Raw genomic sequence first — 41,029 nt, forward strand, 5'->3', positions numbered from 1 at the left:
AAAACCGAAGCAGAAGCATGTGTCTTAATTGAGTCAGGCTTTGACTTTGTATGCGACTTTGACGGACACAAACTCTTCAGAAAACGAAAGTGCTGAAATGTCAGAATTTATGGTTATCGCCATCTGGACACACCCTCGGCATTTTATTTATAAGTGGTGGCGAGGGTGGGACTTGAACCCACGAAGGCCTGCGCCAGAGGATCTTAAGTCCTCCTCCATATCTTAGGGGCAATAGGTTTAATCTGGCCCTATTTAGACCTGGCTCGGATACCCCGCCACCAGTACCGATACACTTAGCAGCGTACACTTTAAGTTTTTTGATTTAACTTTCTGCATCTGGTTGCCAACACACTGTTATATTTGATGGTGGGCTGTAATTTTTGCAGACTGAGGAACACGCTTCAGGCTGGCATCTGTACAAACTTTAAGCGGCTACTAAAATCCAAATGAGATAACATCAAAGATGGATTTGGTAAGCACTTCTGGTCGTGTATGTGTCGGCATGGGGTTTAGACTCAGTCTGTATTTATCTTTGTTTTATATGATCATGTTGGGCGTAAGGCATTTTAGGGTTTGAGGTTAAGTTACTATATGGCATAGCTGTTTGTTTGGCGATTTGTTGTGACTGCCATTAATTCTTTGTTTGTGTTCATATCTAAAAAGGGGTATATTGTTCCTTTACTGGCTTTTCTTTTGCCTCTCCTAGTTAGACTCATACCTGAGGTGTTGGTGGGTTCATATGTTATTGGTTTTGACACTATGGGGTTTTATGTTCAAAATACTCTTGCATGGTTGCATGGTGGTGTAGATTTTTGGAGTTATCTTGCTGTTGCACCCCTATTCTATGTGCTTCTTATGTCGTTAGTTAGTGCTGGTGTACCTATTGTTATAGTTCTCAAAGTGTTCTCACCTTTGCTTCTTGGTTTATTGGGGTTATCGATTTATTATTATGCTCATAAAGGCTTGGGCTGGTCGTCTTTCAAAAGTTTGGCGCCTGCTCTTTTGGGAACTATCTATTTTGTGGCGCTGAGAATTTCTTGGGATATGTTGAGAAACGAGTTGGGTCTTATATTTCTGTTTGTTGCCCTGACTTTTCTTAGCCAACTTAAGACTGGTTCGTGGAAACAATACTTTGTGCTTTCTTTGGCAATGATTGCCGTTGTTCTTTCTCATCAACTTGTTGCTGTGATAATGCTTGGGGTCGTTATTTTCACAGTATTCCATGGTTTGTTACAAAAAAGCTTTCAAAAATCGCTTGCTTTGATTGTTGCTTCTTTGCCTGCGTCTGTTTTTTCTTTAGTGGTTTATTTTTTTGCTGTAGTGCCTGATGGTTTTCAAAATTATGCCACAAGTACCGAGTTGATTTTGGCTAATTGGCTTGGTTTTTCTTCTTATCCTAGTATGTTGCTAAGTGAACTCGGTTTTTTCTTGTTTTGTTTTCTTCCATTGTTGCCTTTGGTGGTGTTTGGTTTTAAGTGTCTTGGTGATTTCCAGTTGAGATCTTGGATTATCTTGAGTTTGTTTTTGTTGTTGATTCCGTTTGCGTTTGTTAGTCCCTATAGGTGGTTGTTGCTTCTCATATACCCGTTTGTGTTTTTTGTAGTTGAAGCTGTAAGTCACCTAAAGTCAATCAAGTGGAAACGCTTTAACACAAGTTTGCAAAAAATTGTTATATTTTATTTGATTTTATCGACTGTTGTCCTTAGTTTTGGCTATATTTTTAGTACTCCCGATCAGCCTTTTAGTTATTTTTCTCCCCAGCACTTTAACTCTTATTATTATCAAATTCCCTCTGCAATGCAACAGAACACCATTTCGGTTGCTGATTTTCAGGGTACGGTTGATGCTTTGCGCTGGTTTGAGGAAAACAAACCTGTCGGTGGTCTTTTATTGACGCATACTGCGTTTTATAGTTGGGCCTTACTTGTCCTCAATGATACTGATGTGATTTGGAATTATGAATTTGGTGACCCGGTTAATGCGGCATCTTTAGCTGTGCAGGAAGGGCACACACGGGTCTTTTTAGTTTGGTGGATAGATGGGTTGGGTTGGTATACTCAGCCCTCTCTGCCTTTGGTGTTTCAAGAGGTTTATCGAAGTGAGCGGATTGCTATTTATTTTTATGATATAGCGGCTGATGGTACTTAGCAATGGTGGTTTGTTGTGTTTTTTTTGTGGTTTTGTTTTTTGGTTAATTGTTGTTGGCACGTAGTGGTTTGAGGTGTGGTTTTGGGTGTTGTATGGTTGTTGTGGTGTGGTGCTGTTGGTTGGTGGTTTTTTTAAGGACGTAATTTATAAATAACTCTTTTTTCATTAAAGAATTGAGCCTCTGAAAAAGACAGTGGATGAGGTGTTTTTAAAATCGTTATTTTTTCTTATAATAAAAAACAATTACTGGTGGTAAAGACTAGAGCGTTGCGATCTGGCGCTTGGTTTAGCGTACTTAGACGGATCGATAGAGTGCTTCTTGATTTAACAATAAAAGTAATAGATACCATTCGTAGTGAAAAATTGGCAAAAAGTGTATCTGATATTTTGAGAAAGCTTGAAAATGCTGTTCAGGGTGCTTCTAGTTGTTTCTATGCGGCTGGTTTGCCCTTGGTACAGAAAATAAGTGTTATTTGCCAAAAGTTTGGTAATTTTTATGCCAGCGGTTGGGTGTATGATTTTTCATTTATAACGTTTTTAGGTGTTTTACAAGTTAATGCTAACAAAACATTCTCTTTATAATCTAGTTGTTGTGTTATTGCTAGTAGTGTAATTGTCACTTCAATTGTTTCTAAATAGTAAATAGTGTATCTTTATGATACGTGTTATCTCCAGTAAATTTTTGCTTAAAATCAAGAAGGGACCTATTAAAGAAAACTGGGGTTTTCCTTTTCTATTTGTGTTTGTAGTGCTCTTGGCAGGTGTTGCTGTTTTCTTATCAGCTGGCTTATCCTACCTATCCGATACCCTTGTGATTTATGCTTTTTATGCTCTATTTGTCGGTGTCGTTTTGCAGTTCTTTTCTTTTTTAAAACCCGTAAAACCCTGTAAAACGGGGGTTAATTAATGAGTCAAGTTGAACTTTCTTTTATTGTTCCTGCATATAATGAGGAGAATTTTATAGAAGGCACCTTGGGAATAATTGATACTATTGTAATGAACAAAAGTCTTTCATATGAAATCGTTGTAGTAAACGATGGAAGTGCTGATAACACTCTAATAAATGCAAAAAAGTATGCTGGCAAAAATGGTCATGTTAAAATTATAAGCTACAGCCAAAATTTGGGTAAAGGGCACGCAGTTAAAACTGGTTTTATGAATGCTAAAGGCAATGTTGTTTTTTTTACAGACAGCGATATGGAAATTGATTTGAAAAAAATACCTGAATACCTTGATGCCCTAAACCAGGCTGATATCGTAATAGCCTCCAAAAAACACAAAAATTCACATGTCACTGTACCCCTATCTAGACGAATTCAAAGTGAGATTTTTAATGTACTTGTCCGTCTTTTTACCGGAATACCCCTAAAGGATACCCAGTCAGGACTCAAAGCAATGAAAAAAAGTGCGTTTGTAGATATTATTCCCCGTTTAGCTGTAAAACGGTATGCTTTTGATGTGGAATTGCTGGCAGTAGCTAATCTCTATGGTCTAAAAGTTACCGAGTTGCCTGTAGATGTGAAATTGGATGCTAAATTTAAACCAAGCGAAATGTGGCATATGTTTTTGGATTTATTAGGTATAACCTATCGGCTTCGAATTATTCATTGGTATCAGCGACCGCTTCAAACAAAATATAGTCTCAAAAATATATTTTCCATCTCGGGTTGATGATAGTGAAACCACTTGTATCAATAATTATCCCCTGCAAAGAAGTCGATAACTACACAAAAGAATGCATCACAGGCTGCAAACGACTAGAGTATGAAAACTTTGAAATTATAGTATTGCCTGATTGTCAACCGTCTGATATTGTTGAGGGCGTCAAGTTGATCTCTACTGGGGCGGTGTCTCCGGGGATAAAAAGAAATCTTGGCATAAAAAATTCAACCGGTGAATTTTGTGCATTTATTGACAATGATGCCTATCCCCGACCTGACTGGCTAACAAACGCCTTGAAAATACTTGCTGATCCCTCAATTGGTGGTGTTGGTGGACCTGGACTAACACCGCCGGAAGATAATTCCCATCAAAAAGCCGGTGGTTATGTTCTCTCTTCTTTTATGACTGGTAATCTATCAAACCGATATAAATCAAAAACTAACGTCGAATCCGATGATATTCATTCATGCAACTTTATTTCTCGCCGATCAACTCTAGTCTTAGCAGGCGGCTGGAATGAAAAATATTGGCCCGGCGAAGACACTCTTATGTGTCTAGCCATAAAGAAAACCGGTAAAAAACTCATAGAGTCCTCCGCTGTAGTTGTCTATCATCATAGACGCTCCCTTCTCAAACCGCATCTTAGACAGGTTTCACGGTTTGGGGAACATCGCGGCTTCTTTGTAAAAAAATTCCCCGAAAATTCACTGAAACTCACCTACTTTGCTCCTTCCTTGCTAGTCTCTTTATTCTTTGTTGGCCTGCTGTTTTCTTTGTTTAATCCCTTTTTCTTAAATATTTTTCTGCTTGGGTTAACTGCCTATCTTTTTGCAAGTTTTGTTGCCGCGGTATTGCAAGTTAAATGCTCAAAATTGTTACCTGCTGTATGGTTAGGCATAATCGTGACTCACATAGTGTATGGTTTATTCTTTCTCTCAGGACTCCTAAAGCGTGACTTAAAAAGATGAAAATCAGCATCTCCTACCCTCCGCTCTACTCTGAAAAGGGAGTTCCCTTACTGTCCCAGAATAGACAATTTCAATATTTCAAATCACCCACCTACATCTATCCCGTTGTCCCCGCATATGCTGCAACAATGTTGACAAATGCCGGTCATGAAGTTGTTTGGGATGACGGTATAGCCGAGGAGAAAACATACCCTCAATGGCTCACTGAATTAGCGCATGTTGCTCCTGATATAGTAGTTATTGAGACAAAAACTCCTGTAGTGAAAAGACATTGGGCAATTATAACTGACCTAAAACAGGTTCTTCCCAATTCCAAAGTAGTCTTGGTTGGTGACCATGTTACCGCTCTCCCCTTAGAGTCCATGGAGCAAAGCAAAATAGATTTCGCTCTAACTGGGGGAGACTATGATTTTCTATTATTGAACTTGGCTGATTTTCTTAGTGGGAAGACACGTGAGCTTGAACCTGGCATATGGTTCCGCGAGCATGATGCCATTAAAAGTACCGGGAAATTCAAATTAGATCACACTTTAGACGAATTGCCTTTCATTAATCGAGAGTTAACAAAATGGCAACTCTACAGTGAACGAAACGGCAATTTCAAAGTGATTCCGGGTGCCTACACCATGGCGGGACGTGATTGCTGGTGGCGAAAAGACGGCGGTTGCACTTTTTGTTCCTGGCCCACTCTTTATCCAACTTTTCGTGTGATGAAACCTAAGCGGCTAGCTGATGAAATCGGCTTACTTATAGAGCGTTATGGCGTTAAAACGGTGTTTGACGATACAGGTTGTTTTCCAACCGGATCTTGGCTTAGACAATTCGCTAACCTGATGATCGAGCGTGGATATAATAAAAGGATCCAATTTAGTTGCAATATGCGCTTTGGTGCTTTGGTACGCGAAGATTATCAATTGATGAAAAAAGCAGGCTTTAGGATGTTGCTGTTTGGTGTAGAATCAGGAAGTCAAGCTACACTTGACCGTTTAAACAAAGGAACCACAATTGAAGGCATACTAAATGAATGCAAAATTCCCCAAAAAGCTGGTCTTGAACCTCACATAACTATTATGGTGGGTTATCCCTGGGAAACACGGCAAGACGCCCAAACCACTCTTAATGCCGCAAAAACAATGATGCAAAAAGGCTGGGCAATCACTTTGCAGTCCACCATAGTTATTCCCTACCCAGGAAGCAAATTATATGCCGAAGCACTAAAAAACGGTTGGTTCCGATTTGACCCCAAAGATTATGCACGCTTTGATATGAAAGAACCCGTAATGACAACCTCTGATATGACGCCTAAAGAAGTACTGCAGCTCTGCGATGAAATATACAAAGTGTTTCTTACACCCCAGTACATGTTAAAGCAACTGGTTAGAATACGCTCAGCAAGAGACCTCAAATACTCTGTTAAGGGTCTAGCAAAGGTTCTAGGTCACGTTAAGGATTTTGCAAAGGATTGATTGATGACTTGAACGATTTTCTGCCAACAGTTAGCATAGTGATCCCCACCTATAATTCCCATAATATCTTGGCTCTTTGTTTAAAAAATATTAGAAACCAAGATTATCCTCAAGATAAAATAGAGATAATAATAATTGACGGCGGTTCTAAAGATAACACCTTAGAGATCGCTAAAAAATATTCGGTTGACAAAATTTGCTATAATCCGCTGGTTGTTGAGGAATTTGGACGCGCATTAGGCATTGACTTAGCATCCCATGATTTAATTGCTTTTATTGATCAAGATAACCTGCTTGTTTGTTCTGATTGGATTAAAAAAATGGTTGCACCCTTCCAAGATAGCGAAATTGTTGGATCCGAACCTCTTTTTTACTCGTATAGACGCACAGATCCAGCGATTGTTAGGTATTGTGGTTTAATTGGGGGTGATGACCCTTTCCATGTGTATCTGGGTTATTACGATCGGTTTTGTTACTTCACAAATAAATGGACAGACACACCTGTTATCCAAACCGATACCAATGATTACCTAAAGATACACCTTCTTTGTAGCAAAAAAATTCCAACTATGGGTGCAAACGGCTTTATCGTAAGGCAAAATAATCTGCATAAAATTAATTATCGACCATTTATTCACACAGACATAATCTTTGACCTAGTTAATTTAGGAAACTCTACGTTTGCCAAAGTTAGAGTTGGTATTATTCACCTGCATGCAAACAGTATTTTGGAATTTATGCGCAAAAAAATACGCCGAGCACAAAGATATAATCCCAAACTCAGAAAGTACAACAATCTATCTCTCAAAGATCCCAAATTATCTCTCTTTGTTTTACGCACTCTATTGCTTCTAACGGCTCTAGATGTTGCAAAAGGGTACCGCCAAAAACCTGATATTGCTTGGCTTCTCCACCCCTTCATATGCTTTCTTGCCCTATCTACGTATGCAACTAAAACAATAATGACTATAGTTCACCTATGAACACGGTATATTTACTCTTTTTTAATCTCAAAACGCCTGATACCCTCCATAGCAAGGGCGGGGTTGTCTCTAATTTGGGTAAAGCTAAATGCTAGTTTCAATCTTATGTTAGTGTCTGTATGTGTGCAGACGGCTGAGTTTTGATTATCGTGACTGCATCTGAAAAGTTGACCATTACTATATTGGCAAATTCGATTGCTGGACCTATGAGTGGCGGCGATAGAATCTGGATTGAATGTGCTAAGCGTTGGGTAAAAAAGCCCAATGTTTCCATAAATGTTTTTACTACTGAGGAAGGTCTCAAACGTGGCCAGCAATATGGGTTAACGGGTGTTAATTATAAACTCTGGAGCAAACCTGCCCGTTTTTTGTGTCATAGTGTGTATCTTCTTTATTTTTGGAGAACCTTTAGAGGTTGTATTAACGCCTTAGTGTCTCTACCTAGTGATAGTGAGCGAAATGTTGTTTTTTCTTCCTCAGATTTTTTGCCAGATTCAATACCTGCTTGGGTTTCTAAGGTAAAGAATAAAAATGTTGAGTGGCTTGCGGCATTTTATCTTTTTGCCCCTAGTTTATCGGATAAAACTTCGCCTTATCGAGGCAAATTATTTGCAAGAGGCTTATTTTACTATATTTCCCAATTACCCGCTCTATATCTAATTCGACGCGATGCAGATCTAGTCTGGGTGACAAGTGAGATTGATCGTTGGCGGTTTATTGATGGGGTGCGATTTACACCCGATAAAGTGACCGGTGTTCGGGGTGGTGTAGATGTTAAAACCCCTGCTTCCCTACCTGAACCGGCAAAAAAAGAATATGATGCGGTATTCATTGGACGGTTCCATACTCAAAAAGGCGTACTAGAACTGATCGATATCTGGCGAAATGTTTGCAATAAAAAACCTAATGCAAAACTGGCTATGATTGGTATCGGTGAATTGGAGGGTAGCGTTAGAGAAAAAATAGTTGCTTATGGTTTGCAAAGTAATGTTTCTTTGTTAGGTTTTAAAGATGGTCTTGAGAAACTTGAGATATTTAAGAAAAGTAAGCTGGTTGTGCACCCTGCTGTTTATGATAGTGGCGGAATGGCTGCCTGCGAAGCAATGGCTTGCCGATTACCAGGTGTCAGTTTTGATCTTCCCGCTTTAGTGACTTATTATCCTAAAGGTATGATCAAGACGCCTTGTTATGATTTTGTTGGCTTTGCAGAAAATATAGTTCATCTGCTTGAGGATGATGAACTTTATGAAAAAGTTGCCAATGATGCTCTTGACTGGGCAAAGGAATGGGACTGGGACAATCGTGCTGAGGTTTTATTCAATTATTTAGCGGCTAGATGTGACTCATAATGTTTATTACTAGATTTGAAGTTGCCCGTGATTCTGTAATTTCCAAGTTTGTAAAGATCTTAGATGGCAAATTGATTCTTGAGCTTGGATGTAGTACTGGTGATCGAACAAAATTACTCTATGAGGGTCGTCAACTTGTTGGGGTTGATATAACTGATAAGCTCTCGATGGAGACAAAAAAGCAATTTAGTTTTTTGTTAGCTGATGCAACTGCTTTGCCTTTTCGGGACGAATCTTTTGATGCCGTTTTATCCTTTGATGTGATTGAGCATGTTGAGGCTGACCAGCTTTTTGTACAGGAAGCCTTTCGCGTTTGTAAGCGTGGGGGTCCTATAATGCTTGGCACTCCTAATCGATTAAGGTTATCTAATCGACTGTTACGCCTTATCGGCAGGCCTGTTTGTTATCCCTGCTGCCTGGGTGAGGGTGTCCTCCATTTGCGTGAGTATTCGCATGAACAGTTACTGTCTCTTTGTAGGGATGTTGGTTTAATCGGAAATTGCCTAGATATCTGGGTAGGGCTTGTGGGACGATTAGATAGGGGGTTTGCTGTTTTTCCGTCAGCATTTGCTTGCTTGACTCAATATATTCTCTTTATTGGTTACAAACCGCCCATCAGCTTTCGTAGGTAGTGATGTTTATGCAAACAACAACTACTGCTACTGCCTGTTTGCTCTGTGGTTCGTTTGAATATATTGCTCTGGATCAGGTTGTTGATTATAGACTGCACACAACAAACCAAATTTTTAATCTTGTTCGCTGTCTTAGGTGCGATGCAGTGTATCTCAATCCCCTGCCAAACAACAAAGATTTTCCGAATTTTTACCCCGAGGCTTTCTATGCCTCTGTTGATGTCTATTCCTATGTGTCACTTTTTTTAAATCAATTAAAATTTCGAATGGTTACTAATCTGAAAACTAAGGGCCGAATATTAGATGTTGGTTGTGGTGGTGGCGGCTTGCTTTCTCTTTTTAAAGATGGCGGCTGGCTGGTTTATGGAGTCGATACATCTGAAAAGGCCTGTAAGCTGGCAACAAAGCGTTTAGGGGAAAACGTGTACAATAATACCTTGAGCGGTTGTGCGTTTCCTGATGATTATTTTGATGTTGTTTTTCTTAACCATGTAATTGAGCATATGTCATCTCCATATCGAGAACTTGATGAAATTTCAAGGATTTTAAAAAATAATGGTTTAATTGTCATCTGTACTCCAAACATAAGTAGTTATCAATTTGTCATAAGCGGTGATAAATGGCTGCATTTAGATATTCCCCGCCATGTAATTCTTTATTCTCCTCTGACTATTACGCGGCTTCTCAAAAAAACTGGCTTTCAAGTGACAAACATAAGCTTTCCTTTATTTGATTTTCCTCTAGATTTCTACTCTAGTCTCAAACGAAAACATTTACTAAAACGCAATCTATCCAATATCCTGTTTTCTCCCTGGTTGCTCTTCTTCTCAGTTGTAGCAAAACTGTTGCCTGCTTGGCGTGGTAGCATGATAGTTACCGCCATTAAGAAAGAAAATTTATCGAAACACAGTTAAATTTTATGGTCGTTGATAATTATCCGAAAATCTCTTGTTTCTGTGCTAATCATTCTGTCGGTGGCTCTTGTTTCCCTAGTTTGGTTTAGGGATGGTTGCATGTTTGTTGGAACCGATCTAGTTTTTCCATCTGATCGGTTAAATATTTTTCTTGAAACTTTTACAATTTGGGATTCACGTTCTCTGGGGGCTCTAAACCCGCGGATGCTGGCTTGGTCATTCCCCAATGGGGCTTTCTTGGGTATTTCAGAGATCATTGGACTCTCTTTGGAGTATGCCGAGCGTTTGTGGTTCTATCTATTATTTGCTTTTTCTGGGTTGTCAATGTATGTCTTATCAACAGTCGTGGCTAAAAACAAAGTCAAACCTTATCACGCTGTTGGGGTAATCGCGGCACTTTTTTACATGTTTAACCCTTTTTTTGCCTTAGGGGTTTCCCATTGGCCTTATTTGTGGTTAACCTATGCTTCTTTGCCGTTGATGCTGGGTCTGTTTATCAAGGGTCTCAATGAACAAAGAGGCCTAAAATATATTTTTATTATAAACCTTGTTTGGTTGTTTTTATCGGCGGGTCAATTTTTAAACCCTAAATATGCTATAATTGTCTGGGTTCCGTTATTACTTTATCTTGCCTTTCATTTAATAGTTAACCGAGAAAAAGCCGTTTTTATTTATTCTTGTAAATTTTTTTTGCTCTTATTGGTCCTGTGGATACTGCTCAATTCTTATTGGCTTTTGCCAAATATGCTCTATATTTTCCAATCGATTTCAGTTACAGGCGATCTTTACTTGGCGATCGGTAGAACTAGACTTGCTGATTTTGCCCTAAATAGTGCCCCCTTACCTGAGGCCATGCGATTAGTGGGTTCTTGGGTTTTGGATTCAGGCTTTAGAGGTTATCCCTATGTTTACTGGGCACAGATATATCGTTCCTCGCTTTTCATACTCATCGGTTATCTTATTCCAGCTATAGCCTTTTTTCCTGTGATTTTTAAAAAGGGAAAAAATGTTCTTTTTTTTAGCCTATTTTTACTGGGTGCTCTTGTGCTTATGAGTGGTAGTCAACCACCTTTTGGTCCACTTAACTTATTTTTAACCCATATTCCCTTGATGCTTGAAGTTTTCAATCTTCCCAACATACTTTTTGGTATATACTCCGTTGTTGCGTATGCGGTTCTTTTTGGTTTAGGTACCATAATGTTTACCTATTATGTGGGTAAAAAGTTACCTCTGCGCTTGCCTCAGAAGTTAAGAGTAGGCCTGAAATATGTGTTTGCAGGAACCGTTATCTTTCTTGTAATAGGTCTCTATGGATTTCCTCTATGGACTGGTGCGGTAGCTTATCCGGGAAATGCTCTATTGTCCTCAAGTAATTACCAGATACCTAATTATTACCATGAGGCCTCGTTATGGCTCTCATCTGATAAAGAAGAAGGTGATTTTAGAATTTTTCCTGTGCCCTACTCAAAAGCTGGATATGTTGCTTATGTTTGGCCGTCCGGTGGGTACCAAGGTCCAGATTTAACTGAATCGTTACTTGGTAAACCGCTTATAGCCGAACCAATAAATGGTAACTTGAGTTTATCTATTGCAACCTCAATCGTTTCCAACTCTACCGATAATGTAGCACACATTTTAGCATTTATGAATGTTAAATACATTGTATTGCACAATGATGTCAACTGGAAATTAATAGATAATTATAATGAACAAATTATGTATTCATACATTGCCGCCACTCAAAAAAATTTGACTAACACCCTAAATTCAATGGCTGGTTTTAGCTATTGTCGATCCTTTGGCCAACTTGACTTTTACCTAAACAACTATTGGACGCCCATGAAAGTTTATGCAACCTCAAATGCCATTTACTGTGAAGACTCTGAGCACCTCCCAGAAATCTCAGAACTCAATCAATTTACTCCTCATGAAGTGGTTATTTTACCTAACAACCAATTCAATATCGAACAAACCCTCCATCTCCCAACAAACTCATCTATATCTGATCTTGACTTGCTTTCTAACAAAACAACCCCAGTTTTGCTTACCTATGAAAAACTTAATCCAACACTATACAACATTGAGGTTGACACTTCAAAGCCCTTCTTTTTAGTTTTTAGCGATTCGTATGATGAGGGTTGGGTTGCAACAGTGGATGGACACAAACTTTCTGACAAGTATCACTTTAATGCCAACGGATTTGCCAATGGTTGGTACATCAATAAAACCGGTACCTACACCATAGTTTTAGAATTCCAACCGCAAAAATTATTCTACACCGGCTCCGCCATATCACTAACTACCATACTTATATGCACCCTATATCTTGGACGAAATAAAATCAAAAAACAACTAGAAAAAAGCTCCTTAAAAAAAGCTATCCTCTAAACATCGAACATTTAGTCCTTTGGTTAATGAGTATTCTATGCTTGATTTCTCTATCTGGGATAGTCAACTGGTTTGAGGTTGTTGTGTGATTTTTATTTGTTATTTTGTGAACCATGTGATTGTTTTTTTAAGTCCTTCTTGTAATTCAATTTTGGGTTTCCATCCAACAATTTTTTCTAGTTTGGTGGTATCGGGGCAACGTCGCTTTGGGTCATCTTTAGGTAAGGGCTGAAATGTGATGGGTGATTTGCTTTGGGTTATTTCTTTAATTTTTTGTGCTAACTCGTGTATGGTGATTTCTTGTGTGTTGCCCACATTTACTACCTCTCCTTTGGCATTGGGGTTTGTAGCTAGCAAAAGGAGTCCTGTTATGGTGTCGGAGATATAGCAGAAGGATCGTGTTTGTTTTCCGTCGCCATAAACTGTTATGTCTTGTTTTGCTAATGCTTGGGCAATGAAACGTGATAGGGCTCGACCATATAATCCGTCTTCACGCAAACGTGGTCCATAGGAGTTAAAGATTCTTGGAATTTTAACATCTAAATTATACTGTTTGTTGTATGCTACAAGTAATGCCTCTGCGAATCGTTTTCCTTCATCGTAACATGACCTGGGACCAATTGGATTAACGTTTCCCCAATAGGTTTCAGGGGTGGGAATTATTTTTGTGTCACCATAGGTTTCTGAGGTCGAGGAAAAGAGCAGGGTGGCATCATTTTTTCTGGCAAGCTCCGCCATGACAAATGTCCCTGTAGCGCTGGTCTGCAGTGTTTGGATTGGATGAGTTTGGTACTCATCTGGTGATGCATGGCCTGCCATGTGGATGATAAAATCAAATTTTTCGTCGCTTCTAAAAGTGCAGACATCGGTTTGGATAAATTTGATTTGGGCTTGTTTAATGAGATGTTCTATGTTTTCTATTCTGCCGGTTGATAAATCATCAACAACGGTCACCTGCGCGCCGAAATCGGTGACAAGGTCGCATATCCAGCTGCCTATAAAGCCTGCACCGCCGGTAACGAGAACTTTTTTGCTTGTAAAAATCTCACCGTTTAGGTTTTTCTTTATGTTTTCAAGGTCCTGGCGTATAATATCATCCATCATGTTGTTTGTTTCCTGCAGAATTGTTTATACGATAACTCTAGGGCTTCCCAGTATCTCTCTGGACTGCCAATATCTAAATGCTTATAGTTGTCATCTAATTTTACGGCGTATACTCTCATGTTCCACTCGATTAACTTTTGGATGGCATCGGTTAGTTGTATTTCGCCGTGTTTTCCCGGGGTTGTGGCTTTTAGGGCTTTGAAGATGATGGGGTGGAAAACATACATGGCCATTATTGCCAGATTTGTTTTAGGTTTCTCGGGTTTTTCAACAACATTTTTTACTTGTATGATCCCGGGTTCTATTTCTTTGCCCTCCACAATGCCGTATTGTTTGGGGTCCTTGATTTCTATGACAAGAAAGATTGCATCGGCATTAAACCGCTCAAAGCTGTCAAGCAGTTTTTTTACATAGTCCATATTTTTTGATATAATACAACTATCACCAGCATGAACAAGGCAGCTTTCATTTTGGATAAAGGGTTGAGCCATCAAGACCGCGTTTCCAAAGCCTTTGGGTTCAGGCTGGTTAACCCACATAATAGTTGAGCTATCAAGCATAGCATAAAAACTCTCTAGATCTGAGGCTTGTCCGTTTTTGCCCGATTCTTCAAGGGTTTGTATGCACTCATTGTCAGGGGTAAAGTGGTCTTCTATGCTGCGTTTGCCTCTGCCGACTACAAAACAGAACTCTCTAAGACCTGCATCCTGTAGTTGCTCAAAGACTAACTGTACTACTGGTTTGACAATCAGATCGCCATGGGGAGTGTTGGAGAAAATGGGCAACATCTCTTTTGGTTGTTCTTTGGTGGCTGGGAACAATCTGGTTCCTAGACCCGCAGCTGGAATAATTACCTTATAAACCATACACTTCCCCTTTTCTCTTTGTTGTGTTAACTATATATATTTAGCCCGATCACCTACCATCTGTTGCTGACTGAGGTTTTAGGTTTGTATAAGCGACCAACCATTTCTGTTATCGGTGTTGGATATGTTGGTTTATGTACTGCGATAAGTCTGGCAAGCAGAGGCTATAGTGTTGTTGCCTCTGATATAGACGCAGAAAAAATCAATAAAATAAATCATGGTATTCCTCCATTCTTTGAGCCGGGTCTTGAAGAAAAACTCTCTGAATGTATCCAAAAAGGTACCCTAAAAGGGTTAGTTAACCAAACTGATACGGCAATACTGGAAACCGACTATACCTATGTGGCTGTAGGAACCCCAAGCAAGCCCGATGGCAACATAGATCTCACCTACATAAACTCTGCCGTTACCACTATCGGCAAAACGCTCAAACAAAAAAACGATTATCACCTAATAATAATCAAAAGTACCGTTGTGCCCGGAACAACCCAAAATGTCATATTGCCCCTTCTCGAGTTGGAATCAGCCAAGAAATGCTCTGTGGATTTTGGGTTATGCATGAACCCCGAGTTTTTGCGCCAAGGCTCAGCATTCCACGATACCCTACATGCCGATCGCATAATTATTGGCTCAGTTGACCCACAAGCTAGCCGCTGTCTTGAAACGCTCTACCAAGACGTCTATAGACCCAAGGTGCCTCCTATACTGCAAACTAGCCTCTCAACGGCTGAACTTATCAAGTATGCCAGCAACGCCATGCTAGCAACCAAAATAAGCTTCATAAATACCATCGCCAATATCTGCGAAAAAATCCCCGGTGCAGATATCCAAGTTGTAGCACAGGCTATGGGTTTAGACCAGCGCATCGGTTCACAATTTTTAGATGCCGGTTTAGGATATGGCGGTTCATGTTTTCCTAAAGACCTAAAAGCATTGCTTGCTTGTTCCAACGCGGCTGGTTACACGCCTGAGCTTTTGGATGCAACTGAAAAAGTTAACAAAAAACAACCCTTTAGAGCCGTAGAGTTTTGCAGACAACACATAGGTACCCTTAGCGGTAAACAAATCGCTATTTTAGGTTTGGCGTTTAAGCCCAATACCGATGATTTACGCGAAGCGCAAGCTATCCCCCTTATTAATCAGCTGTTGGCGGAGGGTGCCTGTGTTGTTGCGTATGATCCAGTTGCATTGTCGATGGCTAAGCTTATTTTCAAAGATTCTATTTGCTATGCCTCTTCTGCTGTAGAATGTCTGAGAGATGCTGATTGTTGTATTCTTGTGACCGAGTGGCCTGAATTTAAAACGTTAACTCCTGACTTTTTTAAGGCTAATATGAAACAACCCATACTAATCGATGGCAGACGCATCTATGACCCTCAAAAATTTAGCAAAACACTGAAATTTTCCGCTATCGGTTTAGGACAATAACCTCATATGCTCACTTTATCTGCCAACCAAGCCACTGTCTCCGCTCATAGCACTTCACACGACTGATAGTATCCGTATGCAATCATTGATTAGTTGCTTAGGTTTTGTTAGTTGTTGTTTGGTGGCTTTTTTGGGTTGTTGCCGTAATCTTTGTTGTTCCCTGATTTTGTTTTTTTGAAAACCAAAAGCGATAAACATTACCTTAACACCAACATTAAACTTAACTTAAAACTGTACTTGAGGATGAGCGATGAGTAAGGCTGCTGATATGGCAAAGGTTTCGGCTAAAGGCGGTTTCCATATGCTTTGGGGCCTTGTTATATCTACGGTTATCTCCTCTGTTGGTACTATTATTATCGGTAGGTTGTTGGGTGCAGATAATTGGGGTCTCTACACCATCGCCATTGCTGCACCTACTATGATTGCAACCTTTAGAGACTGGGGTGTGAACACTGCGATGGTTCGATATACTGCCCAGTACAATAGTGAAAATCAAGTTTCTAAGATAAGAAGTGTCTTTGTTGCGGGCCTTATCTTTGAGCTTGTTTTAGGTTTAGCGCTCTCGATTGCATCTATTGCACTTTCAGGTTTTCTTGCAAATGCATATCAACGCCCAGAAATAGTCCACTTAATCCAAATAGCTTCTATATTTGTGCTAAGTGGTGCAATGATGTCTGCTGCAGGTGCAGCCTTCACTGGTATGGAACGATTACACCTTAACAGTATCATGTTAATTGTTCAATCCATAGTTAAGACCGGTCTGATATTGGCTCTTGTGATTTTGGGTTTCGGTACTTTGGGTGCAATAACTGGCTTTTCTATAGCAGTTCTAGTTGCAGGTATAACTGGCGTTTTGCTTATGTATCTAATGTACACCTCGTTGCCTAAGCCTGAGGATGGCAAATTAGCCATAGGTGCAACGATAAAAACCCTGCTTGGGTACGGTTTACCGCTTTCTATAGGCACCATGCTGGTTAGTTTACTTGGTTTTTTCTATTCTCTTATTATGCCTATTTTTGTTATTGACAATAGCATTATTGGTAATTATTCTCTTGCACAAACCTTTGTTGTTTTAATTACATTCTTTGCCTCACCTGTGACAACTATGCTTTTCCCTGCCTTCTCAAAGCTTGATTACCGGACCAATTCTGCTGATCTGAAAAATGTTTTTCAATATTCTGTAAAGTATGCTGCACTCATAGTTGTGCCTGTTACTTTTTTGGTCATGTCTCTTGCTGAACCCGCGATCCATACCCTATTTCCTGAGGGTTTCTCACAGGCACCTTTCTTCCTTATGTTATTATCAATAAGTTATCTGCTTACTGCTTTTGGTAATTTGAGTGCGGCTAATCTTATAAATAGTCAAGGCGACACAAAATACAGCCTTAAACTCTCGATTCTTCAAACAGCCATCGGTTTCCCATTGGGGTTTGTGCTGATTTCCCAATTTGGTATTATCGGTTTAATTATTAGCTCCCTTACAGTTGTCCTTCCCGGATTAGTTTTGAGTTTAAACTTTATAAAGAAACGCTACGGAGTCTCAGTAGCTTGGGGCGCATCTGCAAAGATTCTGATCTCATCTGCACTTACCGGGGTCTTAACTTACCTCTTGGTCACTTGGCTACCCTTTATCAGCGTAATTCGCCTGGCGATAGGTGTAGTGGCATTTGTGGGTATTTTTATACTGATTGCAGTTTTCACCCGAACCATAACCCGAACCGACTTGGAAAACATCCGAACAATCGTGGGTGGTCTGGGTCCATTGCGTAAACCTCTAAACATTGTGCTTGGTATACTAGAAAAGCTCATGCCGAAAGCTTGAAAGTAATTAATGAAACGGTAATGTAGCTGTGCAATTGCCCCTCTACGGCTTCTGGTGTTTTTATGATGTTTACGGAAAAGCGAAATGCTATAGCTCATTTTTACTTATGCAATGGATCATGTGGATCATGCTTTTTGGCCTTCTAGACAATCGTTACTAAGTGTGATCCTCAATTTAGCCTATCGGATCAACCCATTTGGAAATATCGGTATCTGGAAAGAATTAAATACGTCTTTGTGTTCCGATTATTGACTGGTGTTTTTTATGGTCACTATAAAGGGAATGCTTCGAACGTTGTCTATGGTCAAAAATCCAGTTACTCTTATTAATCTAAAACTGAGGAAAAAATCAGTTAACATTACTTTTCCAAATGGCGATGCTTTTCAAGTGACCTGGTCACAGTTTAGATCGTTTAGAGATTGCTACACATTTGTAAAAAATTGTCAGATACAGCAGATAAACGATGACGCTTTCAAAATCACCACCGATAAGTATCAATTGATTGGTTGCCGTGTACTGATAGATGTCGTGACCGAGCTGGAGTCAGGCTTCTATGGCTATGATTATCGGGGTAAAGTTGTTCTTGATGTTGGCGGTTTTGAAGGCGAGTCCGCTGTTTTTTTCTGGTCAAGGGGCGCAAAAAAAGTTGTGGTCTATGAACCGGTACTTGAGCATCATCCCGTTATCTGTGAAAATATTCGTTTGAATAAAGTAAATGCTGAGGTTCACTCTGAAGGTATAGGTGATAGTGATGGTGAGCGGGTTGTTGCTTACGATGAAATTGATTTGGGGTTTGGTCTTGGAACCGGGGGGTCCAATAAGTTGACTATTAGGCTCAAAGAGGTTTCAAAGGTTATTGCTGAAAGTGGCGGGGATATTGCAAAGTTTGACTGTGAAGGTGCTGAACTGTCTTTGCTCACAGTGCCTAAAGAAACGCTCAGAACACTAGAATATGTGATGGTTGAATTTCACACGCCTCAAATCAGAAAACAGCTCATTGAGAAATTTAACAGTTCAGGCTTTACTGTGAGCAGAGATATTGACAGAGGCAACAAAGATGGTATATCGGTAATGCATTTTAAAAGGAAACCAGATGCTTGATTAGTTGATTTAAATTCTCAAAATTTTTAATTATTAGGTTCTGTTTGACTTTCCGAATTTGTGTTTTAATGTCCAGTTAACTTAACATGTGTGAACTGTGTTTGTAGTGGTTATTTCTGTTTTTGAGTAGGGTGAATTGTTTTATCCTCTGAGTGGGGTTGTGTTATGTTAAAATTAACAATAGCCGTTCGTTATGCGGTGGGTTGTGTTTGAAGTTGGTGGTGATTATTTGTATTTTTTATATGGGTGCTAGTTTTTTTCTAAAACTTTGTTTTTATCCATTTTATAGAATATTTGTTTAATGGCTGTGGGTGGGTGTGGGATACTTGTGAAAAAGCTTAAAGAGGTGCTATTGGGCTTATGTATTCAATAAACCCTTGGAGAAGTCTTGGATAGAGGCGATGGTTTTTGAGAGATGACTTAGTGTTTCGAGACAAAGTGGTTTTAGGCATCAAAAATGTTGCTTCGTGGGCTCCCAAGTTGGGGTTAATGAAAAAACCCCGGTATCACAAAGACGGGGTCACGTTTCTTGTGGCAGTTAAAGATGAGGAAAGATGGATCAAACCCTGTATCCAATCAATCCAAGACGTCGCAGATGAAATCATCGTCGTAGATAGCTCTGTTGAGGACAACACAACAAAAATTGTCGAATCTCTAGTAGTAAGTAACCCCAAAATTAAGCACATAAAATTCTACTGGGGAGGGGCAAACGCTTTTGCTCTCTCACTCCACATCGGTCTATCAAGTGCCAATTATAAATGGCTCTTTAAATGGGACAGCGATCTTGTTGCCAAAAGTCCCCAAGCAATACAGGAATGGATAAACCGACTAAAATACCTCGACCCAAACCGTTACTACGTAATCGACATACCCCGCATCAACTTAGAGGGTGATCTTGAACATCAATCTCGTACATTGCCCTTTGGTGCCTATGAGGGGCGTCTCTTTACTTGGAGTCCAGAACTACGCTGGGCCCTAAAAGACAACTATTACGAGCAAATCTCAGGAGACAGCATCTGGGGTCATCGCTTCCCACCTTGGTTTAACAACCTGAGATGGCATGAACCCTACGTTTTTCACTGCAACATAAAAAGCCCCAAACGCTCCCTGACACGGCGATACTGGGGTGACTACATGGTACATAAAGAAACCCGTTTCGCAGACTTGGAGGAGTACACTGCATATAGAGTTCGTCAAGATTTGGGGCTAAGCGTAGAAGAAGCCATTAAAGAAATGACAAAGGTGATTGAAAAAGATATGATGCCCTACGATAGAGCTCGTTTTGGCGAATTACCTGAGCTTTTAAAAAATAGTTCAGCTATCGTTTAGCTTCGTTTTCATAACTAACTAAAGAGTGCCACGGTAGATAGTTAAGCCTTTTTTCACTTATCGGTTCCAAGATCTCCTTAGGGATGTTCCACACATTTTTACATAATTTCTATCCTATTCGAAGTAATAACCTAAACCAAGCGGTCGATACAGAAAATCCTGTTTGTCTGACTTAGAAAGCGATATGTGCTCTGTTTTTGGTTCGCTAATTAGTTTACTTTTGCAGTTTGTTTTATTAAGTAAGTTATAATACTTGGTTTTCCTCTTAACCTTTAAGGTTGATATGAAGGCTCTTGTGCTCAGCGGCGGCAAAGGCACGCGGCTTCGTCCCCTGACTTTTACTTGTGCTAAACAGCTTATTCCTGTAGCAAACAAACCTATTTTGGGTTATGTTCTTGATCAGGTGGCTGCAACATCTATTACAGAAGTGGGCATTATCACAGCACCTGAAACGGGTCACTTTGTTGAGGCCTATGTTGCTGATGGTTCAAGTTGGAACCTTGATGTGCAATATATTCCTCAGCAACCCTTGGGTTTGGCACATGCAGTAAAAACTGCTAAGGAGTTTTTGGGGTCTGATCCTTTTGTTATGTGCTTAGGCGATAACATAACCGGCCAGGGTTTGGCTGGATTTATTGAAAAATTTATTGCCGAAGGATTGGATGCATTAATTATCCTCAAAGAAGTAGAGACCCCCTCTAGTTTTGGTATCGCACAGCTCGATAAGGTGGGTAATATTGTTCAGCTTGTAGAGAAACCTAAAATTCCCATGGGTAATTTAGCCATTATTGGTACGTATTTGTTCTCAAGTCGGATTCATGAGGCTATTGAGCGTATTGTGCCGTCGTGGCGTGGCGAACTTGAAATTACTGATGCGATCCAAGAAATGATACACATGGGCTTTACGGTGAAGGCAGAGCTTCTTGATTCTTGGTGGCTTGATACAGGCAAAAAAGATGATATCTTGTCTGCTAATGCCATAATTCTAGATGAATGTGTTTCATATGATGTTAAGGGCAAGGTTGTTGACAGTACTCTTGTTGGTCGTGTACGGGTTGAAGCTGATACTGAGATCATAAATAGTGTTGTTCGGGGGCCCTGTGTAATTGGCAAAAATGTTTTGGTTGAGGGCTCCTTTATTGGGCCCTACACAAGCATTGGCGACAACTCTAAGATCTGTAATTCCAATCTTGAATACTGTGTGGTACATGATGGTGTTACAATACAAGATGTGGAACGGCTCGAGGATAGTTTAATTGGAAAAAATGCGAAAGTAACCCGAAACCCGCGTAATCGGACTTTAAAATTGCATGTAGGTGACTACTCTGAGCTTGAAGTATAGCGGGTTAATGGGAAGTGTTATAAGCACTCCTTGTCGCTATGTTATGCGTAGGTGAGACGATGTTAGAGGGGATGCGCATTAAGCCTATAAAACGCTTAGTCGATGAGCGGGGTTTCTTTAGTGAGGTCATGCGCCATGACTGGGGCGATCTCTTTGGAGATGATGTGGTTGTGCAGATAAATCATTCTTTTAGTTACCCTGACATTATCCGAGCTTGGCATCGTCACCTTCGAGGTCAAGTGGATTACTTTTTGGTTTTGAGGGGTTCGATTAAGCTCTGTGCGTTTGATGAGCAAACTCTTGAGCTTACCGAAATCGTTTCTAGCGGCACCGAGTTACAGGTGGTTAGGGTGCCGGGGCATTATTGGCATGGGTTTAAAGCCCTTGGCACCGAGTCAACGATGCTTGTGTACTATACCACTAAACTCTATGATGTTGCTGATCCTGACGAGGAGCGGCGGGTTTGGAATGATCCAACACTCATTCCCCAAAGCATAAACGGCAAAAAATCTGATGAACGTGTTGGTAAAAGCTGGGATTGGAATAGTGTCCCTCATAGGTGATTATGATGAAAGTTTTAGTGACTGGTGGTTTAGGTTTTATCGGAAGCAACTTCTGCCGCTACATGCTTGCAGCATACCCTGAATGTGAATTGATAAATGTAGACAAAGTCGGCATAGGCGCAAACCCGGCCAACCTGCAGATGATAGAGAACAATAAACGTTACACCTTTATCAAAGGCGATATCTGCAACCCGCAGCTAATCAACCGATTAGTCCATCAAGTTGATGCAGTTGTAAACATTGCTGCTGAAACCCATGTTGATAGAAGCATAACCGACCCCAACGTGTTTTTACAAAACAACACTGTGGGAACCTTTACAATTCTTGAAGCTATCAAACGCCATAACCACAAAGCCCGCTTTGTGCAGGTATCAACCGATGAGGTTTATGGCGAAGCCTTGGAGGGCTCTTTTACAGAGAATACCCCGCCTAAACCCTCCAACCCATACTCAGCCTCCAAAGCCGCGGCGGATATGTTTGTGCTATCTTACTGCAAAACCTATGGTTTGAAAGCCTCCATTACTCGATGCACTAACAATTTTGGCCCCTACCAGCTTCCCGAAAAACTCATACCAAAAATCATCATACGAGCCCTGCGTGATCTGAAGCTTCCCATCTATGGCAAAGGCACAAACATTCGCGATTGGATACATGTTACAGATCACTGCAAAGCCGTTGGTATGGTGCTTGAGAAAGGTAAACCCGGTGAAATCTACAATATATCAGCCGGTAACGAAGCTACCAACCTTGAAATAGTAAAAAAAATCCTTACCTCTATCAAAAAACCCGAGAGCCTGCTAACCTTTGTAGATGACCGACCGGGGCATGATGTCCGCTACAGCCTAGATTCCAAAAAAATCCGCGACGAACTAGGCTGGAAACCTACTGAAATCTTTGAAGATGCTCTGAACTCAACAGTGGAGTGGTATGTTGGAAATGAGCCGTGGTGGACTCCCTTTGCTACCGATGCAATCCTACACCCCACACCTTGGAAACGGGGGAATCTGAATTGAAACTCTTAATCACCGGCGCAAATGGACTGTTTGGCTCCAAATTAGCCCAGATGGCCCTTGAGAGAGGCATTGAGGTCTACTCCTCAGATCTTGAAGCCCAATCACCTTATGGCACTCCTCTTAAACTAGATGTCTCAAACAAAACCCAAGTTGACGCAGTATTTGAGCGCATAAAACCCGATGTAGTGGTTCATGCCGCTGCACTAACTGATGTAGATAAGTGTGAACTAAACAAAGGGTTTGCTTGGAAAGTTAACGTAGATGGAACCATGCACATACGCGAAGCATCCGAGCGTGAAGAAGCCTTCCTAGTTTACTTATCCACCGACTATGTGTTTAGCGGTGAGAAAGGTTGCTACGTAGAATCTGATGCAGCGGATCCTCAAAACTACTATGGCCTAACTAAACTAATCGCTGAGGAAATTGTTCAAACCCTCCCAGAATTTTTCATCGTCCGACCCAGCGTAATCTATGGCGCTACTCCCGCCGCAGGCAAAACCAATTTTGCCCTCTGGCTCATTGAAACACTGCGCAAAGGCGAACGCGTCCGAATCGTTAAAGACCAATGGAACACGCCTACCCTAAACACCAATCTTGCCGAGATGGTTCTAGAGGCTGCTGATCGCCGTTTGGTTGGACTCTATCATCTGTGTGGTGCCACAAAAGTCACCCGCTTAGAATTTGCTAAAGCAATCGCTACTGCTTTTGGTTTAGATACAGGACTAATCGATAAGGTTGCGTCTTCACAGCTTTCCTGGCTTGCTAAACGTCCCATAGATTCTTCACTTGACACCTCCTTAGCACAACGCGTTCTCAAATCCAAACCCTTACCCCTAGAGGCTGCTCTTGCCCAATTAAAAATCGAGTTAACCCAAACATAACTTGGCTAGCGTAACTGTTATGTAGCAATGTGCTTTTTGCATGTTAGAATGATGAACCAATCCAGCATCAAGCAGATTGCACGGCAACGGATCGAAATATTGTTTGGGCAAGCTAAAAAGGTCGCGCCCTCAAATCCTACGTTAGCGGCTGTGTATGTAGCGTCTGCACGGCGGATTGCGATGGCGGCTCGAATTCGTTTGCCGCTAGAGTTTCGGCGTGAGACTTGCCGGGAATGCAATGCCCTGTTTAGATATGGAGTTAACTGCCGAGTTAGAGTAAAACAAAAAAGGGAGCCTCACGTGGTAGTAACATGTTTAAACTGCGGGAATTACACTCGCTATATGTTAAGAAAAAAGGTGCGCAAAGCAATTGATCAAGATAACATCAAAAATGAAGCGCCATGTTAAGCACGTTCTAAAAGATGAAAACCCAACGATTTGGGTGGGCAAGGATGGTTTATCGGCGCAATCGATAAGCGAAATTGAGAAGCAACTACAGAGAAACAAGATGGTTAAGGTGCGGATTTTGCCAGCGGCACTCAAAGAGTTGACTACCGCTGAAGACATCGCCAATAAAGCTGCAAAAGAAACAGAGTCTGCGTTGGTAGAAGTCAGAGGCCATGTGTTTATCCTGTTTAGAAAACGCAGAGCCGCTGAACCCGAGCCGCCTGCACCCTAATTTATTTAACCTATAAATATCCCCACGTTTTCTTCTTTAGTGCAATACTTGTTTTAGTTAATTAATTAGTTAGGTGACTTGTTTTGGGTCTTAGTGAATCTATAAAACGTGATCATGATATATACCGCAGGTTTTTTACTAAAATGTCAAAGACAACCCCAAAGGATGGGCCGATGCGAGAAATTGCTCTCAAAGAGGTTATGCAAAATATCTATACACATCACAAAGCAGAAGAGCTGACAATTTTTCCTAAGATGATGCAGATACCTGAGTTGCGGGGACTAGCCTTTGAGCTTGAAGTGGAACATGCCGATATGAAACAACTCTTTGAAACCCTAAAAACGGAACGTACCGACACAGAAATCTGGAAATACAAACTCATCCCCATATACGATATCATGCATGCCCATTGGTTAAAAGAAGAGGAAACTTTAACGCCATTTGGATTGGACTATTTTTCTGAAGCTGACTGGACACAACTAGGCCAACACTTTGATGAGATAGTGCATAAAAGTTAAGCTATAGGTTGTTCTGTGAATTTATTTATACTTTAACCAGTTAACAACGTTAGGATCAGCATGAAGTTTTTAATTATACAGAAGGTAAAACGTGATGTGCCCCTTGAGCGTTGGGCAAAACTGTTGCCTTTACAGTTTAAATATTTTGAGAGTCTTGAGAAAGAAAAAAGCCTCGATCTCACCTATCATCTTATTGGACATCAGGGTAGTATGCTCATAGTTAATGCTGAATCTGATGAAAAACTCAGCCGTATCATCGGACAGGACCCTCTTTTCTTTGAATGTGACCGTCAAATCTATCCTTTAGCTGCACGGCAAGCGCACGAAAAACAAATTCTCGAGCTCTTAAAACAACCCGTAGAACTGGGCATGTAACGCTAAACAAAAAAATAAAAAGGGAAGACGGCTTGCGCCGCCTCTAAAGAGACACTATTTTATAGACTTCTTATGGTTTGTATGGTGGAAGTGCTTGTACACCAGCGGTAACAGTGACTGAAGTCATTGTGCGTAATGTAGGCAATCCAGCCGCTGTGATTGTGTAGTAGTATTGACCTGTTTTGAGTAGCTCAGTTGAGCCTGTGGAGTGTCTTGAAATCTCAACTGGTTCGCAAGCGCGAATTGTACATGCTTCGTCGGAGTATACGTTGAGGATGATGGTTTCTGGTGTTTTGTCAGTGTTGGCGTAGCCTGTGAGTCCACCGAGGTGTAGATAGACATATACTGGTTTGTTGGTGTCTACCCAGGGTGCTTTGAAGGTAAATGAGTGTCCGTTGCCGAGGCTGAATTGTTGTTGGCCGGGTGCTGATGTCCAGATTGGTGTTAGGTAGTCTATTGTCTTTTTGCTGTTTCCAGGGTCGGGTATGCTATAGACATTGGCTGGGGTTTTTTTGATATCGTTGGCGTTTTTTGCGTTGAGTATGAATGTGTTTGAGATTGAGAGTTGTGCGCTGCTGCCTATTAGTTCGTCGCTAAAGGTTAGAGTGTATTCTTGTGTGTTTGGGTTGTATTCGATTGTGTATTCGCCGACTTTTGCTAGGTTGTTGCCGTTTATTAGTTCAAATGTGCCGCCGATGCCGTTGGAGAATTCGTTGAATTGGAACCAGTTGCCTTTTGTGCCGAGTTTTTGGTCAAGGTTGTGTGCTTGTTTTTCTCGGGCAACTATATTTTCAGATGAGTAGCCGCCTGTTATTGAGTCTTTGATGTTGACTTTTGTGCCTACGTCATAGCTGAGTGTGATGCTGCCGTATTGTTGTACTTTGTTGTCAAATGTGACATCTTCACCGTAAACGGGCACTAGTTGTGGCTGGCATGTTTTAAATTCGTGGTTGGGGTTTTCACAGACCATATAGACGAGGTCGACTATTCTGCCGCCTTCTTGTTCATCGAAGTGATCAAGCACATCTAGTATGGAGTAAATGTTTGCGTCTGATACATCACCGAGCATGCCGTAGTCAATGTCTGCGGTGTCGATGGATTCGAGCAGGACCCATGTGACTATTTGGGTGATGATTCTGTTGTCGTTGTTGTTTAGGTCGCCATAGTTGGTTTCGATGTAGTTGTAGGCAAGGACGAAGTCGCCATATTTGTCTGGTAGTACGGTGCCTAATTTTGATGCAACCATGTAGCCGCTACAGTCTATGCCGCTTTGGCCTGCAAAGTTTTGGGAGCCACCGTGTGCGCAGAAGGATGGGTATGTGGTTCCGGTTTTGGTGTTTGTGACGCCGATGGGGAATATGATGCCGCCCATGTTGAGGTTGCCATGGTTTAGTGTTGCGAGTGTGTTGCCCCAGCCGTTTTGGATGGTGTAGAATGCGTCGTAGTCGAAGTCGCTAAAGATGTGGCCTGTTTCGGTGTTGCGTATGTGGAAGTATAGTGGTGCATTAGCCTCTTTGAAGACTGCTTTTGCTTCTGGTGTGATGAGTGTTTCGACTACTGCATAGTAGCCTGATTCTAGTTTGCCTATTGCGAAGTCTATATATCCGTCGACTGAGATGCCTCTGACGGTTGCAATGGGTGCTGTTTCATCATAGCTGCCGTCGTCTTCGTTTGCTTTGTAGAGTGCGAATTGTACACCTAGGCGGATTGCGCGTGCTTCTTCATCTGTGTAGCTGTTGAGCCAGGTTTTAAATGCGATGCCGTCTACGGTTTTCTCTATTCGCAGTTCACCGTATTGGGTGGTGGGTGTTTTGTATAATGGGACCAGTTGTGGCTGGCAGTATTCAAAGTCATGTTCATGGTTTTCGCATGTCAAGTAGGCTACGTCTACGATTTTGCCTTCTCCTACGTATTTCTCCTCAATAGCATCTATAGCATCTCTGACGAGTTGTTGTTGTTCATTATTGAGGCTTGTTGTACTGAATGCGTCACTTTTGACATTAATGGCGCCTAATATGGCCCACATGACTGTTTGTGTTATGACTCTGTTGTTGCCTTCGTTTAGGTTGCCTAGGTGGTCTTCGATGTAGTTGAGGGCGTAGACGAAATCGTCTGTATTTATGCCTTCGATGAAGTCGGTGGATGTCATGTAGCCGCTGCAGCCAAGGGTGTTGTCGCCTGCAAAGTTTTTGGAGCCGGCATGAGCGCAGAATGATGCGAACTCTTCGTTTGTGTATGTGTTGGTTACGGCGATATAGAAGAATTCTCCCCCGCCGTTAAGGCCTGGATAGTTTAGTCTGTCAGGGGTACACCAGGGTCCAGTGTAACCTTTGACGATAGCATACAGAACATCTTCGCCGCCAGCATAGAACTGGTGTGCGGTAGGTTCTGTATATGTGGACGCCGCGTTTGCTTTTAGGGGCATTACTGCAAAACAACCTATAACAAGCGCAAACATAATTATGGCCGCTAAGCCTTTTTGTGTTTTGCTTTTCATTTATATTCACCTGAAAGCTTGATTCTTATCAATCAAACTATCAAACGAGATAATTGTCTGAAATCTATTTAAATGACATTTCATATATGTAACATTTGAAAAAATGATATATTGGGGTTTAAGGAATATCTTACCTCAAGATATATCTAAAAAGACACTCAAAATAGGGCATATGATATAGCAAACTACAAACGGGCCCGTTAAAACAAGCACCTAAAGAACTTGTGCATATAGAAGTTAAAAAATGAAAAAATCGGAGTTGATAGTTTGTTTATGTTTATCGTTCTGTTGTGTTGTCTTCTGGTGGAACCAAAACTGCTGCTGCAACTGTTGTAGTCCACAAACCGTTCTTATCGCCTGCTGCTGACTGAGTGGTATTTGCTGTCTTTATAATCAAACCCGTAGTCTTAAAGAGCTGTTTGCGTTCATCCCAAGCCGTCTCGGGATCAAACTGGATACCCATAGTAGTTGCAAGCATGGTGGCTGCAAGATCCTCCGCATAGTCACCTGCGGTTTCATCTGTCTGTCCATAGCTGTGGTGCTCAGATAGATAGCCATATTGATTTTTTCCTGAGGGGATGGCAACACCTACCGATGAGGCGACCAGCCGGTGGGGTTCATTGGTTGCATTGCGGGCGATGACAACAAAAGTAATCTCTCCGGGATGAATCATCTTTAGGCCTTTTTCACGTGTAACCAGCTCACATCCAGGCGGAACAATACTAGATACGCTGACTAGATTACACATTTGTATGCCTGCGTCTCGGAGAGCTAACTCAAATGATTGGAGTTGTTCTTTGTGTTTGCCGACTCCCTTTGTAAAAAAGAAGTATTTTGGTATCATCTTATGTATCAGAAAATATGGATTGCAGAATGCATTTATTAGGCTTTTGTTTAAAGAATTAACACTACCCCAAAAAACACATACACTGAGGCAACAAATGACAACCTCATATAGCGTATTTAGAGACGAATCCAAACTGGATATAAACTATATCCCATCAAAGCTGCCGCACCGCGAAAAAGAACAGCGCCTCTTGAGCGAATTCTTCAATTTCATAATACAGTGTCCCACACAAATGACTCAACGTGTCATCCTAACCGGTGATGTGGGCACCGGCAAAACCGCACTTGCCCAAACCTTTGGGGCAGATCTCACAAGTCAAACCAAACGAAAAAACCTCAAATTCCATTACGTCCACATCAACTGCCGCGAATTCCGCGGAAGTCTTCAACCGATTCTGCACAAAATCGTTACCGCGTTTCGCCCCACCTATCCCGCCCGGGGATATGCCGCTGATGAAATCCTCGCCACCTTAATGCAGGTACTTGATGAAGAAGAAACCACCCTAATAGTTACCCTAGACGAATTTGACAGTCTTATCGAAAAAGTAGGCTCCGATGCCGTCTATAAACTCACCCGAATACATGAAACCCGCCAAGGCCAACCCCAGCGGCTCTCATTTATCTTTATCATGCGTGACCTAAACGCCATCGAACACCTCGACGACAGCGCAAAGAGCACACTGCAACGAAACATCATTCGCCTACAACGCTATGGCAAACCCCAGCTTATCGACATCTTAAACGACCGTGCCGCTTTGGCCTTTACCTTAGGCGCTGTGGAAGATGATGTGATAGATTTAACCGCAGAGCTGGCCCATTCACAAACCGGAAACGCACGCTTTGGCATTGAACTTTTATGGCGCGCCGGAAAATACGCCGATGCCTCAGAATTAGGCCATATCAGCGCCGAATGCATCCGCAACGCAATCTCTGCTATCATCCCAACACTACACCGAAGCGAATTAGCCTCTTTGGATTTTCATGAAAAACTATTCCTGCTAGCAATTGCACGCTACTTTAAAGAAAACCAAGAGGCCTACGTCCAAATCGGCGAAGCCGAAAAAGCCTACCAAGTTATATGCGAAGAATACGAAGAACCCCCCAAGAGCCACACACAAATTTGGCTCTATGTACAATACCTCTCAAAACTAGGGGTCCTAAAAGCAGAAGTTGTCAGCTCTGAAACCCGAGGCAGAGCAAACCGCATCTCTCTGCCCTCCATTCCCGCAGCTGAGCTTGAACAAGAAATGAATCTTAGCCTCCAAGGAAAAAGGTGAAAACATGGCGCTCGAAGAAATTCTCTGCTCTAGACCACGCATAAAAATCCTAAAACTCATCTACACCCTAGGACAACTAAACGTTTCAGATATAGCCCGGAGACTAAATACAAACTATACCTCCATAAGTGGTCATATCCAAATCTTGGAATCCGAGGGCATATTGGAGCTTCGAACCTATGGACGCGTGCGCATGTATCGATTTAGCAGTTCAGCAAAAGCCCAAGCAGTTGCAGGCCTGATTGAAGCCTGGGAAAAACAAACTGCCTAAAGCAATAACATCATTTAATTAATGCGTGTTTTGTTCAAAATATAGCAAATGTGTATGGCCTAAACAATATGTTGATATAATATATATTTTGTTTTTATCTATATATAATATTTGTGTAAATTTTAAGAGCAATAGTGTATTCTATAGCCAAACCGAAAGCTGGAAAGCCAATCGTAGGTATGCACAGCGAATTTGGCGTCAGCAACCATATAATGCCCATAGTTTAATTCCCTATCCCAACTGGCGCTTGATTCGCTGTGCAATCAGTTATAATTTTTAAAAATACCCTTATCTGATAGTTAAAGCTGTAACTAACTTTGCGATACCCCCAGTTGTTGCTCAAATAACCATTAACCCACATTAGGCTTCATTGTGAAATTCACGGCATATATGTGCGTATACGGCCAGTTTTTCTCCCTGAAAACTACTATAGACCTCAGTAATCTTCAAAAGAAACTCTTGAAAACTCCATTCTACAATGGTACCTGTTATAGACACTAATTGGCAAAGTCCATCCACAGAATATTCCCCAAGTGAACGCGATGCAGATGTACTATTATTAATTGAAACCGAAGACTTTACCATCTTCACCTTTGATGGACTCAAACGCAGAACAGGTCTGCATTCCGAAACACTCTCACGTATACTAGCCCGGCTTGAAACCGAGGGAATCCTCAAAAAAGAACCTGATGGCTACCGCGTAACTCCCAAAATTACCCAGCTCAACATCCACTCACCACACACCGAAACGCCAACTACCCCGCTCATACAAACTTTTCTACCCTCCGACATAATGACCCAACGCCTAATACTCCAACTCCGAGGTAAATGGTTTGGCATGCTCCGCTGGCTAGGTATATCTGAAACTCCCCAAGGCATAACCTTGAAATGGATTACCGAGGACGGCGCAATTCAAATAGCTGCAAACATAGAAGGCACCGCCCTAAACATCGAAGCCAAATTCCTAACCAACAACAACCTCAATTTAGCTCTCAAAGCATCCTACCAACTGATGACACTTATCAGCAAATTCGTCATAAACTCCCGCTTGACTAATCCCATTACAACCCAAACGACAAGTTACTTTAACTTCTACACAACTGCATAACTCTTAATTTCAAACATGAGATCACTCAACTTGCTGATGGTTGTGAAATACTGTCTTCTCTATCTGATGTCAAATCCCCAAAATTAAGTACCTGCATAGTGTGACCAAGTTTATCTCATCCTTAGTCAACAAATATCGTTTTGTACATTTCTCTTTTAGTGAAAATAAATGACCCAACTAGTAAATCCCCTTGAAGTCCTCAAATCCGTTTCAGACGCAACCAGCACGCTTATCAAAAAAACCTCTGAATCAGTTGTTGCCGTCAAAGCTCAAATGTCTCGCGGTACAGGTGTCATCATCACCAAAGACGGCTATATAATCACCTGCAATCACGTGCTCCAAGGCTGTAGCACTGTCAAAATCGGTCAGGGCGAAAAAATCATCAATGCAAAAATCGTGGGCACCGACCCATACAACGACATCGCTTTACTCAAAGCCGAACAAGGGAACTATACCCCAATTGCGCTAGGGGACAGCGAAAAACTAAACGTAGGCCAATATGTTTTGGCATTGGCTAATCCATTCAACAAAAACCAACCCACCGCCACATCCGGCATGGTAACTGGCGTAAACAGCACCGTCCGCGGCTGGCGCGGTATGACTGCAATGGAAAACGTCATTGCAACCGATGCCCAACTCAACCCCGGCTTTAGCGGTGGTCCACTTGTCGACGCTGAAGGTAAACTCATCGGTATAAACACCGCCTACATCTGGCAAAGAGGCATCGCCATTCCCATAAACAAAGTCAAAACCATCACCGACCGCCTCATGACTGGTAGAACCGCACAACGAGGCTATCTAGGTATTATCGCAAATACAGTTGCCATTCCCCAAGATATCGCTGAACAAGCAGGTATTGAACAGGAAACAGGCGTTATGATATTTAGCGTCGAAGCCGGTTCCCCAGCCCGCCAAGCCGGTCTATCTATGGGTGATGTTCTTATCAAATTCAATGACAAACCCGTAACCGACTTCTATGACTTGCCAAGGCTACTCACAGAAGACGTGATAGGCAAACAAACCAAAGCTATCCTAATCCGCAGAGAAACCCTTCTCGAAGCCACCATAATCCCCACAGCACATGGAGACCACCCAGATTGATAACAAAACTACCGCTGGAACTTGACCCGCCCTCCCCGTTTCCCGCTCCACCCCTGCGCAAACGACCCTTCATTTCGCCCCAAATAAACGCTGATTTCGCGATTGCTTCATCGACTCGTTTATTTATAGACAAACGCTGGAACTAAAACAGCGTCCCAGATTTTTTATTTTTTTCACTAACCTATTTTCATGTCATGTTTGTTGGCAGTTATAGTGCAGTCTAATGGTTATGCTGTTTTTACTGCTTCAACAGTACGTTTAAGCAGTAATGTCGCTGTATCTTGATTGGGCCAGCTTCCCATGCCGCAATCTGGGCCTGTAAAAGTCATCCGATCGCCATATTTTGCTTTAGCAAACCGATAGCGTTTCTGTATGGTTTCAATAGATTCTACTAGTTGCTCAGAGGTGGGTTGAGTTACTCCTTTTTCGTAGAGTTCTGCCCATATGGTGTCAATATCTGTTCGGGTGATGCCTACGCGGATTTGTTTGTCTGTCTCATCTAGCATGCTTTTTGGAACCTCGTTTATGTTTTGTGGGGAACCGCCGTATTCAAAGGACAAAACATCAAGTCCCTTTACTGCTAAGAGATCATGAATACTTGAAGCGAAATGGAGATGAATCTGTTTTGTCGGCCCCGAAAAATCGTAGGCTTTCTCCAAAGTTTCCCTGATAAGCTCCGCTGAGCCGCTAAAAGGAGAATGACCCAGACCAGGTTCATCAATGGAGACAACTGTTGTTTCAATGTATTTGCTGTTTAGAATGCTGTTTTTAGCAAAGTTATTTATGGTTTGAGCAATCCCTTCCAATACATCCGGATAAGCGGTTGCACCTACTTCTGAGAGGTACTGTGCGATGGGGCCAAACATCGAAATCCGTAAGCAGATTTTTTTACCAAATTCTTCACTTAAACGTTTAGCCGCCTGATTTAACACATAAACTTCGGGTAGAATCGCTCTTTCTTTGGGAACAACAAAGGAGCCGTCTGCCATGGCTTCATGGATAGCATCGCCAACTTGTCGCATGCCACTGTAGATCTGTGGATAATTAGCCACATCCAAACCTGCCGCCAGCTTTTTTCTAAACGACTCAACCACAACTGAGCAAAAAGTCCTCTCTACAAAAAGATCTTCACATGGATTTCGCCTCCCAAGTATGGCCTCTCGAGCCAGCTCATAGGCTTTGGCGTAATCATCTGATTTAATGCCTTGCGGCAGAGGAAAGCTACCTATGTCATCGATTAATGTGTCCATAAAGTATATCCATTGAGAATTCTATTAAAGCTAACTCCATCTGGTGTGAGGTACCTCTATGTCTGATGATTGTGTGTTCTGTCAAATCATCCAAAAAAAGTCGCCTGCAAGTTTTATCTATGAAGACCACTGGGTTGTGGCTTTTTTGAGCAACCGTCCTGTTAACGAAGGGCACACACTTGTGATTCCTAAAAATCACTACGAAAATATCTATGAAATGCCTGACTCTGAGCTTGCTTACCTATCTAAGGTTGTTAAACAAATTGCACACGCGGTTAGAGATGCTATGGTTGCAGAAGGTATTCGTGTGGTGCAGAACAATGGTTCTGCATCTGGTCAGGTGGTTTTTCATTTTCATGCGCATGTTATTCCGTTGAAGCCCCATGAAGGTTTCACTCATGGTACCGCATATCGAGAACAAACTCACGGTCGATTGCCTGAAGCATTAGATATTGATGCAGAAAAAATAAGGCGTCACCTCAGAGAGACTCAGCAATAATTAATAAAAATTTAAATAGTTTTTTTGATTAAACTTTTTGGTGAGAAAAATGTTGAGGTTGGTCAAGATTGCAATCGTTTTCAATATAGTGGTGTGTGTTTTATTTGTCTATGGAAATTATGTTCAATGGAGCGTGTTTGCAGGAAATAATGCCGCTTCATCAAACATAGTTAGTTGTACATGGGCTCCAACACAATTGACAATGATTTTTTATGGTGGTGGTGAGAACGGTGTTATTAGCGCTGTAGAAGGGCTGTTTGTGTATCCTAACCTTCCATTTATGCTGTTTTGGTTTTCGACAATAGGCAACCTTCTGATAATTAGACAAAAATTTAAGGGGTAGTTTATTATCTATTAGAAAAATAATTTATAGCATTGGCGATGTTGTAATATAGTTGGTTTTTTCTTTTTTCCATTTTAGGTACTGTTTGTGTGCTTGTTTGTTTGTTTGTGGGTTTTTGTGTTTGAAGAGTTGTTAGTGGTTTTTGTGTTTTGATTTTATTTTTTGTATGTTGTTGGGTGTGCTGATTGTGGTGGTCGTTTGTGCTTGTCAAGTTTTTTGTTGGGTTTGTTGGTAATTTGGTGTTTATAGTGGTCTTTTGTGTGTTCTGGTTTTTCTTTGTTCTATGCTTTGTTCCTTGGTAGTCGCAAGGTTTTTATGTGCCCGCTAAATCTCATAGGTGCACTCAACGTATATTAAACACGGTAAAACGATGGATTGATGGACCAAGATGGTAAGAAAAGCACGAATACGCCTCACAAGCACTGATTACGTGAAGCTTGAAGAGGTTTGCGGGGAATTACGTAGCATCGCTCATAAGACGGGCGTAAAAATGAACGGTCCAGTACCGTTGCCAACAAAACGCCTCCGTGTGCCTGTTCTTAAGGGCCCCTCAGGTGAAGGTACCGCAACATGGGATAGATGGGAAATGCGTATCCACAAGCGCCTCATCGATATTGACTCTGAAGAACGCGTTATGCGCCGCATTATGCGTATCCGCGTGCCTGAAGAAGTACACGTAACAATCGAACTTATCTAACCCTTTTAATTTCACTTCTAGTCTCTTTTTCTTTAGCGTGCACCTTAAATTCTATTGCTAACCTTTCACCTTAGAGGTAAAATACTTGAAAGAATGGCAATGTATAGTCGTGGGACACCACAATAACGTCGCTAAAACAATCGCAGATTGGGAAGCCCAAGGCTGGAAACTACACACCTACAACACCGCCGGAATGGGCGGCACATGGAACTACACCGTAAACCATTATCTACTATTTGTTAGAGGCGAATAGTGCCTCAAATAAAAAATATCCACCAAATAAATGCCATTATACTTACCGCTGGAATAAACGCTAACGCCCATATTTTCTTGTTTAGCATAAAGATTTTATAACCATCAAAGACCCCAACGGGAATCAAGTTAAAGACTGCCATAAACGAGTTAAAGAACGCGGCGTAGACAAACATCAACGTATAAGCGTTGAGTGGTAATCCAAATACTAAACTCAAAAAAACAACAGCAAAGATCATATTTGTAATGACCCCTGCAATGGCGATTTTTATCATATTCTTAGCTGAGGGTGCATGGCCTCCAATCATCATAGCGCCTGGAGCAATCATTTTAAAAAACGGTACAAATATCGAGATAAACGTAATAATTGCACCCAGTTTGGTTAATCTAAACTCTGCCCACATACCTGCTTTTTGTGCCATAACTTTGTGTGCCATTTCATGCACAAGAAAAGACATAGTCATAATCACAGCAAACACGCCTATCACTTCCCATGACCACAGCGGCGGCCAAAAACTATACATACTGGTCGTTAAGCTAATACCTATCGCAAAACCAATGCCGATAACAAGTGCAATTGCAACGCCTAAATGTTTGGCTTCTTTTTTGCTCCAACGTATGCGCTGTTGACGTCTGTAGGGATCTTGACCATAGACGTAGCTGTAATTGTAGGACCCATCACTTTGCTGTATTACAACACGTTGCTGTGTTTGAGCCTTAGCATTGTTAATTCCAATACAGCCATGGTTTTCTGGCAGTCTGTGATGACTACAAAATTGTCCACCGCAGAAAGGACAGCGAAACGGCATCACCGTTTCTGTAGTGCACTTTTGGCATTGCATGGTTTGACGCCTTGCTTTGATAATGCCATGGTTTCTTATATTTATACGCCAAAATCTCTATCCATCACTACCTATAAAATCATAAAAATGCATAGTGACCAAGTTTACACTGAAGATAAAACCGCTATATTCAAAGAACACTTAATATAACTTAGTATCCAAAACAAGAAGGCGACTGCCCTTGAAGCCATTTAGCTTTGTCCATGTATCTGATCTACACCTAGGATACACCCAGTATGGCTTAGAAGTCCGAAGACAAGACTTTGACAGCGCATTTAGCGAAGTTGTGGACAAAACACTCGATCTCAAACCAGATTTTATGATTATCGCGGGTGATCTATTTCATCAAGCCCGACCCAGTAATCACACGCTGGAAAATACGGTGCGCAGTTTTAAACGCCTAAAAGACGCCAATATTCCCGTTTTAACCGTAGATGGTAGCCACGACTCCGCCCCAAACACCATAACCAGTACCATCCTCTACCCCCTTGACAGCGCAGGGCTCATCTTTCATCTACCCCGACACCGCGGCTCCTGCTGGAGCAAACCCGAGTGTTGCTATGTCTACGGTATTCCCAATTACCATAACCGTCCCAAAACACTTGAAGCTCTCCCCCGCTTTATGGAAGAAAACCCCCCAACTCCCCAACCCAATCTCGCTAACATCTTTGTATTTCACGGCGCCCTAGACCTACCCAACGTTAAACCCTCCTACATGGAAGCTGAGATTCCCCCCGAATTATTACCTGATGGCTTTTGCTACTATGCCGCAGGCCACATCCACGACCGCTACACTGGCCGCTTTAAGAGCGGCATTTTAGTATACAGCGGTTGCACAGAATCCTCCGGCTATGATGAAGGCAAAATCACCAAAGGTTTCTACCATGTGCAAGTCAACGACAAAGGTCAACCCGCCCCTGAGCTAATTGAACTATACACCCCTCGACGCTTTATTCTCCTAGAACATGACTACACCGGCTTGTCACCTGCCAAGATCACCGAGATGGCAGTACAGATGGTCAAAGAAGCTGATGAAACCGATGTTATAATCGTTCCCATCCTCTGCGGTACCCTGCCCACAGAGGCTAGCCGCGCCGAATTAGACGTGCCCAAAATCCGCAATGCCGCCCCCAAAGCGCTTTTGGTCCATCCTATTGTCCAACTCAGAGAAACGGTGGTTTCTGATGAGGTAGTGCGCTCTATCTTTGAGGGCGAATTCAAAGACCTAAAAACTAAGGCCTTTGACTATTTTGTGCAGATTTTCTCTGATCGATATGGCAAAACAGACGCTGAACGCATCGCACATGGCGCTCTAAATTTGATTGAGCCGCTGGCACAAAAACAAGATGCCAAAGTTAAACAAGTCATCGAGGAGCTCACCCATGAAAATTGACATCGTGCAGCTGGAAAACATTCGTAGCCACACCAAATCAACTGTGCCCTTCACCCGGGGCTTTAACTGCATCGTTGGAGGCGTGGGATGCGGCAAATCCAGCGTACTCTACGCTATAGACTTTGCATTATTTGGCGACACCATTGGCCGCAAAAGCTTTGACTATCTCATGCGTGAAGACGCGGACTTTTGCCGCGTAACTTTGCAGTTTAGCCAAAACGGCCGCATATACAAACTAATCCGCGGATTAAAACGCAAAGGCAAATCCCTAAATCAAGACAGCGAACAACTAAAACTCTACGAAGACGAAAAACTCGTTGCCTCAATGAAAAACGAGGCCGTTGCAGAACAAATCAAAACCATAACCGGTCTAGATCGCGATCTCTACCGCGAAATCGTCTGGTTTCGCCAAGAACACCTAAAAGAACTCCTAGATGCCAAACCCCGTGACCGCCAGATCCGCATCGACGAATTTTTCGGCTTAGCTGAGTATGAGGCCGCCTGGAGTAGCATAGCCCAATACCAACGCGACTTTGAAACCGAAAAACGTGTCTACGAAAAAGACCCCGATGTTTGTAGCTTAGAAAAACTCAGCGCAGAATACAACCGCGCAAGCGAAGACTTTACCAATCTTGTGATGGCCCTTGAGACATCCACCCAACGACTAACCAACGCCAAATCCGCCCTTGACGAAACTGATTTACGCCTCAAACGCTCCGAAGAAAAAAAACTCGCCATAGAAGAACTCAAACGCAAAGAAGCCCGCCTAAACGCCAACTATACCAACATGACCCAAACATCCAACTCACTAACTGAGCGAATTGAGGGCAAAAAAACAATACTTGACAACCTTCTTCAACGCCAAACTTCTCTTGGCAACCAAATAAAGCAATATTTAAGCATATTCGAACAGGCCGGGATACCCAAAGATCAGTCCCTTGATCAGTTACGCGTTTATATTTTGGGGTTTGATGACAAACTCTCTCAACTAAGAGCCGAACAGGAAACTGCCTCCCAAAACCTTCTCCAAGATCAAAAAAGAGCCGAGACCCTTAGTAAATCCTCAAAAGACAGCCAATGCCCCGTCTGTAGTCAACCTCTAATGGGTGCTTACAAGACCGATTTACTCAAAAACATAACCCAAACAAACCTAGATCGAGAAAAAACCATTAACCATCTGCGTATTGAAGTTGCAACTCTGCAAAAAACCAAAACAACTGTCTCCCAAGCATACGGTGATCTGCAGACCAATCTGACCAGAAACACTGATTTGGTTGCTCGAATCGTTGAGGAGCAAGACAACCTCAAAAATCTGCTTGCGGAACAAGAAGTCCACCAGCACCTTGAAGCCGCACAATACACTGAGCTCCAAACCTGCCAAGCTCAAATCGCCCAATTCGACATATCTGAGTTGCAGGCCGCTAAAGACCAAAAAGACCAAACCCTAAAACAATACTACGCCGCCGAATTAGATCTGCGCACAAAAGCAAACCGTAAATCCGATCTAAACCTCCACCTCCAAGAAATCAAAGACCGCCTCGAAATAGCTCAACAAAAACTTGATCGGAGCGAAAAAATCAGCCGCATCATCGAGTTACTAAGTGCCATTCGAGACGCCTACCGTAGCATCCAGCCTAAACTCCGACGCGAATTTGTCAAAGTGCTGCACAGCTTTGTCCAACAAGTAATAGACAGCCTAGTGGGCGGCGAAACTCCCATGCTAAACGTGGTTATCGACGAAACTTACACCCCCTACGTAAAAAGCGAAGCCGGGGTAAACCGTGAAGTCAACAATCTCTCAGGCGGAGAACGCACCCTCTTAGCGTTTGCTTATCGTATGGGCCTAGGACAGCTCATTTTGCAATCCCACACCGGTCAGGGTCTGAGTATGCTTGTGTTAGATGAACCCACCGAAAATTTGGGTAGTGAAGACGGCAGTATTGAGCGCTTAGCCGATGCCATTGGTAAATTTAGAGCAATTGAGCAGATAATTGCCGTTACTCACAGTGAAGCTTTCGCAGTAACTGCGGATCATGTGATTAGTATAGCTAAAGAAGCAAACACAAGTAAGCTCTCTATTGAACGCTAAACTGCTCCCTGTCTTTCACGGTCTTTTATTTTTGGGTTTATGATGTGGATTGTTTGTGTGGCTGGTTTTTTGCTTGTAGTTTTCTTGTATTTTTTCTTTGATTTGTCTTTCAGGTGAGCCAGCTTTTGGAAAAGCTTATATTACTTTTTGAGCAAAGAGATCGCTATAAAATGGTGTGATTCAAGTGGATAAAAAAACTATCTACATCATTGTTGCAATTTTAGCGGTAGTTATTGTCGCCGTAGCCGCAGTAGCCCTTTTGATGAACAACGAAACAGAAACAACTCCAGCACCTGAGCCGCAGACTATTGCTGATGGTGACTCTCTACAATTTAAGGTTGCCGATAGCACTACTGGCTTAGACTATTATTGCGCAATAAACGACTTCAACGGAGAAGCTGATATAGTTAGAGTTGACATGGTTATGGATGACGCATGCTACAGTTATATCTTGAACTTGGAAGATTCCACATCATATGCAAGTAAAGATTTTGGCGAAACTTGGACAAAATCCAAATTTGCTGATGATGAATTGTATCTAGAGATGGCATATTGCTTTGCAACTGAACTCAAAGATAAATGGGATGGCCTATCAGCAACCTACAGCTACACAGCAGACGACATTAGCTATACTATCTCCGACATTAAAGTGAACGACCTCGACGATTCGCTTTTTGCAACTAGTTAAACAAAACCGGTTGGCTTAATCCAACTTTCCTTTTTTTGTTTTCAAATTGGCAGGTACATTAGATTCCAAACTTTTCCAAGTTTGGCCATGTGTTTTGATAAACGCTTGTTTTAATATTCATGATTAGTCCTTTTTTTAGTGAAGTCATATGAATGTGTTGTGTAATTGGTCTTGTAAAATGTTTTTTATTATAAAACCGGAACTCGGCAAAATTACCCCTAGGTCAATAGTTTGACATTGATTTACGCCTGTTTTTAAAATTTAGCCATAAACCTTAAATCTAGGTTACACCTAGGTTAACCCATAGGTTACCCATATGCAAAACGTACCCAAACAGGTACAAAA

Annotated in this window: 40 protein-coding genes and 1 tRNA gene; 32 read left to right on the forward strand and 9 right to left on the reverse strand. The window is 41.8% G+C overall.

Annotation, left to right across the window (positions count from 1 at the left end; all coding sequences use genetic code 11):
* Positions 1-154: 154 nt before the first annotated feature.
* Positions 155-277 (reverse strand) — tRNA-Leu (locus FWF39_RS04840).
* Positions 278-621: 344 nt separating this feature from the next.
* Here FWF39_RS04840 and FWF39_RS04845 point away from each other — a divergent pair.
* From FWF39_RS04845 to FWF39_RS04885, 9 genes are all read left to right on the forward strand, one after another.
* A complete protein-coding gene (locus FWF39_RS04845) occupies positions 622-2,148 on the forward strand; it encodes a hypothetical protein (protein WP_343382313.1) in 1,527 nt (508 codons plus the stop codon).
* Positions 2,149-2,415: 267 nt separating this feature from the next.
* Positions 2,416-2,730: a hypothetical protein gene (locus FWF39_RS04850; protein ID WP_343382314.1), complete on the forward strand. Its 315-nt coding sequence runs from the start codon at positions 2,416-2,418 to the stop codon at positions 2,728-2,730.
* 324 nt (positions 2,731-3,054) lie between these two features.
* Positions 3,055-3,819: a glycosyltransferase gene (locus tag FWF39_RS04855; protein WP_343382315.1), complete on the forward strand. Its 765-nt coding sequence runs from the start codon at positions 3,055-3,057 to the stop codon at positions 3,817-3,819.
* 5 nt (positions 3,820-3,824) lie between these two features.
* Positions 3,825-4,778 (forward strand): glycosyltransferase, encoded by a 954-nt coding sequence (locus FWF39_RS04860; protein WP_343382316.1) that lies wholly within the window; start codon positions 3,825-3,827, stop codon positions 4,776-4,778.
* Complete coding sequence (locus FWF39_RS04865) at positions 4,775-6,244, forward strand: radical SAM protein (protein WP_343382317.1); 1,470 nt, start codon at positions 4,775-4,777, stop codon at positions 6,242-6,244. The genes FWF39_RS04860 and FWF39_RS04865 overlap by 4 nt, the downstream gene beginning before the upstream one ends.
* 8 nt (positions 6,245-6,252) lie before the next feature.
* Complete coding sequence (locus FWF39_RS04870; protein ID WP_343382318.1) at positions 6,253-7,227, forward strand: glycosyltransferase family 2 protein; 975 nt, start codon at positions 6,253-6,255, stop codon at positions 7,225-7,227.
* A gap of 149 nt (positions 7,228-7,376) precedes the next feature.
* Positions 7,377-8,576, forward strand: a complete 1,200-nt coding sequence (locus FWF39_RS04875; RefSeq protein ID WP_343382319.1) for a glycosyltransferase family 4 protein — start codon at positions 7,377-7,379, stop codon at positions 8,574-8,576.
* The gene (locus FWF39_RS04880; RefSeq protein WP_343382320.1) at positions 8,576-9,208 is read left to right on the forward strand and encodes a class I SAM-dependent methyltransferase; all 633 of its coding nucleotides are present in this window, start codon (positions 8,576-8,578) and stop codon (positions 9,206-9,208) included. The genes FWF39_RS04875 and FWF39_RS04880 overlap by 1 nt, the downstream gene beginning before the upstream one ends.
* Before the next feature lie 8 nt (positions 9,209-9,216).
* Positions 9,217-10,122 (forward strand): class I SAM-dependent methyltransferase, encoded by a 906-nt coding sequence (locus FWF39_RS04885; protein ID WP_343382321.1) that lies wholly within the window; start codon positions 9,217-9,219, stop codon positions 10,120-10,122.
* Here the strand turns inward: FWF39_RS04885 and FWF39_RS04890 are convergent.
* Positions 10,119-10,379, reverse strand: a complete 261-nt coding sequence (locus tag FWF39_RS04890; protein ID WP_343382322.1) for a hypothetical protein — start codon at positions 10,377-10,379, stop codon at positions 10,119-10,121. The genes FWF39_RS04885 and FWF39_RS04890 overlap by 4 nt on opposite strands.
* A gap of 532 nt (positions 10,380-10,911) precedes the next feature.
* On the opposite strand from FWF39_RS04890, the gene FWF39_RS04895 reads away from it, so the two are divergent.
* Positions 10,912-12,510 carry a hypothetical protein gene (locus FWF39_RS04895; protein WP_343382323.1) on the forward strand — a complete coding sequence of 533 codons (1,599 nt, stop codon included), beginning with the start codon at positions 10,912-10,914 and terminating at the stop codon, positions 12,508-12,510.
* A gap of 99 nt (positions 12,511-12,609) precedes the next feature.
* On the opposite strand, the gene FWF39_RS04900 is transcribed toward FWF39_RS04895, so the two are convergent.
* Together FWF39_RS04900 and FWF39_RS04905 are read right to left on the reverse strand one after the other, a co-directional pair.
* Complete coding sequence (locus FWF39_RS04900) at positions 12,610-13,611, reverse strand: UDP-glucuronic acid decarboxylase family protein (protein WP_343382351.1); 1,002 nt, start codon at positions 13,609-13,611, stop codon at positions 12,610-12,612.
* Positions 13,611-14,480 carry a UTP--glucose-1-phosphate uridylyltransferase gene (locus FWF39_RS04905; RefSeq protein ID WP_343382324.1) on the reverse strand — a complete coding sequence of 290 codons (870 nt, stop codon included), beginning with the start codon at positions 14,478-14,480 and terminating at the stop codon, positions 13,611-13,613. Before FWF39_RS04905 ends, FWF39_RS04900 begins: the two co-directional genes overlap by 1 nt.
* Before the next feature lie 84 nt (positions 14,481-14,564).
* Between FWF39_RS04905 and FWF39_RS04910 the strand changes: the two genes are divergently transcribed.
* The 8 genes from FWF39_RS04910 (at position 14,565) to rfbD (ending at position 23,959) form a co-directional block, all read left to right on the forward strand.
* Positions 14,565-15,908 carry a UDP-glucose/GDP-mannose dehydrogenase family protein gene (locus tag FWF39_RS04910; protein ID WP_343382325.1) on the forward strand — a complete coding sequence of 448 codons (1,344 nt, stop codon included), beginning with the start codon at positions 14,565-14,567 and terminating at the stop codon, positions 15,906-15,908.
* 250 nt (positions 15,909-16,158) lie between these two features.
* Positions 16,159-17,730, forward strand: a complete 1,572-nt coding sequence (locus FWF39_RS04915; RefSeq protein WP_343382326.1) for an oligosaccharide flippase family protein — start codon at positions 16,159-16,161, stop codon at positions 17,728-17,730.
* Positions 17,731-18,030: 300 nt separating this feature from the next.
* Positions 18,031-18,831: an FkbM family methyltransferase gene (locus FWF39_RS04920; RefSeq protein ID WP_343382327.1), complete on the forward strand. Its 801-nt coding sequence runs from the start codon at positions 18,031-18,033 to the stop codon at positions 18,829-18,831.
* Between the two features lie 408 nt (positions 18,832-19,239).
* Positions 19,240-20,160: a glycosyltransferase gene (locus tag FWF39_RS04925; protein WP_343382328.1), complete on the forward strand. Its 921-nt coding sequence runs from the start codon at positions 19,240-19,242 to the stop codon at positions 20,158-20,160.
* 283 nt (positions 20,161-20,443) lie between these two features.
* Positions 20,444-21,502 carry a glucose-1-phosphate thymidylyltransferase gene (locus tag FWF39_RS04930; protein WP_343382329.1) on the forward strand — a complete coding sequence of 353 codons (1,059 nt, stop codon included), beginning with the start codon at positions 20,444-20,446 and terminating at the stop codon, positions 21,500-21,502.
* Between the two features lie 59 nt (positions 21,503-21,561).
* Positions 21,562-22,065 (forward strand): dTDP-4-dehydrorhamnose 3,5-epimerase family protein, encoded by a 504-nt coding sequence (locus FWF39_RS04935; RefSeq protein WP_343382330.1) that lies wholly within the window; start codon positions 21,562-21,564, stop codon positions 22,063-22,065.
* Positions 22,066-22,070: 5 nt separating this feature from the next.
* Positions 22,071-23,078, forward strand: coding sequence for a dTDP-glucose 4,6-dehydratase (rfbB, locus tag FWF39_RS04940; protein WP_343382331.1), 1,008 nt, complete (start codon positions 22,071-22,073; stop codon positions 23,076-23,078).
* Positions 23,075-23,959 carry a dTDP-4-dehydrorhamnose reductase gene (rfbD, locus tag FWF39_RS04945; RefSeq protein ID WP_343382332.1) on the forward strand — a complete coding sequence of 295 codons (885 nt, stop codon included), beginning with the start codon at positions 23,075-23,077 and terminating at the stop codon, positions 23,957-23,959. The genes rfbB and rfbD overlap by 4 nt, the downstream gene beginning before the upstream one ends.
* Before the next feature lie 17 nt (positions 23,960-23,976).
* On the opposite strand, the gene FWF39_RS04950 is transcribed toward rfbD, so the two are convergent.
* Positions 23,977-24,198: a hypothetical protein gene (locus tag FWF39_RS04950; protein WP_343382333.1), complete on the reverse strand. Its 222-nt coding sequence runs from the start codon at positions 24,196-24,198 to the stop codon at positions 23,977-23,979.
* Between the two features lie 131 nt (positions 24,199-24,329).
* Between FWF39_RS04950 and FWF39_RS04955 the strand changes: the two genes are divergently transcribed.
* From FWF39_RS04955 to FWF39_RS04965, 3 genes are all read left to right on the forward strand, one after another.
* Positions 24,330-24,638, forward strand: a complete 309-nt coding sequence (locus FWF39_RS04955) for a YhbY family RNA-binding protein (protein WP_343382334.1) — start codon at positions 24,330-24,332, stop codon at positions 24,636-24,638.
* Between the two features lie 83 nt (positions 24,639-24,721).
* Entirely contained in the window at positions 24,722-25,156 is a 435-nt protein-coding gene (locus tag FWF39_RS04960; RefSeq protein WP_343382335.1) for a hemerythrin domain-containing protein, read from the forward strand.
* 60 nt (positions 25,157-25,216) lie between these two features.
* Positions 25,217-25,531, forward strand: coding sequence for a hypothetical protein (locus FWF39_RS04965; protein ID WP_343382336.1), 315 nt, complete (start codon positions 25,217-25,219; stop codon positions 25,529-25,531).
* 70 nt (positions 25,532-25,601) lie between these two features.
* Here FWF39_RS04965 and FWF39_RS04970 read toward each other — a convergent pair whose 3' ends face one another.
* Entirely contained in the window at positions 25,602-28,028 is a 2,427-nt protein-coding gene (locus tag FWF39_RS04970; protein ID WP_343382337.1) for a hypothetical protein, read from the reverse strand.
* A 277-nt stretch (positions 28,029-28,305) separates the two neighbouring features.
* Positions 28,306-28,872, reverse strand: coding sequence for an arginine decarboxylase, pyruvoyl-dependent (locus tag FWF39_RS04975; RefSeq protein WP_343382338.1), 567 nt, complete (start codon positions 28,870-28,872; stop codon positions 28,306-28,308).
* 97 nt (positions 28,873-28,969) lie between these two features.
* Between FWF39_RS04975 and FWF39_RS04980 the strand changes: the two genes are divergently transcribed.
* From FWF39_RS04980 to FWF39_RS05000, 5 genes are all read left to right on the forward strand, one after another.
* Complete coding sequence (locus tag FWF39_RS04980; protein ID WP_343382339.1) at positions 28,970-30,151, forward strand: ORC1-type DNA replication protein; 1,182 nt, start codon at positions 28,970-28,972, stop codon at positions 30,149-30,151.
* Between the two features lie 4 nt (positions 30,152-30,155).
* Positions 30,156-30,422, forward strand: coding sequence for a winged helix-turn-helix domain-containing protein (locus FWF39_RS04985; protein ID WP_343382340.1), 267 nt, complete (start codon positions 30,156-30,158; stop codon positions 30,420-30,422).
* Positions 30,423-30,900: 478 nt separating this feature from the next.
* Positions 30,901-31,530, forward strand: coding sequence for a hypothetical protein (locus FWF39_RS04990; RefSeq protein WP_343382341.1), 630 nt, complete (start codon positions 30,901-30,903; stop codon positions 31,528-31,530).
* 168 nt (positions 31,531-31,698) lie between these two features.
* A complete protein-coding gene (locus tag FWF39_RS04995; protein ID WP_343382342.1) occupies positions 31,699-32,631 on the forward strand; it encodes a trypsin-like peptidase domain-containing protein in 933 nt (310 codons plus the stop codon).
* Complete coding sequence (locus FWF39_RS05000) at positions 32,628-32,777, forward strand: hypothetical protein (RefSeq protein WP_343382343.1); 150 nt, start codon at positions 32,628-32,630, stop codon at positions 32,775-32,777. Before FWF39_RS04995 ends, FWF39_RS05000 begins: the two co-directional genes overlap by 4 nt.
* An 81-nt stretch (positions 32,778-32,858) precedes the next feature.
* Here the strand turns inward: FWF39_RS05000 and FWF39_RS05005 are convergent, their stop codons facing one another.
* On the reverse strand, positions 32,859-33,881 hold the full coding sequence (locus FWF39_RS05005) for a hypothetical protein (RefSeq protein ID WP_343382344.1): 1,023 nt from the start codon (positions 33,879-33,881) through the stop codon (positions 32,859-32,861).
* Between the two features lie 58 nt (positions 33,882-33,939).
* On the opposite strand from FWF39_RS05005, the gene FWF39_RS05010 reads away from it, so the two are divergent.
* From FWF39_RS05010 to FWF39_RS05020, 3 genes are all read left to right on the forward strand, one after another.
* Positions 33,940-34,380 carry an HIT family protein gene (locus FWF39_RS05010; RefSeq protein ID WP_343382345.1) on the forward strand — a complete coding sequence of 147 codons (441 nt, stop codon included), beginning with the start codon at positions 33,940-33,942 and terminating at the stop codon, positions 34,378-34,380.
* A gap of 731 nt (positions 34,381-35,111) precedes the next feature.
* Entirely contained in the window at positions 35,112-35,420 is a 309-nt protein-coding gene (rpsJ, locus tag FWF39_RS05015; RefSeq protein WP_343379444.1) for a 30S ribosomal protein S10, read from the forward strand.
* Between the two features lie 85 nt (positions 35,421-35,505).
* A complete protein-coding gene (locus FWF39_RS05020; protein WP_343382346.1) occupies positions 35,506-35,673 on the forward strand; it encodes a hypothetical protein in 168 nt (55 codons plus the stop codon).
* A 4-nt stretch (positions 35,674-35,677) separates the two neighbouring features.
* Here FWF39_RS05020 and FWF39_RS05025 read toward each other — a convergent pair whose 3' ends face one another.
* Positions 35,678-36,514, reverse strand: a complete 837-nt coding sequence (locus FWF39_RS05025) for an AN1-type zinc finger domain-containing protein (RefSeq protein WP_343382347.1) — start codon at positions 36,512-36,514, stop codon at positions 35,678-35,680.
* 181 nt (positions 36,515-36,695) lie between these two features.
* Here FWF39_RS05025 and FWF39_RS05030 point away from each other — a divergent pair, with 181 nt between their 5' ends.
* The 3 genes from FWF39_RS05030 to FWF39_RS05040 all read left to right on the forward strand — a co-directional run bounded on the left by FWF39_RS05030 (position 36,696) and on the right by FWF39_RS05040 (position 40,684).
* Entirely contained in the window at positions 36,696-37,907 is a 1,212-nt protein-coding gene (locus tag FWF39_RS05030; protein ID WP_343382348.1) for a DNA repair exonuclease, read from the forward strand.
* Positions 37,897-39,996: an SMC family ATPase gene (locus FWF39_RS05035; protein ID WP_343382349.1), complete on the forward strand. Its 2,100-nt coding sequence runs from the start codon at positions 37,897-37,899 to the stop codon at positions 39,994-39,996. Before FWF39_RS05030 ends, FWF39_RS05035 begins: the two co-directional genes overlap by 11 nt.
* A 184-nt stretch (positions 39,997-40,180) precedes the next feature.
* Positions 40,181-40,684 carry a hypothetical protein gene (locus FWF39_RS05040; protein WP_343382350.1) on the forward strand — a complete coding sequence of 168 codons (504 nt, stop codon included), beginning with the start codon at positions 40,181-40,183 and terminating at the stop codon, positions 40,682-40,684.
* Positions 40,685-41,029 lie beyond the last annotated feature (345 nt).

The sequence above is a fragment of the Candidatus Bathycorpusculum sp. genome (assembly GCF_009778815.1).
GTDB lineage: Archaea > Thermoproteota > Bathyarchaeia > Bathyarchaeales > Bathycorpusculaceae > Bathycorpusculum > Bathycorpusculum hydrogenotrophicum.

Bases quoted from the DNA above. Each gene is read 5' to 3' on its own strand.
- FWF39_RS04855 (WP_343382315.1), top strand. From the start codon at position 3,055: ATGAGTCAAGTTGAACTTTCTTTTATTGTTCCTGCATATAATGAGGAG.
- FWF39_RS04865 (WP_343382317.1), top strand. From the start codon at position 4,775: ATGAAAATCAGCATCTCCTACCCTCCGCTCTACTCTGAAAAGGGAGTT.
- FWF39_RS04880 (WP_343382320.1), top strand. From the start codon at position 8,576: ATGTTTATTACTAGATTTGAAGTTGCCCGTGATTCTGTAATTTCCAAG.
- FWF39_RS04885 (WP_343382321.1), top strand. From the start codon at position 9,217: ATGCAAACAACAACTACTGCTACTGCCTGTTTGCTCTGTGGTTCGTTT.
- FWF39_RS04890 (WP_343382322.1), bottom strand. From the start codon at position 10,379: ATGATCTCTGAAATACCCAAGAAAGCCCCATTGGGGAATGACCAAGCC.
- FWF39_RS04900 (WP_343382351.1), bottom strand. From the start codon at position 13,611: ATGGATGATATTATACGCCAGGACCTTGAAAACATAAAGAAAAACCTA.
- FWF39_RS04905 (WP_343382324.1), bottom strand. From the start codon at position 14,480: ATGGTTTATAAGGTAATTATTCCAGCTGCGGGTCTAGGAACCAGATTG.
- FWF39_RS04915 (WP_343382326.1), top strand. From the start codon at position 16,159: ATGAGTAAGGCTGCTGATATGGCAAAGGTTTCGGCTAAAGGCGGTTTC.
- FWF39_RS04920 (WP_343382327.1), top strand. From the start codon at position 18,031: ATGGTCAAAAATCCAGTTACTCTTATTAATCTAAAACTGAGGAAAAAA.
- FWF39_RS04930 (WP_343382329.1), top strand. From the start codon at position 20,444: ATGAAGGCTCTTGTGCTCAGCGGCGGCAAAGGCACGCGGCTTCGTCCC.
- FWF39_RS04935 (WP_343382330.1), top strand. From the start codon at position 21,562: ATGTTAGAGGGGATGCGCATTAAGCCTATAAAACGCTTAGTCGATGAG.
- rfbB (WP_343382331.1), top strand. From the start codon at position 22,071: ATGAAAGTTTTAGTGACTGGTGGTTTAGGTTTTATCGGAAGCAACTTC.
- FWF39_RS04965 (WP_343382336.1), top strand. From the start codon at position 25,217: ATGAAGTTTTTAATTATACAGAAGGTAAAACGTGATGTGCCCCTTGAG.
- FWF39_RS04970 (WP_343382337.1), bottom strand. From the start codon at position 28,028: ATGAAAAGCAAAACACAAAAAGGCTTAGCGGCCATAATTATGTTTGCG.
- FWF39_RS04975 (WP_343382338.1), bottom strand. From the start codon at position 28,872: ATGATACCAAAATACTTCTTTTTTACAAAGGGAGTCGGCAAACACAAA.
- FWF39_RS04980 (WP_343382339.1), top strand. From the start codon at position 28,970: ATGACAACCTCATATAGCGTATTTAGAGACGAATCCAAACTGGATATA.
- FWF39_RS04985 (WP_343382340.1), top strand. From the start codon at position 30,156: ATGGCGCTCGAAGAAATTCTCTGCTCTAGACCACGCATAAAAATCCTA.
- FWF39_RS04990 (WP_343382341.1), top strand. From the start codon at position 30,901: ATGGTACCTGTTATAGACACTAATTGGCAAAGTCCATCCACAGAATAT.
- FWF39_RS04995 (WP_343382342.1), top strand. From the start codon at position 31,699: ATGACCCAACTAGTAAATCCCCTTGAAGTCCTCAAATCCGTTTCAGAC.
- FWF39_RS05005 (WP_343382344.1), bottom strand. From the start codon at position 33,881: ATGGACACATTAATCGATGACATAGGTAGCTTTCCTCTGCCGCAAGGC.
- FWF39_RS05010 (WP_343382345.1), top strand. From the start codon at position 33,940: ATGTCTGATGATTGTGTGTTCTGTCAAATCATCCAAAAAAAGTCGCCT.
- rpsJ (WP_343379444.1), top strand. From the start codon at position 35,112: ATGGTAAGAAAAGCACGAATACGCCTCACAAGCACTGATTACGTGAAG.
- FWF39_RS05025 (WP_343382347.1), bottom strand. From the start codon at position 36,514: ATGCAATGCCAAAAGTGCACTACAGAAACGGTGATGCCGTTTCGCTGT.
- FWF39_RS05035 (WP_343382349.1), top strand. From the start codon at position 37,897: ATGAAAATTGACATCGTGCAGCTGGAAAACATTCGTAGCCACACCAAA.